This is a genomic window from Lancefieldella parvula DNF00906 (genome assembly GCF_000758945.1).
GTDB classification, from domain to species: Bacteria; Actinomycetota; Coriobacteriia; order Coriobacteriales; family Atopobiaceae; genus Lancefieldella; species Lancefieldella parvula_C.
This window is the reverse complement of the sequence record NZ_JRND01000003.1, coordinates 57,672-115,342: the sequence shown is the minus strand read 5'-3', so window position 1 is coordinate 115,342 and position 57,671 is coordinate 57,672. Positions and strand designations below refer to the sequence as shown.

The 57,671-nt window shown below is 46.1% G+C and carries 54 protein-coding genes, 1 tRNA gene and 1 pseudogene (2 of these 56 cut by a window edge); 28 read left to right on the top strand and 28 right to left on the bottom strand.

The features are described 5' to 3' along the window. The 8 genes from rpe to HMPREF1647_RS00540 form a co-directional block, all read left to right on the top strand. Positions 1-47: the 3' end of a ribulose-phosphate 3-epimerase gene (gene rpe, locus HMPREF1647_RS00575; RefSeq protein ID WP_035431121.1), read on the top strand. It extends 628 nt beyond the left edge of the window; 47 of the gene's 675 nt are visible here — the last part of the coding sequence; its start codon lies beyond the left edge, outside the window; it ends in the stop codon at positions 45-47. 66 nt (positions 48-113) lie between these two features. Beyond that, positions 114-1,262 carry a cysteine desulfurase family protein gene (locus tag HMPREF1647_RS00570; protein ID WP_035431119.1) on the top strand — a complete coding sequence of 383 codons (1,149 nt, stop codon included), beginning with the start codon at positions 114-116 and terminating at the stop codon, positions 1,260-1,262. A gap of 97 nt (positions 1,263-1,359) precedes the next feature. Further along, the gene (locus HMPREF1647_RS00565) at positions 1,360-2,079 is read left to right on the top strand and encodes a zinc ribbon domain-containing protein (RefSeq protein WP_035431116.1); all 720 of its coding nucleotides are present in this window, start codon (positions 1,360-1,362) and stop codon (positions 2,077-2,079) included. 14 nt (positions 2,080-2,093) lie between these two features. Continuing rightward, positions 2,094-3,320, top strand: a complete 1,227-nt coding sequence (gene coaBC, locus HMPREF1647_RS00560; RefSeq protein ID WP_035431113.1) for a bifunctional phosphopantothenoylcysteine decarboxylase/phosphopantothenate--cysteine ligase CoaBC — start codon at positions 2,094-2,096, stop codon at positions 3,318-3,320. 1 nt (position 3,321) lies between these two features. After that, positions 3,322-4,173 carry a deoxyribonuclease IV gene (locus tag HMPREF1647_RS00555; protein WP_035431110.1) on the top strand — a complete coding sequence of 284 codons (852 nt, stop codon included), beginning with the start codon at positions 3,322-3,324 and terminating at the stop codon, positions 4,171-4,173. Continuing rightward, entirely contained in the window at positions 4,173-6,044 is a 1,872-nt protein-coding gene (locus HMPREF1647_RS00550; RefSeq protein ID WP_035431107.1) for an ABC-F family ATP-binding cassette domain-containing protein, read from the top strand. Before HMPREF1647_RS00555 ends, HMPREF1647_RS00550 begins: the two co-directional genes overlap by 1 nt. Continuing rightward, on the top strand, positions 6,045-7,790 hold the full coding sequence (locus HMPREF1647_RS00545) for an ABC transporter ATP-binding protein (protein WP_035431104.1): 1,746 nt from the start codon (positions 6,045-6,047) through the stop codon (positions 7,788-7,790). After that, on the top strand, positions 7,790-9,634 hold the full coding sequence (locus HMPREF1647_RS00540; protein WP_035431101.1) for an ABC transporter ATP-binding protein: 1,845 nt from the start codon (positions 7,790-7,792) through the stop codon (positions 9,632-9,634). The genes HMPREF1647_RS00545 and HMPREF1647_RS00540 overlap by 1 nt, the downstream gene beginning before the upstream one ends. An 81-nt stretch (positions 9,635-9,715) precedes the next feature. Here the strand turns inward: HMPREF1647_RS00540 and HMPREF1647_RS00535 are convergent, their stop codons facing one another. Then, complete coding sequence (locus HMPREF1647_RS00535) at positions 9,716-10,333, bottom strand: class I SAM-dependent methyltransferase (protein ID WP_035431100.1); 618 nt, start codon at positions 10,331-10,333, stop codon at positions 9,716-9,718. 121 nt (positions 10,334-10,454) lie between these two features. After that, positions 10,455-10,531: transfer RNA gene (locus HMPREF1647_RS00530), tRNA-Pro, on the bottom strand. Positions 10,532-10,610: 79 nt separating this feature from the next. Between HMPREF1647_RS00530 and HMPREF1647_RS00525 the strand changes: the two genes are divergently transcribed. Beyond that, a complete protein-coding gene (locus HMPREF1647_RS00525) occupies positions 10,611-10,922 on the top strand; it encodes an MGMT family protein (protein ID WP_035431098.1) in 312 nt (103 codons plus the stop codon). Between the two features lie 115 nt (positions 10,923-11,037). After that, positions 11,038-11,610, top strand: a complete 573-nt coding sequence (locus HMPREF1647_RS00520; protein ID WP_035431095.1) for a hypothetical protein — start codon at positions 11,038-11,040, stop codon at positions 11,608-11,610. Positions 11,611-12,097: 487 nt separating this feature from the next. Here the strand turns inward: HMPREF1647_RS00520 and HMPREF1647_RS07160 are convergent. From HMPREF1647_RS07160 to HMPREF1647_RS00505, 3 genes and pseudogenes are all read right to left on the bottom strand, one after another. Continuing rightward, a pseudogene (locus HMPREF1647_RS07160) lies at positions 12,098-12,214 on the bottom strand (hypothetical protein); the annotation flags it as partial. 24 nt (positions 12,215-12,238) lie between these two features. After that, on the bottom strand, positions 12,239-12,727 hold the full coding sequence (gene msrA / locus HMPREF1647_RS00510) for a peptide-methionine (S)-S-oxide reductase MsrA (protein WP_035431092.1): 489 nt from the start codon (positions 12,725-12,727) through the stop codon (positions 12,239-12,241). Positions 12,728-12,753: 26 nt separating this feature from the next. Next, complete coding sequence (locus tag HMPREF1647_RS00505; protein ID WP_262363760.1) at positions 12,754-13,377, bottom strand: Crp/Fnr family transcriptional regulator; 624 nt, start codon at positions 13,375-13,377, stop codon at positions 12,754-12,756. Between the two features lie 179 nt (positions 13,378-13,556). Between HMPREF1647_RS00505 and hcp the strand changes: the two genes are divergently transcribed. Together hcp and HMPREF1647_RS00495 are read left to right on the top strand one after the other, a co-directional pair. Further along, the gene (gene hcp / locus HMPREF1647_RS00500; RefSeq protein ID WP_035431087.1) at positions 13,557-15,149 is read left to right on the top strand and encodes a hydroxylamine reductase; all 1,593 of its coding nucleotides are present in this window, start codon (positions 13,557-13,559) and stop codon (positions 15,147-15,149) included. Between the two features lie 151 nt (positions 15,150-15,300). Beyond that, the gene (locus HMPREF1647_RS00495) at positions 15,301-15,672 is read left to right on the top strand and encodes a hypothetical protein (protein ID WP_035427579.1); all 372 of its coding nucleotides are present in this window, start codon (positions 15,301-15,303) and stop codon (positions 15,670-15,672) included. A 7-nt stretch (positions 15,673-15,679) separates the two neighbouring features. Here the strand turns inward: HMPREF1647_RS00495 and HMPREF1647_RS06765 are convergent, their stop codons facing one another. Continuing rightward, positions 15,680-16,711, bottom strand: coding sequence for an HNH endonuclease (locus tag HMPREF1647_RS06765; protein WP_052039068.1), 1,032 nt, complete (start codon positions 16,709-16,711; stop codon positions 15,680-15,682). 213 nt (positions 16,712-16,924) lie between these two features. On the opposite strand from HMPREF1647_RS06765, the gene HMPREF1647_RS00485 reads away from it, so the two are divergent. Then, positions 16,925-18,268: an FAD-dependent oxidoreductase gene (locus tag HMPREF1647_RS00485; protein ID WP_035431084.1), complete on the top strand. Its 1,344-nt coding sequence runs from the start codon at positions 16,925-16,927 to the stop codon at positions 18,266-18,268. Positions 18,269-18,408: 140 nt separating this feature from the next. On the opposite strand, the gene HMPREF1647_RS00480 is transcribed toward HMPREF1647_RS00485, so the two are convergent. Beyond that, positions 18,409-19,155, bottom strand: a complete 747-nt coding sequence (locus HMPREF1647_RS00480) for a class I SAM-dependent methyltransferase (RefSeq protein ID WP_035431081.1) — start codon at positions 19,153-19,155, stop codon at positions 18,409-18,411. A gap of 266 nt (positions 19,156-19,421) precedes the next feature. Between HMPREF1647_RS00480 and HMPREF1647_RS00475 the strand changes: the two genes are divergently transcribed. Beyond that, the gene (locus tag HMPREF1647_RS00475) at positions 19,422-21,215 is read left to right on the top strand and encodes an oleate hydratase (RefSeq protein WP_035431079.1); all 1,794 of its coding nucleotides are present in this window, start codon (positions 19,422-19,424) and stop codon (positions 21,213-21,215) included. Between the two features lie 304 nt (positions 21,216-21,519). Then, positions 21,520-22,284, top strand: a complete 765-nt coding sequence (locus HMPREF1647_RS00470) for a class I SAM-dependent methyltransferase (RefSeq protein ID WP_035431077.1) — start codon at positions 21,520-21,522, stop codon at positions 22,282-22,284. A 2-nt stretch (positions 22,285-22,286) separates the two neighbouring features. On the opposite strand, the gene HMPREF1647_RS00465 is transcribed toward HMPREF1647_RS00470, so the two are convergent. Next, positions 22,287-23,177, bottom strand: coding sequence for an HAD family hydrolase (locus HMPREF1647_RS00465; protein WP_035427585.1), 891 nt, complete (start codon positions 23,175-23,177; stop codon positions 22,287-22,289). A gap of 127 nt (positions 23,178-23,304) precedes the next feature. Here HMPREF1647_RS00465 and HMPREF1647_RS00460 point away from each other — a divergent pair, with 127 nt between their 5' ends. The 11 genes from HMPREF1647_RS00460 to HMPREF1647_RS00410 all read left to right on the top strand — a co-directional run bounded on the left by HMPREF1647_RS00460 (position 23,305) and on the right by HMPREF1647_RS00410 (position 34,435). Beyond that, the gene (locus tag HMPREF1647_RS00460; RefSeq protein WP_035431076.1) at positions 23,305-24,702 is read left to right on the top strand and encodes a M20/M25/M40 family metallo-hydrolase; all 1,398 of its coding nucleotides are present in this window, start codon (positions 23,305-23,307) and stop codon (positions 24,700-24,702) included. A 39-nt stretch (positions 24,703-24,741) separates the two neighbouring features. Next, positions 24,742-25,500, top strand: coding sequence for a CDP-alcohol phosphatidyltransferase family protein (locus HMPREF1647_RS00455; protein ID WP_052039067.1), 759 nt, complete (start codon positions 24,742-24,744; stop codon positions 25,498-25,500). Positions 25,501-25,512: 12 nt separating this feature from the next. Then, entirely contained in the window at positions 25,513-26,736 is a 1,224-nt protein-coding gene (locus HMPREF1647_RS00450) for a D-alanyl-D-alanine carboxypeptidase family protein (RefSeq protein ID WP_035431073.1), read from the top strand. Beyond that, positions 26,736-27,578 carry a hypothetical protein gene (locus tag HMPREF1647_RS00445; RefSeq protein ID WP_035431072.1) on the top strand — a complete coding sequence of 281 codons (843 nt, stop codon included), beginning with the start codon at positions 26,736-26,738 and terminating at the stop codon, positions 27,576-27,578. Before HMPREF1647_RS00450 ends, HMPREF1647_RS00445 begins: the two co-directional genes overlap by 1 nt. Continuing rightward, positions 27,575-27,955, top strand: coding sequence for a Rid family detoxifying hydrolase (locus HMPREF1647_RS00440; protein WP_035431070.1), 381 nt, complete (start codon positions 27,575-27,577; stop codon positions 27,953-27,955). Before HMPREF1647_RS00445 ends, HMPREF1647_RS00440 begins: the two co-directional genes overlap by 4 nt. Before the next feature lie 38 nt (positions 27,956-27,993). Further along, positions 27,994-28,410, top strand: coding sequence for an FHA domain-containing protein (locus HMPREF1647_RS00435; protein WP_035427594.1), 417 nt, complete (start codon positions 27,994-27,996; stop codon positions 28,408-28,410). A 17-nt stretch (positions 28,411-28,427) separates the two neighbouring features. Continuing rightward, on the top strand, positions 28,428-29,291 hold the full coding sequence (locus HMPREF1647_RS00430; RefSeq protein ID WP_035431067.1) for a MerR family transcriptional regulator: 864 nt from the start codon (positions 28,428-28,430) through the stop codon (positions 29,289-29,291). A 51-nt stretch (positions 29,292-29,342) separates the two neighbouring features. Then, positions 29,343-29,876 (top strand): adenine phosphoribosyltransferase, encoded by a 534-nt coding sequence (locus tag HMPREF1647_RS00425; protein ID WP_035427597.1) that lies wholly within the window; start codon positions 29,343-29,345, stop codon positions 29,874-29,876. A gap of 404 nt (positions 29,877-30,280) precedes the next feature. Beyond that, positions 30,281-31,474, top strand: a complete 1,194-nt coding sequence (locus HMPREF1647_RS00420; protein WP_035431065.1) for a coiled-coil domain-containing protein — start codon at positions 30,281-30,283, stop codon at positions 31,472-31,474. Between the two features lie 104 nt (positions 31,475-31,578). Continuing rightward, the gene (locus HMPREF1647_RS00415) at positions 31,579-33,165 is read left to right on the top strand and encodes a ClC family H(+)/Cl(-) exchange transporter (RefSeq protein ID WP_035431062.1); all 1,587 of its coding nucleotides are present in this window, start codon (positions 31,579-31,581) and stop codon (positions 33,163-33,165) included. A gap of 742 nt (positions 33,166-33,907) precedes the next feature. Next, positions 33,908-34,435, top strand: a complete 528-nt coding sequence (locus HMPREF1647_RS00410; RefSeq protein ID WP_035431060.1) for a GNAT family N-acetyltransferase — start codon at positions 33,908-33,910, stop codon at positions 34,433-34,435. 92 nt (positions 34,436-34,527) lie between these two features. On the opposite strand, the gene HMPREF1647_RS00405 is transcribed toward HMPREF1647_RS00410, so the two are convergent. The 5 genes from HMPREF1647_RS00405 to HMPREF1647_RS00385 all read right to left on the bottom strand — a co-directional run bounded on the left by HMPREF1647_RS00405 (position 34,528) and on the right by HMPREF1647_RS00385 (position 38,467). Beyond that, complete coding sequence (locus tag HMPREF1647_RS00405) at positions 34,528-35,478, bottom strand: NAD(P)/FAD-dependent oxidoreductase (protein WP_035431058.1); 951 nt, start codon at positions 35,476-35,478, stop codon at positions 34,528-34,530. 162 nt (positions 35,479-35,640) lie between these two features. Beyond that, on the bottom strand, positions 35,641-36,957 hold the full coding sequence (locus tag HMPREF1647_RS00400) for an NCS2 family permease (RefSeq protein WP_035431056.1): 1,317 nt from the start codon (positions 36,955-36,957) through the stop codon (positions 35,641-35,643). Positions 36,958-37,027: 70 nt separating this feature from the next. Continuing rightward, entirely contained in the window at positions 37,028-37,477 is a 450-nt protein-coding gene (dut, locus tag HMPREF1647_RS00395) for a dUTP diphosphatase (RefSeq protein ID WP_035431054.1), read from the bottom strand. Further along, the gene (nrdR, locus tag HMPREF1647_RS00390; protein WP_012808854.1) at positions 37,477-37,923 is read right to left on the bottom strand and encodes a transcriptional regulator NrdR; all 447 of its coding nucleotides are present in this window, start codon (positions 37,921-37,923) and stop codon (positions 37,477-37,479) included. Before nrdR ends, dut begins: the two co-directional genes overlap by 1 nt. A gap of 97 nt (positions 37,924-38,020) precedes the next feature. Continuing rightward, positions 38,021-38,467: a LysM peptidoglycan-binding domain-containing protein gene (locus HMPREF1647_RS00385; protein ID WP_035431052.1), complete on the bottom strand. Its 447-nt coding sequence runs from the start codon at positions 38,465-38,467 to the stop codon at positions 38,021-38,023. Positions 38,468-38,652: 185 nt separating this feature from the next. Here HMPREF1647_RS00385 and lexA point away from each other — a divergent pair, with 185 nt between their 5' ends. Together lexA and HMPREF1647_RS06885 are read left to right on the top strand one after the other, a co-directional pair. Further along, a complete protein-coding gene (gene lexA, locus HMPREF1647_RS00380) occupies positions 38,653-39,306 on the top strand; it encodes a transcriptional repressor LexA (protein ID WP_035431049.1) in 654 nt (217 codons plus the stop codon). Between the two features lie 7 nt (positions 39,307-39,313). Next, positions 39,314-40,078, top strand: coding sequence for a heparan-alpha-glucosaminide N-acetyltransferase domain-containing protein (locus HMPREF1647_RS06885; protein WP_081933284.1), 765 nt, complete (start codon positions 39,314-39,316; stop codon positions 40,076-40,078). On the opposite strand, the gene hflX is transcribed toward HMPREF1647_RS06885, so the two are convergent. From hflX to HMPREF1647_RS00300, 15 genes are all read right to left on the bottom strand, one after another. Further along, a complete protein-coding gene (gene hflX / locus HMPREF1647_RS00370) occupies positions 40,049-41,362 on the bottom strand; it encodes a GTPase HflX (RefSeq protein ID WP_035431045.1) in 1,314 nt (437 codons plus the stop codon). The genes HMPREF1647_RS06885 and hflX overlap by 30 nt on opposite strands. A gap of 47 nt (positions 41,363-41,409) precedes the next feature. Continuing rightward, a complete protein-coding gene (gene miaA / locus HMPREF1647_RS00365; RefSeq protein WP_035431044.1) occupies positions 41,410-42,348 on the bottom strand; it encodes a tRNA (adenosine(37)-N6)-dimethylallyltransferase MiaA in 939 nt (312 codons plus the stop codon). Further along, positions 42,345-43,712 carry a tRNA (N6-isopentenyl adenosine(37)-C2)-methylthiotransferase MiaB gene (gene miaB, locus HMPREF1647_RS00360; protein ID WP_035431041.1) on the bottom strand — a complete coding sequence of 456 codons (1,368 nt, stop codon included), beginning with the start codon at positions 43,710-43,712 and terminating at the stop codon, positions 42,345-42,347. Before miaB ends, miaA begins: the two co-directional genes overlap by 4 nt. Positions 43,713-43,714: 2 nt before the next feature. After that, a complete protein-coding gene (locus HMPREF1647_RS00355; RefSeq protein WP_035431039.1) occupies positions 43,715-44,038 on the bottom strand; it encodes a stage V sporulation protein S in 324 nt (107 codons plus the stop codon). Positions 44,039-44,065: 27 nt separating this feature from the next. Further along, positions 44,066-45,151 (bottom strand): ATP-binding protein, encoded by a 1,086-nt coding sequence (locus tag HMPREF1647_RS00350; protein WP_035431036.1) that lies wholly within the window; start codon positions 45,149-45,151, stop codon positions 44,066-44,068. A gap of 3 nt (positions 45,152-45,154) precedes the next feature. Beyond that, positions 45,155-46,708, bottom strand: coding sequence for a ribonuclease Y (gene rny / locus HMPREF1647_RS00345; RefSeq protein ID WP_035431032.1), 1,554 nt, complete (start codon positions 46,706-46,708; stop codon positions 45,155-45,157). A gap of 283 nt (positions 46,709-46,991) precedes the next feature. Beyond that, a complete protein-coding gene (locus tag HMPREF1647_RS00340) occupies positions 46,992-47,666 on the bottom strand; it encodes a regulatory protein RecX (protein ID WP_035431030.1) in 675 nt (224 codons plus the stop codon). Next, a complete protein-coding gene (gene recA / locus HMPREF1647_RS00335) occupies positions 47,666-48,754 on the bottom strand; it encodes a recombinase RecA (RefSeq protein WP_035431027.1) in 1,089 nt (362 codons plus the stop codon). Before recA ends, HMPREF1647_RS00340 begins: the two co-directional genes overlap by 1 nt. 232 nt (positions 48,755-48,986) lie before the next feature. Beyond that, positions 48,987-49,484, bottom strand: a complete 498-nt coding sequence (locus HMPREF1647_RS00330) for a CinA family protein (RefSeq protein ID WP_035431024.1) — start codon at positions 49,482-49,484, stop codon at positions 48,987-48,989. Positions 49,485-49,546: 62 nt separating this feature from the next. Next, positions 49,547-50,152, bottom strand: coding sequence for a CDP-diacylglycerol--glycerol-3-phosphate 3-phosphatidyltransferase (gene pgsA, locus HMPREF1647_RS00325; protein WP_035431021.1), 606 nt, complete (start codon positions 50,150-50,152; stop codon positions 49,547-49,549). Between the two features lie 13 nt (positions 50,153-50,165). Further along, positions 50,166-51,572 carry a 30S ribosomal protein S12 methylthiotransferase RimO gene (gene rimO, locus HMPREF1647_RS00320; RefSeq protein WP_035431020.1) on the bottom strand — a complete coding sequence of 469 codons (1,407 nt, stop codon included), beginning with the start codon at positions 51,570-51,572 and terminating at the stop codon, positions 50,166-50,168. Continuing rightward, entirely contained in the window at positions 51,538-52,035 is a 498-nt protein-coding gene (locus HMPREF1647_RS00315; RefSeq protein WP_035431017.1) for a YajQ family cyclic di-GMP-binding protein, read from the bottom strand. Before HMPREF1647_RS00315 ends, rimO begins: the two co-directional genes overlap by 35 nt. Before the next feature lie 48 nt (positions 52,036-52,083). Further along, positions 52,084-53,589 carry a RodZ domain-containing protein gene (locus tag HMPREF1647_RS00310; protein WP_035431015.1) on the bottom strand — a complete coding sequence of 502 codons (1,506 nt, stop codon included), beginning with the start codon at positions 53,587-53,589 and terminating at the stop codon, positions 52,084-52,086. A 2-nt stretch (positions 53,590-53,591) separates the two neighbouring features. Beyond that, positions 53,592-56,084, bottom strand: a complete 2,493-nt coding sequence (locus tag HMPREF1647_RS00305) for an FtsK/SpoIIIE family DNA translocase (protein WP_035431012.1) — start codon at positions 56,082-56,084, stop codon at positions 53,592-53,594. Positions 56,085-56,089: 5 nt separating this feature from the next. Continuing rightward, a protein-coding gene (locus tag HMPREF1647_RS00300; protein WP_035431010.1) for a ribonuclease J crosses the window boundary here: on the bottom strand, positions 56,090-57,671 show its 3' portion. It continues 83 nt past the right edge of the window; 1,582 of the gene's 1,665 nt are visible here — the last part of the coding sequence; its start codon lies off the right edge, out of view; the stop codon is at positions 56,090-56,092.

Below are 57,671 nucleotides of genomic sequence, written 5' to 3'. Positions count from 1 at the left end.
AGGCAATCCGCGACGCTGGCGAGTCTGCTCTTACCGTTCAGGGTTAAATTACAGCTCAATTCATTATTTAAGCAACCACATTCTTTCAGGATTGAACTAGCAGAAAACACGTTATGGATTACGTTTACTTAGACTATGCAGCTTCAGCGCCAATACGCCAAGAGGCGCTTGATGCCGAGAAAACCTATGAAGCTTCACCTATTGCAGGGGTGAACCCAAACTCTTTGCACTCGCTTGGTCGTCAAGCAGCGCGAGAGCTTGATGGTGCTCGTGGTGTTATTGCACGTGCGGTAGGCGGCAAATTTAGAGCTCCTGACGTGGTCTTTTGCTCCGGCGGTACCGAGGGCAATAACCTCTCAGTTCTTGGTATGACAGAAGGTATTCGTAACAAGGATCGCAAGCGCAACACGGTGGTTTTTTCGGCAATTGAACATGATTCTGTTTTGGATCTAGCGCCGGTTCTTCGCGAGAAGGGCTTTGAGGTTAGAATTGCTCAGCCTAACCGTCAGGGAAAGATTGAGGCTTCAGCCCTTGAGGGTCTTTTGGATCAGTCGGTAGCTCTTGTTTCTGTGATGTATGCCAACAATGAAACGGGCGTTATCCAGCCGGTTGCAGACCTTGCTCAAGCTGCGCATAAGGTGGGAGCGCTTTTCCACACTGACGCCGTTCAGGCGTTTGGTCGTATTCCTCTTCAGGTAGAAGACGTAGATGCCCTGACTGTTGCCGCCCACAAGATTGGTGGGCCTCTGGGTGTTGCCGCAGTGCTTATGCGTTCCAAGGTTCCCTTTAAGGCTCAAAGTTACGGCGGGGGACAAGAGTCTGGCAGGCGTCATGGAACGCAGGATGTTCGGAGCGCCCTCGCGTTTGCCGCAGCTGCCAAGTGGTGTCAGGATAACCTTACTCAAACACAAGAGAGCGTTTCTGCGCGCGCAAATAAGGTGTACGAGACTCTTTGTACTTCTCCCAAGATTAAGCCAACTACAGAGGCTTACGCCGGCAAAGATCACATGCCTGGCACGGTAAGCATTATGGTTCCCTCAATGGATTCCGAGACGCTTATCTTAAAGCTTGACCAAGCGGGATTTGAAGTCTCAGCTGGCTCTGCGTGTTCTTCAGGCTCTCTTGACGCAAGTCATGTTCTCTCGGCTATGGGAATTTCTAGAAACGAGGCTCTGGGCAGCCTCCGCATTACTTTTGACGAGCGCGTTTCTGAAGCTGACCTTGATGCCTTCTGTGCAACGTTACTGCAGATTGTTGGATAAATTTTTCACATACTAATCTCTGCATTAGTTATGTTCTGCGTCCGATACGTCCTTATTTACGGTAGACTAGATGAGTAACCGTATATGAGGAGGCCCTATGAGTGAGTCTGTAAATCTGATGCAGCTCCAGGATATTGATTTGCAGCTGCTAAAACTCGCATCCAACTTGGCCTCAATGCCCCAGGTTCAAAAGATTAAAAACGCCCAACTTGCAGAGAAGAAGATTGCTTCCCAGCTCAAGCAAGTGCTTGGTGTTAAAAAAGACGTAGAAATTGATATTTCTGACCTCAATGAGCAGCGCGCCCATTATGTCCTTAAAACAGATGAGGTTTCTGCTGCTGTAGAAACTGCAACTAATCATCGTGCTCTTAGGGACTTTGACCAGCAGCTTTCTTCTTTGGCAAAGAATATCGAGAAGTGCGATTTTAAACTTGCAGCAAAAACAGAAGAGCTTGAGAAGTGCAAGAAGGCTTATCAGACAGCTCAAGACTTGCGGGTAAAGCTTATGAAAGAGCGTGAGAGCCTTTCTCAGTCCCTTGAGATTGATTCTGCGGCTCTTCGCGCAGAGATTGTTGAGCTCTCTAAATCTCGAGAAGAGCTTGCAGCTCAGATTTCTTCTGACACGCTTGAGCGCTATGAAGCTGCACGTAAACGTTTTAAGGGCCTGGCAGTTGAGCACCTTGTAGGAAACATTCCAAGTGTCTGTCGCGTTAAACTGCAACCAAGTTCATTCCACGATCTTCAGCATAGCTCTGAGATTGCTGAGTGCCCTTATTGCCACAGGATGCTTATTACATCTACAGCGTTTGAAGAATAAAGGAATTTATCACTATGTTGGATAAAACCGCTCAGTCCTCTGTATGCCTTGTGGTGTGCGGAGGAATTGCTGCATATAAAGCCTGCGAAGTGCTCCGAGGCCTTCAGAAAGCTGACTGCGACGTTCGTGTTGTTATGACAGAAGATGCAGCTCAATTTGTAGGAAAGACTACCTTTGAAGCATTAACGCATCATGAGGTAGTGCAGTCGCTCTACAACAATGCCGAAACTCCAGTTGCTCACGTTGACCTTGCCGATTGGGCAGATTGCATGGTAGTTGTACCAGCTACTGCCAATATCATGGCAAAGATGGCTCATGGTATAACTGATGACGCTGCAAGTACAACGCTTCTAGCAGCTCACACGCCAGTTCTTGTGGCCCCGGCCATGAATACGCATATGTGGAAAAATCCAGCCACTCAGGCAAATGTCGCACTGCTCCGTCAGCGTGGAATCCAGATGGTAATGCCTGAGTCAGGCCGTCTTGCTTGCGGCTATACCGGCGACGGAAAGCTTGCTCCAGTACAACAGATTGTAGACGATACACTGAAGGTTCTTTCTGGCAATGACGCTGCGCCATCCAAGCAAGATCTTGTAGGTAAAAAGCTTCTTATTACTGCAGGTCCTACTCACGAGAAGATCGATCCAGTTCGCTTTATTGCCAACTGTTCTACAGGTAAACTTGGCTATACCGTGGCTAAAGTTGCAGCTAATCGTGGAGCAGAAGTCACACTTATTTCTGGTCCTACGCATCTTGAGCCTCCTCAGGGTGTCATTATTCAGAGAGTTGTATCTGCTGAAGATATGTATAAGGCTTGTACAGACGTCTTTGACAGCGTTGACGTCGCTATTTTGACAGCAGCTGTTGCCGATTACACGCCTGCTCATCCAGCAGATCATAAGCTCAAGAAATCACAAGAGTATCTTGAATCTATTGACCTTAAAGAAACCACCGATATTCTCGCCAGCCTTTCTAAAACTAAGAAAGACCAGGTTGTCGTAGGTTTTGCAGCAGAGACAAATAACCTTTTGAAGCATGCTCAGGCTAAACTTGAGCGTAAAGGTTGTTCCATGATTGTGGCAAATGATGTGTCTAGACCAGATTCAACCTTTGGTTCAGATACAGACCGCGTGGCTTTTGTAACTCCTCAAGGTGTAGAACAGCTTGAGACTTTGCCACTTGCTGACGTAGCTTCAGAGCTTTTGGACCGTGTGGCCAAAATGCTTGAGGAGCGTGCATAACGTGCGACCAGAAGAACTCTTTATTGGATGCCATCTCTCTGCAGGTAAGGGCTGGGAGGCAATGGGTAAGGATGCTCTTTCTATTGGGGCAACTACCTTTGCTTTCTTTACTAGAAATCCTCGTGGTAGCAACGCTAAGGCTCTAGATGAGGCTGATGTTGCAAGGCTCAGAGAACTTCTAGAGGCTCATCACTTTGGACCTCTGGTTGCGCATGCTCCTTACACCATGAACTTGTGCTCAGCAAAAGACGAGACCAGGGATTTTGCTCGTCGAGCGCTCACAGAAGATCTTGAGCGTATGGAGTATCTGCCTGGTAATTATTACAACTTTCATCCTGGTAGCCATGTAGGTCAAGGTTCTGACGTGGCAATTGAGCAGATTTCAAGTGCGCTTAATGATTGCCTTTTTGAAGGCCAGCATACTACCGTGCTTCTTGAAACTATGGCTGGTAAGGGCACTGAAGTTGGCAAAACGTTTGAAGAGATTGCTGCAATTCTAGATAGGGTAAACCACCCCGAACTTATGGGCGTGTGCCTTGATACCTGTCATGTTCACGATGGCGGCTATGAAATTGTAGAAAATTTTGATGCTGTTCTAGATACATTTGATCAGATAGTTGGCTTGAAAAAGCTCAAAGCCTTGCATCTTAATGACTCCAAGAATCCTCTTGGGGCTCATAAAGATAGACATGAGCAGATTGGCAAAGGCTTCATTGGATTAGAAACGTTCCGCGCTGTGGTGACTAATCCGCGCGTCAACACGCTTCCTATGATTTTGGAGACTCCTCATTCTGAGCTTTCTGGTTGGAGAGAAGAAATTGCGTTACTTCGTTCTTTTTTAGGTGATAACTAGTGGGAATTCTGGTAGGTTGCGAACAAATTTCTATGGAATGGCCTGGTAAGAAGGTTCTTACCAACCAGACTATTGGCGTTAATGAGGGTGACCGTATTGGTGTTGTGGGCAAAAACGGCGATGGAAAATCAACCCTCTTAGATCTTATCGCCCATAGAATTGAGCCTGATTCCGGAAACGTAATTTGGAGAAGTGGCATTCAAGTAGGCTACATGGGCCAAAGTGATTCACTTTCTGATTCACAGACAGTTTGCAGTGCTGTTGTGGGAGATACGCCAGAGTACGAGTGGGCATCTGACGCTCGTATCCGTAAGATTATTGATGAACTCATTGGAGACTTAGACTGGAATGGTCTGGTAGGAGAGCTTTCTGGAGGTCAGCGTAGACGCTGCGATTTGGCTCGACTGCTTGTGGGCACCTGGGATTTAATGCTTATTGACGAGCCAACTAACCACCTTGATCTTCACGCTATTCAGTGGCTTGCAAATCACCTTAAAAACCGCTGGTCAGAGGGAAGTGGTGCCCTCATCCTGGTCACACATGACCGTTGGTTCTTGGATGAGGTTTGCGACCACATGTGGGAAGTCCACGACGGGGTTATCGACCCATTTGACGGCGGCTATTCTGCCTACATTCAAGCTCGAGTTGAACGTGATAGACAGGCAGCGGTGATGGAAGAGCGCCGTCAGAATACGCTCAGAAAAGAGCTTAACTGGCTTGCTCATGGTGCAAAGGCTCGCACGTCAAAGCCTAAGTTTAGGATTGATGCTGCCATGGAGCTTCTAGCCGAAGATCCACCACTTAGAAACACGCTTGAGCTCAAACGCATGGCAGTCTCCAGGCTAGGCAAGCAGGTTATTGAGATGCATGATGTCTCTTTTGCTTATAAAAATACCGCGCAGACAACGGAAGCAGATCAAAATGCACAGGTAGACGTCATTAAGCACGTCGAATGGCTTATTGGCCCTGGAGACCGCTATGGCATTTTGGGCGAGAATGGCGCTGGTAAATCTACGCTTCTTGAGTTGATGACACAGCAACTACAACCAACGTCTGGCCTGGTAAAGGTAGGAAAGTCTGTCAAATTTGGATGGCTTTCTCAGCAGATTGATACATTTGCCACAAAAGAGACGTGGACCGTTCTTGAACTGCTTGGCCAGTACAAGACAAGTTACCTGGTAAATGGCAAGATGCAAAGCCCAACACAGCTGCTTGAAAGCTTGGGCTTTGACCGTCGAGAGTTTACCAATCGCTTGCAAGACCTCTCCGGTGGCCAGCGTAGGCGTCTGGCGCTTCTGTGTGTTCTTCTGGAAGAGCCAAACGTGCTGGTACTGGACGAGCCGGGCAACGATCTAGATACAGATATGCTGGCTGTCCTAGAAGACCTTCTGGACTCGTGGCCAGGAACCCTTCTGGTAGTCAGCCATGATCGCTTCTTGATTGAGCGCGTTACCGATGACCAATATGCCCTCATAGACGGCCACATTCGCCACGTTCCTGGCGGCGTTGACGAGTACCTCAAGCTGGTTGATGCTGCAAAGCAAACGGCGAGAAGAGCGGGGGAGTTGTCGGGTGCACGCGTCAGTTCAGATACAAACGAGCCGCAGGTAGATGGGTCTTCTCGCCAGGAGGATGCGGTGCTGAGCAACGCTGAGCGTCGCGAGCTCAAGAAGCGCTTTGATTCGATTGAGAGGCGTATGGGAAAGGCTCAGGAGCTTCCAGAACAGATTAGAGAGCAGATGAGCTCCGCTGATGCTACTGACGCGCAGCGTTTGATGGAGTTGCAGCAGCAGCTTGATGACGCAGAAGCGGCGCTGATGGAGCTGGAAGACGAGTGGTTAACGCTAGCAGAGAAACTTGGTGAAGCGTAAATGGGAGAGTTGCTCTCTAGATTTGTATGGCCAAAATATGGTCGAAAGAGTTTTGTTGCCTTGCTTTGTAAGGGTGTTGAGGTCATTGGTGACCTTCTTACACCTTTGATTATTGCGCGCATGATTGACCTGGGAATTCACGGGGCGAACATGTATGACATTATTCGCTATGGCATTTTGCTGGTAATTATTGCGGTTGTGGGCTTTAGTTTTACGCTTGTCTGTCAGAAAATTGCTTCCATTGTTTCTCAGCGCACGGGAACTGATTTGCGCAATGAGCTGTTTAAGAAGATTCAAGAGCTCTCAAGTGCCGATATTTCTGCACTGGGAACAGATACGCTGGTAACCCGTCTTATCAACGATGTTAATCAGGTGCAGGTTACCGTTGCTCTGGGCATTCGTCAGCTGGTCAGATGGCCAATCCTAGCGGCTGGATCTATTATTGCCACCCTTATGCTTGATGCTCAGCTTGGAATGGTCTTCTTGATTGCAACAGTGTTGGTAGCAGCTATTTTCTTTTTTGTTGCACGTAAATCTACTGCACTCTTTACTGAGCTGCAGAAGCGCCTTGATACCGTTTCTTTATATATGCGACAAATGCTTTCTGGTATTCGTGTTATTAGGGCTTTTAGGCATGAGTCAGAAGAGAAGGAACAATTCTCCGAGGCGGTTTTGGCTCAGACAAAAACGGCCACTGATGCTGCAAATTATTCGGCATTGCTAAATCCTGCAACCTTCCTAGTCATGTACCTGGGAATTGCCGTAACACTTTGGCTTGCGGCACCTCAGATTACCGCGGGTACACTATCGCAAGGAACCGTGGTAGCACTTGTCAGCTATATGACCAGTGCGCTTTTGGCTATTGGCTACGTTGCTAACCTGGTTATTATCATTACACGCGGTGTGGCATCTGCTAATCGTATTATGGAAGTACTCAACACCAAGCCCACGCTCACCGATGAGGGAAACAGGCAAATCAACCTCACAGAGTCCGATTTTACCGGCACCGCTGTGGCATTCAAAGACGCCTCACTTGTCTACGATGGTGGAGGAGAGCCTGCACTTTCTGGCATCAACCTCTTGCTCCAGGCTGGTCAGACGCTGGGCATTATTGGCGGTACGGGCTCTGGTAAGTCCAGCTTTGCCGCACTTATTCCACGTCTTTTTGATACGGAGACCGGTTCTGTAAGTGTCTTTGGCCACGACGTCAAAACGTATACGTTTGAGCAGTTGCGTTCCCTTATTGGCTTTGTTCCGCAGCACACTTCACTGGTCAGTGGCACCATTCGCTCTAATCTCTGCTGGAAGAATCCAAACGCTACCGACGAGGAGCTTTGGTCAGCTCTTGAGGTTGCTCAGGCAGCAGACTTTGTGCGCGAGAAACCCGATCAGCTTGACAGCATTGTTGAGCGTGGCGGCAAGAACTTCTCGGGTGGTCAGCGCCAGCGCTTGACCATTGCTCGTGCTCTGGTAGGAAGTCCACGCATTGTCATCTTGGACGACGCTGCTTCCGCACTCGATTTTGCTACGGATGCACACCTCCGCGCAGCCCTTCGCAAGCTCAGCGCCACCACTACAAGTATCATTATTTCTCAGCGTGTAGCTGCAGTTATGCAGGCAGATAAGATCCTTGTTCTTGACCATGGCAAACAAGTGGGGCTAGGGACGCACAAAGAACTTCTCGCCTCGTGTTCGCTGTATAAAGAGATTTGTCTTTCACAGCTTCGTCCTGAGGAGGTGGAGTAATGGCCGATATGTATTCTGGTGGAAGCACCTCCGCTATTGCATCAAGCGCTCCTGAGCACGGCAAAGGCGGCTCTGCTGACGCTATCTCCATGTCCGCAGCAGAAGTCACACGCCGACTAGCTGCATGGATTTCTCCTCACAGAGGTTTTCTGGTTCTGGCGTCTGTGTCATCTATTGCAACCGTTATTCTGCAGCTCTGGGTACCCATCATTGTGGGTAGTGCCATCGACCAGCTCATCAGGCTGGTCCAGGGCGCCGAGGCAGCACTTTTGCCTACGCTCGCTCAGCTCTCACTGGTAGTTTTGCTTGCAAGTGCTACGCAGTGGCTAGCTTCTTGGTCTACCAATAAGCTTACCTACCTGGTTACACGCGATCTCAGAAACGCGGCTCATGCTAAGGTGGCAAACTTGCCGCTCTCATACATTGACACGCATTCTCAGGGAGACTTGCTCTCTAGGGTAGTTAACGATGTTGATCAGCTTGGTGATGGCCTTCAACAGGGCCTGACGCAGTTCCTTACGGGCGTAGTGACCATTATTGGAACCTTATGCTTCATGTTCTATATGTCGATTCCTATGGGCCTTGTAGTTGCTCTAGCTACACCGCTCTCTATTATTGTTGCTTCCGCCATTACCAAATACGCAAGCTCATCTTTTAGCAAGCAGCAGGGCTACCAGGGTCAGCTAGGCGGATACGCAGAAGAGATGGTCTCTAACCAGGAACTCATTACTGCTTTTGCTCACAAAGATGCCATTATTGAGCAGTTTGAAGCTATTAACGAGAAACTCCGTGTAGTAGGAGAGCGCGCTCAGTTTGCTTCATCGCTTTCTAATCCTTCCACGCGCTTGGTAAACAACTTTATTTACGCACTGGTAGCTGGACTTGGCTGCATTTGCGTTTTGACGGGCGTTCCTTCTGTGCTCACCATTGGTCAGGTGCAGAGCTTCCTCTCGTATGCCAACCAGTACATGAAGCCTTTTAACGCCATTTCTGCAGTTGTTACACAGGTTCAGACAGCCTATGCAAGCGCTCGTCGAGTTTTTGATCTTCTCGATGCAAAGGAAATCAAGCCTGATCCAGTAGACGCTGAAGTCATCCAGAATCCACAGGGCTCCATTGAGTTTGATGACGTGGCGTTCTCCTATGATCCTAAGCACCCGCTGCTCAGCCACATCTCATTCAGAGCAGAGCCTGGCCAGAAGATTGCTCTTGTTGGCCCAACTGGCTGCGGCAAGACCACCCTTATTAACCTGCTACTCAGGTTCTATAGCATTGATTCTGGCGCAATTTATGTAGACGGTCATAACACGCAAAAGCTCACCCGTGCATCGCTGAGAGAGCAGTTTGGCATGGTGCTACAGGATACGTGGCTGTTTAAGGGAACCATCAAAGAGAACATCCGCTATGCAAAGCCTGATGCCACCGATGAAGAGATTATCGCTGCAGCTCAAAAGGCTCAGGCACACGAGTTTATTCAGCAGCTTTCTCAGGGTTACGACACCATGGTAGGAGAGTCTGGCGGATCTTTATCTCAGGGCCAGCAGCAGCTTCTCTGCATTGCTCGTGTCATGCTTGCCAATCCACCTATTCTGCTTCTGGACGAGGCGACTTCAAGCATTGATACGCGTACAGAACAGCTGGTACAGAAGGCGTTTGATACCATCATGAAGGGAAGAACTTCACTGGTTGTTGCTCACAGGCTCTCAACCATCCAAGGTGCAGATTGTATTCTTGTCCTCAAGGACGGCTCAATTCTTGAACGCGGCACCCATGATGAGCTCTTAGCTAAAGGCGGCTTCTACGCCAATCTGTACGAGAGTCAGTTTGAAGGCACAGACACATAAATTAGAATGGATTTTTTGAAAGAGCCAGCACCTTGAGTGGGCTGGCTCTTTTAATGTCACCTGTAATTGACAAACTGGAAGTTATTTTTGCAAGGTGATAAGTCCTGCACAGTCAGACATTTTTTCAAATCGCATTTCTGGAAATTGACCTTTTAGCTCATCCCATACAAAATACATTTCATCACCGTCCCATTCATCCGCCGCAATCCGCATACATTCTTGAAGTAATGACCGAGTTTCAAATGCTATATCTCCGATATATATACATCCTCCCTCGTTCAACAGCTTAAATAATGATGTAATAAAATCTACTTTTTGAAAGTCTGTAAGATGATGGAGAGAATATGTAGCAATGATCGCGTCATACTTTTGTTTCTGTATAGGTTCCACCAAGCCATTGGAAAAATCGCCTTCATACAAACTTGCTTTAGGCATTTTCACTTTTGCAATTTCAATCATTCTATCTGAAAAATCTTGTCCGTAAATCGTACAGCCGTTTTCATATAATCTTGAAGTCAGTACTGCTGTTCCAAACCCAATATCTAAGACAGTCTTCGCAGATGAACAAATTACACGATTATAAATTACATTAAGAATAGATTTGTAGCCTGCAAAAGGATACGAGCCGTATTTGTCAGACAAACCTACACTCTTATCATAATCATCTGCCCATAAATCAAAACCTTTTTTATCTTGCATATTTCACCTCGATAACTTCCAATTTGTCACTTTGTCTATGCTACAACTTATATCAAATCGGTTTTAATAAACTACTTCTATATATAAAGAAAAAGCCAGGAAAACTCCTGGCGAGAAATTCTGGTCGGGTGGACTGGATTTGAACCAGCGACCCCTTGACCCCCAGTCAAGTGCGCTACCAAGCTGCGCCACCACCCGTTTGCTTTTGATACGATAGCATTCCAACATAAAATGAGCAAGTAATTCCCGGTAACCGTGAAGATAGAGTGGGCGAGATATGGACAACTTCTTTCAGCGTGCGTTTTCAGTGGTCAAGCAAATTCCTGAGGGTAGGGTTGGCACGTATGGGCAGATAGCTCGCATGATAGGGGAGCCAAGAAAAGCTCGCTATGTGGGATTTGCTATGCATCAAAGTCCTGGCGTTGCGGGCGGTGTACCGTGTCACCGAGTAGTCTTTAAAGATGGCTCACTTGCTCCAGGCTTTGCCTTTGGTGGACCTGACGCTCAGCGAGAGCTTCTTGAAGCAGAGGGAGTGAGGTTTCTACAAAACGGCAAGGTTGATATGAAGCGCTTTCTTTGGGAAGCATAAAAGATGAAACATTATTTTATGTTGTGAAATATTCTCCCAGCTAAGAAGCACTATTTGCTGGGTACAATCGCAGTGAGTTCCTAGTAGTTGGCACGTTCCGTTTAATGGAGGTCAAATGAAGCGTAGCTCTAGGATGAGCAAGTTCTTTACTGCATTTTTTGTACTACTGGTAACGTCAGCCTTGAGTGTGGGCATTTTGTCTGGCTGCTCACAAACAGAAAACAAACAAGACCAGACTAAATCCACCACGTCAGAACAAAAAGAAGAAAAGAAAGACGAGAAAAAAGAGGATTCTTCAAGCTCTTCTAGCTCCTCATCAAACAATTCCAACGCAACTGGCTATGGCACCTACCATATTCCTGATGGATTCAGCTTTGATAACAGCCTGTATCCAGATCTTCAAATTACCACTCAGATTGATAAAGACAGCCTTTGGCCCATTATCATTCGCATTGAGGGTACCGCAGATCAGTTTGATTTGATGAGAAAAGCAACTATCGATGCAGCTCAGAGGGCCCAGGTACTTGAATCTGCAGAAGAGATTGGCAACACCGTTGATCAGGCTCTTGCACACCCAACTAACTACAATCTGACCGACTGTGCAATTCTTACTTCTGCACCAGAGTCGTATCGTAAGACCTATGTTATTACGTTTACGGTAAAGAGCCACTACGAGGTCAAAAAGTAGTTACTCACATCCTGTCTAACTTCCTGGGCAGTTACTACACCGATAAGGCGCGCCTGGCTAACCGCTTCAAGGAAATCACATGGAGTGTAGGATCTTTATTAAGGTCGCCACAACAGTCACAACAAAAGGAACTACAGTTACAACAATGGCCCGAAAAGTGAAATACTGGTTCTCCCAAAAGGAGAAGTACGCTAATCGGCTGATTGGAATACATAAAAACAGTATCACGCCAGCTACAATCAAGGCAGGAAGGTTCCCCCTTGATAAGTCTTCTTGTCTGATGCTCATTGCTGCCAGTACCGGGGCTAGGATGAAATACATAAGTATAGGAAACCCGAACTGAATCATCCTTCCTATCGATCTAGCAGGGAAATATAGCATCCGCATCGGAAACGTTGACACCAGTACAAGAATTATATAAACCAGGCTGGGCCTTAAAGCGATAGGCACCCTTCCGAGGGTTACTTTGATGTCAATGATGCTGCTTTTAATTAATAAAAACTTCATATTCACCATTATTGATGTAATCCGTTATGTTTTCGGATATGTACCTATAGAACATAGTTTCAAGTACATAGTTTTTGAAATCCCATCCATCAACGGCGCCTCTTAACGTAAGCTAAGCGGCTTACGCAAGCGGCTTATATGCGTCATCAACATTGATGTGGCAATAGCCGCCTGGGTTCTTCTTCAAGTAGTCCTGATGATATTCCTCAGCAAGCACGTAGTTATCCAGTGGCTGAACCTCTACGGCAAGCTTCTGACCAAAGAAAGACTCTTGTTCAGACATAATGCTGTCAATAACAAGCAGGTCAGCATCATTTGTGTAATAGATGCCCGTGCGATACTGTCTACCAACATCGTTGCCCTGCTTGTTTACTGAGAGGGGATCAATAACCCTAAAGTAGTAACGCAAAATGTCATAGAGGCTTACAACGGTCTCATCGTAAGTGACATGCACTGTTTCTGCGTGATCTGTAGCCTTGACCTCCTGATAGTTGGTATCCAAGGTCTTTCCATTTGCATAGCCAACAGTGGTTTCGGTAACGCCCTTAATTCTGGAGAAGTACTCTTCAAGTCCCCAGAAGCATCCACCTGCTAAATAAATCTCTGCCATAAAAGCCTCCTTAGGCCGAATTGCTGTTATAAAAGTTTGAAGTGACTTCGCTTTACTTCAAAGACACCTTCTTTGCTTAAAGAAGATATTACTGCGCTCAAAGCGCTTCTATCTACACCAAGATAGTCCGCAAGTTGTTGTCGGTTGAAGGGGATATCAAACTCTGTAGAACCTGCAGCTTGAGAGCGCGTATGCAAGTACGCTATCAGTTTGCCACGAATGCTTTTTGGTGCGGCATCTTGAATGCGTCGACTCAGCATAATGTTCTTTTGAGCAATTGAAGCCATAAGATTTCTGATGATAATGTCCACGCCACCGCAGATGTCACACGTTCTGGTAGTAATCTGTCGGACGTCCAGCAGCAGAATATCCGATTTCTCGGTAGCAACAACCGAGGTCAAAAGTGGTACGTTTCCAAGGGCGGCGTATGCCTCTCCAAAGGTGTCTCCGGTATGGAAAGCTCCCATCACGGAGATATTGCCCTGAGCATCAGATCCCTCAACGTGGATAGCGCCAGAGATAACAATGCCAAATTGATGCGCCTTGTCACCAGCGCACAAAATAATTTCTCCAGGCTCATAGGTGCGAACAACAGCACGTAAATGCTTTAAAAGAGCCTCTAGTAGCTCTGGTTTTACTCCTTTAAACACAATTGTATTAAGCAAAAAAGAGGGCTTGATGTCTTGCACGTTCATATACGCTCCAAAAAATTTCTGGACAGAAATCGTTTTGTTGTAATTACAACATACCTTATTCCACATTCCTGTAATCATGAAACCCAGAAGAGCAAATCTCTTCTCGCTATATGGTTTTATGGAGAGGAAAAATAGTGGATAACAAGATGTTCTGTTTCCAGTGCGAGCAGACTGCTGCTTGTACTGCATGTACCGGCGCTGCTGGCGTTTGTGGCAAGCCTTTTGACGTCGCATTTGCTCAGGACGAGCTCACCGGCGCTCTGGTTGGCCTGTCTCGCACCGAGCTTGCTGCTGGCAAGCGTTCTAACCGCGCAGATCAGCTGATTGTTGACGGCCTGTTCACCTGCATCACAAACGTCAACTTTGACAAGGGTGCGGTTGACGCAATTACCGCTCAGGTTCGTGACGAGAAGAACCGTCTAGCTGCAGAGGCTGGCGTAGAGCCTGTTGAGGATCTTCCACTTGGCGGCGTTTGGTCCGACAACGAGGACATTAGGTCCCTCAAGTCCCTCATTCTCTTTGGTATCCGTGGTATGGCTGCTTATGCATATCACGCTCGCGTTCTTGGCAAGACTGATGACGCAGTTGACGCTTTCTTTGTAAAGGCTCTTGCTGCTCTTGCTACCGAGTCCTCCGTTGACGTTTTGCTGCCTCTTACCCTTGAGGTAGGCGAGGTCAATCTCAAGTGCATGGCTCTTCTCGACAGCGCAAATACCGGCGCTTATGGCACTCCAGTTCCAACCGAGGTTCCTCTGACTATTGAGCCTGGTCCCTTTATTGTTGTTTCCGGCCACGACCTTCTTGACCTCAAGATGATTCTTGAGCAGACCGAGGGCACCGGCGTTAACGTTTACACTCACGGCGAGATGCTCCCAGCTCACGGTTATCCAGAGCTCAAGAAGTATCCACAGCTCAAGGGCAACTTTGGTACCGCATGGCAGAACCAGCAGAAGGAGTTCAAGGACATTCCAGCTCCTGTTGTCTTTACCACTAACTGCCTCATGCCACCTCGTCCTAGCTACAAGGACCGCGTCTACACTACTGAGCTTGTTGCATTCCCAGAGCTCGTTCACATTGACGAGGACGCAAATGGCAAGAAGGACTTCAGTGCTGTTATCAAGCAGGCTCAGGAGCTTGGTGGATACGCTGAGGCTCAGGAGCTCACCGGTATCAACGGTGGCCACAAGGTAACCACCGGCTTTAGCCACGGTGCAGTTCTTGGCATTGCCGATAAGATCATCGATGCTGTTAAGCAGGGCGCTATCAAGCACTTCTTTGTTGTTGGCGGCTGCGACGGCGCTCGCCCTGGTCGTAACTACTACACCGAGTTTGTTGAGCAGACTCCTGCAGACTCTGTTGTCCTCACCGTTGCTTGCGGCAAGTTCCGCTTCAACGACCTTGACCTGGGCACCATTGGTGGCATTCCTCGTATCCTTGACGTTGGTCAGTGCAACGACGCTTACGGTGCTGTTCAGATTGCAACCGCTCTTGCAAATGCATTCGACTGCGGCGTTAACGACCTGCCACTGAGCTTTGTCCTGTCTTGGTACGAGCAGAAGGCAGTTTGCGTTCTTCTGACCCTGCTTCACCTTGGCATCAAGAACATCAAGCTTGGACCAACCCTTCCTGCGTTTGTCAGCCCTAATGTCCTTAACATTCTTGTTGAGAACTACGGTATTGGCCCAATCGGCGATGCTTCCGAGGATCTTGCTCAGATGCTTGCCTAATTGGCGAGAAACCCCTCTAGTCCTTTCCTTAAAACGCCTCCTAGCTACGCGCTGGGAGGCGTTTTTTTGATCGTGGATTTTGTGAATCTAACTTGGAAACCGCCAAACTCAGATAAAGATCGATATTCTTCCTTTTGTTAAGGAGGGAAAAATGAGAAGACTAACAGTTAATGACCTAAAGAATCTGAGTAAACTAATTGATCCAAAAATACAAAATAATCAAACTATGTTTGAGTGTTTTGCTCAAATCTGTGATAACTACGATAAGGTGCCTTTAACTGAAATTGAATGCCCATCTATTAGCTGGAATGCTTTTACATATGCTTTCTACATCGTTAATCTAAGGCCTCTTAAAACTCAAAATGAATTATTAGCCGCAATTGCTATATATTCTTTTTTAAATGTAAACGGCTATGATTTTGATCCTTCGCTGCAGGATCTTCTGGCTCATATTGATCTATTAAAATCTGACCAATATTTTGCTCACGAATTTTGCTCATGGATCGAACTAGAAATCATGTAATAAAGCCTTATCTCAAAATCTCCGTTTCAGCCATAAATTGATCAAAATGCCTTTCTAGCTGCTTTTCATTTGGATAAGCTTCATGATAAACAGGCATATGCAACTGCTTTTTATTGAAGTCAATATATTCGGTTTTATCCAGAAGCCTCGATAATCTAATGCGTTTACTATCGGGCTCAACTGAAAGTAAATGTGCATCAAAAAGAAGATGTAGATCAGACCTTAGAAGAATACCATTGGTAACCATTTGAGTTTTAGGTCCACGATATTGACCAATATGAGCTGCTTGTAAAACCTGAGGCACACCGTTTCCAGAGATAGCACATCTGTTTGCATACGCTTTTAACAAGTCATTTCTAAACTGAGTCTGACCTTGTCTACGTACTGACTCCCTCAATTCTTTAATTCGCTCATCAGTGTCATCAATCTGCTCAAGTTGATCTTGAATTTCTGGTTCAAGATCGTCAAAACCTGCAGAAATAAAGGATGAATCGTTGATTGTTTTAGCATTAACTGGGCCATGCAAAGTAAACATTCCAGTCGCACTGTTATAACGTTCAACGAATGCAAGACCTCTGACGACGTATTGATCTACTGTATTGTCCCAATCAATTACACCAACAGGAAGACCATCGTTAAGACAATTTAATAGATAAGTATTGTAGCTAACGGTACAGGTTTCTTTCTCACGATATGCAGAATATTCAAGCAGCCAAGTTCCATCCTCTAATTTAATTGGAGGTCTGTCTTTGTAGTGGGGATTTTTTCCTGGCTTGCTAGTATGAACTGATATTGCATATTGCTTATTTTTGTAGTGTATATCTCTACCTGAAGGGCTGAAAATGCCAGATTGACCACTTATCTTGAAATCATAAAATCCCAATTTATCTGGTACATTATGCGGCAAAACAGATGTCCCTCTGCCTTCATTATCAATAAACCACTGATAAGCGGAGATAAATTCCTTTGGAGCAACTTTAAAAGCTCTTTCAAGAGTTGGATTAAAGATCTTGCATTCTGTAATGATCTGATCAAACATCCCAGTCTCCTCACAAGTGGCCTGTACAAACAGTAAGTTTTTCTCGCCACTGTGTAAAGATCTATAACCAAATTGCTTCACGAACTCCAAATATTCGATTTATTAAAGAACGTTCAAGAATGACGCTCTTCTCGATAGCAGAATGTGGCATAATGCCACTGTCGAAGTAACAATTAATGTTAGTCATTAGTAGCATTTAACAGAGGGGTTTCTATGACTAAAGTTGCAGTTATCGGTTGTACCCATGCAGGCGTTTTTGCCACTTCTTCAATCCTGGGCGCACACCCAGATTGGGAGGTTCACATCTTTGAGCGCAATGACACAGTTTCCTTCCTGTCTTGCGGTATTGCTCTTTGGGTAGGTGACCACGTAAGCGATCCTAACAAGATGTTCTACAGCTCTCCAGAAGCCCTTGCCGAGGCTGGTGCTCACGTCCATATGACCACCAACGTCACTTCTGCAGATGTTAAGACCAAGCACGTTGCGTGGGAAGACCTTAAGACCGGAGAGACTTTTGAGGATGACTTTGATTACCTCGTAGTTACCACCGGCTCAAAGCCAATTGTTCCACCACTGCCTGGCATCGACGGACCTCGCGTTCTTCAGTGCAAAAACTGGGCTGACGGACGTCGCATTCACGACACCATGGCAACTTCCAAGTCCGCCATTGTCATCGGTGCTGGCTACATCGGCGCCGAGCTTGCAGAGCAGCTCTCCGAGCGTCAGAAGGACGTCACACTCATCGACATGCTTCCTCGCGTTCTGGCAAAGAACTTTGACAAGGCAATCACCGATCAGGTTGAGGATGCTTACAAAGAGCACGGCGTCACGCTTGCACTTGGCGAGAAGGTCATGAGCTTTGAGGACAATGGCGATTCCGTCACCGTTGTTACCGATAAGGGCTCTTACACCGCAGATTACGCAATTCTGGGCATTGGCTTCCTGCCTCGTACTGACCTCTTTAACGGTCAGCTTGATATGCTGCCTAACGGTGCTATCAAGGTTGACGAGTACATGCGCACCAGCGAGCCTGGCGTTTTTGCAGCTGGCGACTCTGCTTCCATTATCTTCAACGTCACTGGTAAAGAGGACTACATTCCTCTGGCAACCAACGCTGTCCGCCAGGGTCTGCACGTTGGTCCTAACATGCTTGAGCCAACCGCTGCTTATGCAGGTACTCAGGCTTCCAGCGCGGTTCAGCTCTACAACTACTCCATGGCTGCAGCAGGCCTCACTGTTGAGGGTGGCAAGGTTCGTGGCTACGAGTACGATTCCGTTTCTATCACCGAGAACTACCGTCCTGAGTTCATGCTGACCACCGAGCCAGTTACCGCTACGCTTGTCTGGGATCCAGAGACTCGCCTTATCAAGGGTGCACAGTTCTTCTCGACACATGACGATGTTGCTCAGGCAGCAAACGTTGTCTCCGTGGCCATTGCCGCTGGTATGACCATCGACAACCTTGCAGCTGTTGACCTTCTGTTCCAGCCAAACTTCACCAACCCAGTCAACTACATTGGCTCCGTTGCTATGGCTGCCTGCGCAAAGGCCAAATAAGCTCCGCACATAACGCACATAAGAGAAGGAAGCTGGTATTTCTGCCAGCTTCCTTTTTTGCTATCGAGCCAAAGTCTAGCTCGATAAATAACTATTTTGTGTTTGCTCCGTCTTAATCCTGCGTTGCCTTGATACGGTGCCTATCTTGGCTTTCTGCTCACTACGGCAATGTAGTTGAGGTCGTCAGCGTGATCGTTGAAGAACGTGAACATGCTCGTAAACATCTTGGTGTTCTCGGGTTTGAGACCGTTTCTAATAACCCTCAGAGCTCCGTCAGCACCCTCATCAGCAATAAGTCCTGCCGGATTCATAAGCGTCATCTTGCCGTTCTTTGTTTCTGGACAGAAACCTGCTGACTCAAAGAGATTCTTCCAACCTGCAAGGGTTAAAGGCTTTACGTTGACGTTGATAGTTCTTGAGAGCTCGTGGACCAACTCATCGTCTTCTTTGAGCAGGAGGACGTCATGGGTAAGGAGCACACCGCCTGGCTTGAGTACTCGTGCATACTCTTTAACCGCAGACGCTTTCTGCTGGTCAGAGAGCATAGTGAGCATTGCTTCGTTGATTACAACATCAAAGCTATTATCGGGGTAGGAGAGGTTTGTAGCGTCTCCTTGTTCCACTGTTACGTACTCCTCGATATTGTTTCTCGCGATATTTTCTTTTGTTTTAGGGAGCACGTCTGCATTTAGGTCAATTGCGGTTACGTGGCAGTGGAAACGTTTTACCAGCTCAACCGTAGTGGTGCCAATATTACAAGCCACCTCAAGAATCTGAGTTTCTGGCGTAACCTCTACGGAATTAAGTAGCCAATTGGTTGCTTCAATACCTCCGGGGCGCAGTCTTGTCTTGCCCATACGAAGTAAAAACTCGTGACCAGCTTCCATACTAAGACCCCCTTCATACTATGAAAGATTAAAGTTAGCTTTATCTAACTGATACAAGTTAACCACATCATTACCTGCGAAAAAAGCCAAATTAATTGCTATTTTTGAAACAATTTAGCAGGTAGATTGCGACAAAAAATAACCTATATGTCCAATCGTTCTTTTTGTGCATTTTCTTTAGCAGTTTATAAGTTTATAGTGGACACAAGGTAAGGGCGACTTACTAATTTCCGCAGGTATTCAAGCGGAAAGCTAAGGAGGAAGTTATGTATTACTCTGCTGGAACGTATGAATCGTTCGCTAAACCAGAAAAGCCCAAAGATGCCGACAAAAAATCAGCCTATATCATTGGAACAGGACTTGCAGGTCTAGCTGCTGCGTTTTATCTTGTCCGCGATGGCCAGGTAAAGGGTACAAGAATTCACTTACTCGAGAAGCTTGAGCTTGCAGGCGGAAGCTGCGATGGTCGCAAAGATGTAAGCAAGGGTTTCTACATGCGCGGTGGCCGAGAGATGGACAACCACTTTGAGTGCATGTGGGATATGTTCAGAGACGTTCCATCTATTGAAACACCTGGTGTCTCGGTACTTGATGAGTACTACTGGCTCAACAAGCACGATCCAAACTACTCTCTCTGTAGAGCTTCCGAGAAGTGCGGTAAAGACGCTCACACAGACAAGAAGTTCAAGCTTGATAAAGAGTCTTCACTTGCGCTTGCCAAGCTGTTTATGACTCCCGAGAAGGACCTTGAGGGCAAGAAGATTAGTGACGTACTTCCTGATTCTTTCTGGAACACTAACTTCTGGCTTTATTGGCAGACTATGTTTGCATTCCAAAGGTGGTCCTCAGCACTAGAGATGAAGCGTTATCTTTGCAGATTCTGTCACCATATTGACGGTCTTCCTGACTTTACTGCGCTGCGTTTTACCAAGTACAACCAGTATGAGAGCATGATTTTGCCACTGGTCAGGTATCTTGAGAATCACGGCGTAAGCGTTGACTACGGTATGGACGTCAAGAACGTCATTATCAACGACACCAATGGTAAAAAGGTAGCCACTCAGATTGTTTACGAGAAGAACGGCTCACAGCAAACCATTGATCTAACCGAAGACGATTTGGTGTTTATCACCAATGGCTGCTGCACCGATACCTCTTGCTATGGTGATCAAAATACTGCTCCTGACATCAGTAACGTCAGAAATGGCGTAGGAGAGTCCTGGGATCTGTGGAAGAATATCGCCGCTCAGGCCAAGCATGGCGAGTACGGCAATCCCGATAATTTCTGCAGCGACTTTGAGGCAACTAACTGGATGAGCGCTACTATCCAGACAAAAGACGAAGAGATAATCAAGAAGATTATTGGCGTCTGCAAGAGAGATCCAAGAGAAGGTAAGGTCACAACCGGCGGTATTGTAACCGTCAAGGATAGTACCGATAACTGGTACCTCTCGTGGACCATCAACCGTCAGCCACAGTTCAGAGCACAGGACAAGGACACTGTACTTATCTGGGTCTATGCACTGAGCACCAACAAGCCTGGTAACTTTGTAAAGAAGGCTATGCGTAACTGCACCGGTGAGGAAGTATGCCAGGAGTGGCTCTATCACATTGGTGTTCCAACCAAGAAGATTGAGGACTGGGCCAAGAACCGCTGCAACACCACTACATGCTTCATGCCTTACATCAACGCATTCTTCCAGCCAAGAAAGGCTGAGGACAGGCCACTAGTTGTCCCTGAGGGTTCCGTTAACTTTGCCTTTATTGGACAGTTTGCCGAGACTCCTCGCGACACTATCTTTACTACGGAGTACTCAATCCGTACTGGTATGGAGTCTGTCTACACGTTGATGGATGTTGATAGGGGCGTACCAGAGGTTTGGGGTTCTCAGTACGACATCAGAGAGCTTCTAAGGGCAACCTACTATGCTCTGGACAAGAAAACGCTTGATAAAGCTCCTCTTTCGTTCAAGGAGAAGATGCTCTTGAAGGTAGCTCTCAAGGCCGTCAAGGGCACTGATATTGAGCTACTACTACGGAACAGCGGGCTGATCAAGTAGAAGTGCGGAGAAAACCGCAGAGTCAAAACGATTGGCAACACGCGATTAAACACGTGTGAGTAACATAAAAGTGGCTGCATTTGACGTGTCATCTGCAGCCACTTTTTTACGATTCAGACATAACACTTAGAAATAAGACTATGTGTACTAGGTTGCATGCTCTGTAGACCTGTATCAATTAGCTAAAAATGTATGTGGCACAAACAGCGAGAAAACAAATTATAATTTGTAGCGACAAGAAAAATGTAATGGTTCTACATGCGACTTAAATCAAAATACAACACTATTTTGAGGAGATTATAAGATGAATGACTACTTAAAATTAAATCAAGATAGATGGAATAAGGTAAACAATGACTATACCGAACCACTAACGCATGAAGAATTAGAAGAAGCTAGAAACAGTCCAATTTCTGTTGCATTAACGGTCGGGAAAAAAGTTCCAACAGAATGGTTTGAAAAGGCCAACGGAAAAAAGATATTAGGCTTAGCTTGCGGTGGCGGACAACAGGGTCCCGTTTTTGCTGCTAAAGGCTATGACGTAACCATAATGGATTTTTCTTCATCACAATTACAAAAAGACGAGATGGTTGCTAAAAGAGAAGGCTTGAAAATCAATACCGTTCAAGCCGATATGACAAAACCATTTCCTTTTGAAGATGAAACTTTCGATATTATTTTTAATCCAGTTTCGAATGTATACATTGAAGACTTAGAAAACATGTATAAAGAAGCAGCTCGCGTATTGAAAAAGGGTGGGCTATTAATGGTCGGCTTCATGAATCCTTGGACGTACATGTATGATGCTGACGTTGTATGGGACCACCCCGATGAGGAATTACTTTTAAAGTTTTCAATTCCCTTTAATTCAAGAAAGCTTGAAGAACAAGGCAAAATAACCATAGATCCAGCATATGGATATGAATTTAGCCATACCTTAGAAGCTCAGATTAGAGGACAACTTAAAAATGGCCTTGCTATGATTGATTTTTATGAGTCATGTGATAAAAGGAATCGATTATCACAGTATGGGAATGACTATATTGCCACGCTCTGCATCAAGCTCTAACCCTATAGAGTTCTCTTCAGGACAGCCTGGACAACGTCAGAATCAAAGTCTCCCTGAGCCTCTGTAAGCGCCTCTAAGAGCTGAGCTACGCCTTCCTCATACACGCTAGGCAACAGATACTTCGAGACAGCCTTAGCCTCGTCAGTTCCGTTTTCCATGCAGCATGAGTGATGAGCAATCTTAAGAAGATCAAGATCGTTTTCGGAATCGCCGCACACAATAACTTCTTCTGGCTTAAGACCTATAGTCTCAATGAGCTTCTCGAATCCCTGTGCCTTATTCCAACCACGATAATTGATGTCAAACCAACCAATATAGGGAGAAACCAACTCAACCTCTGGAACTGCACTGGTAACAGCCTCATAGATTTCTTGCGCGCGCTTTTCATCTTGGGGTAAGAGAAGACCTCCCGCATACATAGGGATATCTTTTGGAACGGACTGCGGACCAAGCCCTGGCACAAAAGTGTTAAACGAGGCTGCAAGATGATCTACTACCTCTTGAGTGGTATCAACTATTTTCCAACAAGAGGTAAATGACGTATCTAAAGGCTGCTCAAGCGGACCTTCTTGATAATACGTAAGCAAACAATCATCCATTGGAGAAATAACCTCGTAGATCTTCTCCATCATCTCGTAGGTAAATTGTTTGGTGAAAATGAGCTTGCCATTAAAGTAGAGAATCTTTCCACTTGAAAACACACCAGTGTCTGTCAGGGAAACGTCAGACTTTAGATAAGAAAGTGCATCATATACAGGTCTTCCGGTAGAAAGTCCAAACGCAATACCTGCGGCTTTAAGATTATTAATTGCCTGATGAGTTCTTTCTGAAATAGCCGGAGTGTCAGCGGGTTTTAACGTTTGGTCCATATCGGAAAGAACAAGCTTAATCATCAGGGCTCCCAAGATACGTGTGCTAAGTGAGTGTTTTGTTAATTCTACCAGCAAGAGTAGAGAAACGCATAAAAATTGCCGTTATTATTACGTTGTTAACTTAAAACTACGAGATTAGTAGAGGTCCATGAATATTTACGACCACTTTGCTCACGAGGATGAATATCCAGAGCTCAACGTAGAGGCAATATCTCAGAGACTTGCAAAGGCGCTGTCTTTTAAGACGGTGTATACCGATGCAGAGACAACCGATTGGTCTCAGTTTGATGGTCTTCAACAGCACATTGTTGATAGCTTCCCGTATGTTATGACCGCAGCCTCTAACGTTGAAGTAGTTGGTCACTCGCTCCTCATTGAGATTCCAGGATCCAATCAAGAGCTTCCTGCATTGATGCTTATTGCTCACCAGGATGTGGTTCCTGTTGTTCTTGGTACAGAAGACGCATGGACGCACGATCCCTTTGGTGGAGATGTCGACGACACGTACATTTGGGGACGTGGTGCGCTTGATATCAAAGACATGCTTATGGGCGAGCTTGAGGCACTTGAGTATCTGCTTTCACAGGGTTTCTCGCCAAGGCGCTCTATCTACCTGGCATTTGGCGAAGACGAAGAGGTCTTGAGCCACGGTGCCACTAGGCTTGCAGAAGTCATGGCCTCGCGAGAAATGCGTGCAGCTTGCCTTCTGGACGAGGGTACCACTACGTTTTTTGATGGCAGCGCTTACGGTGCGCCTGAGGCTACCGTGGCCGACATCTGCATCTCGCAAAAGGGCTTCTTGAACGTTAAGCTTACTGCGACTGGTCACGGCGGACATTCCTCTAATCCGTTTGGTGGAACTTCACTTGAGCATTTGAGCTGCGCACTTGCCGCTCTTTCTAAGGCTAAACCTCAACCTGAGCTTAATGACATTGTTAAAGAAACCTTTAAGGTTCTTGCTCCAGAAATTACCGAGGAGCCTTTTGCTTCGCTGGTACATGACGTAGATGCTAATTCAGACAAGATTGCTCTTGCCGCAGCTCAGATCAAGGAACTTTATCCGTTTGTAACCACCACGTACGCTTTCAACATGCTCGAGGGTTCAAGTAGTGCGGCTAACGTTATGCCTGGTAATGTCAGTGCAACCATCAACATAAGGCTGCTTCCTGGTGTGAGCGTCAGCAAAACCGTTGAGCACATAAAACAGGTAGTAGCTCAGGTTGACCCTTCCATTGAGGTTAAGGCTTTGCATTCCACTCCTGCGGGAAGAATTGATTCTCCAGCTGGTGCTGGCTATCAAGAGCTCAAAGCCATTATGGAGCACTACCATCCAGGCGTCACCTTTGTTCCGTCCTTTGTGTGTGGTGGCACCGATTCTGTACGCTACGAGGGAATTTGCGATTCTATTCTGCGCATTTGTCCTTTTAGGCCAACTCCAGAAGATGAGACAAACGGCGTTCATGGCATTGATGAGCGTATCGAGAAACGCGTGTATGCTCAGGGCGTCCGCGTTCTTGTGTCCTTTGTTAAACAAATGTGCGAATAATTTGCTATCGCGCAACTTACGTTAAAATAGACGCATGTTATGTTCTACAAAAAGGGGAGAGAAACGTTGCAAACTAGGCAGCAGTTAGCTAATCAAGTAGCATCCCAAATTAAAGAAGCAGCAGACGCCGATGCAGCAAAGGCGCAGGCAGAGGGAACTATTACTGATCCAGTTGGTAGTTCTAACAACCCTTCCAACGCTATTTTTACTGTTGCAAACGTCATTACTTTTTGCAGATTGATTCTTACGATTATCTTTCTTGTGCTCTTCTCAACAGGTGGAAATCGTTGGGTAGCACTTGGCTGTTATGTAACTGCAGCTGTTACTGACTTCCTTGACGGCCAGATTGCTCGTAGAACGCAAACCGTCAGCTGGCTGGGAAAAATTATGGATCCTATCATGGACCGAGTCCTTCTTATCACAGGCGTTCTTGGCCTCTTGATTATTGGTGAGCTTCCTCTCTGGATCCCGCTGTTTGTTATTGGTCGAGACGTTTACCTTACTCTTGGCGCTCTTGCTGTTCGCAAATTCCGCAGGCGTCCTATTGATGTTGTCTTTGTAGGTAAAACTGCAACTGCCTTTTTGATGACTGGTTTTAGCCTGCTTCTTCTGGGCATTCCAGTTGTATCCGGCCTTGGCCTGGTCAACGTCAGTTGGCTTCCAGGTCTTAACTCTGAGAGCAGCGCACTGGGTATCTTCTTTGTGTATATAGGAATTGTTTTCTCGGCAATTACTGCAGTTGTTTATACTGGTGAAGCGGCTAAAATAGTTAAAGATAGTAAAAACACTCAAGCATAAGTTAGGTTGTTTATGACTTTCCTTAAGCACAACCATGTTTCTTTGCGCCAGCTCTCTGATAAGACGCTGGCTTTTCTTGTTAGCTTGCTGCTAGTTTTTGTTTTAGCTGCTCCTTTTGCTCCCGCAACTACAGTTTTGGCAGAAAATACCTCGTCTAATAAGTCTTCCGTAACGGATGAGCCAAAACTTACCGAGGCAACTACTGCCATTGTCACCGATGCTCAAGGAAACGTTCTCTGGAGCAAAAATCCAGATCAAGAGCTTCCTATGGCATCCATTACCAAGGTTATGACGGCAATTGTTGCGCTTGATTCGGGCGTCAATCTTGATGAGCCCTGCAAGATCACAGTTCCAGATCTTGAAGAGGGTTCTCAAGTTGCTGGTTTGACCTCGGACGATACGCCTACACTCAGACAGCTGATCATGATGATGCTGGTGTATTCCGCAAATGACGCAGCTTATAACATTGCTGTCAACGTATCAGGCTCTCAACAGGCCTTTGTTGACCAAATGAACAAGAAGGCTGCTGAGATTGGCATGACTCACACGCAGTTCCAAAATCCTCACGGCCTCGATGCTAATGGTCACTATTCAACCGCGCGAGACCTTGCTCTGATGGGTCGTTATGCGCGCGAGCACTATCCACTTATCGCAAGCGCTGTGCATACCAGGTCATACACTACAACGGTAGGAGGGGAGCAGCGCACGTTCCACTCAACTGATGACCTTATGGACACCTACCGAGGTCTTCTCGGCATTAAAACAGGTGCTGAAGACTCTGGTACTGCCTTCTTGGGCGCTTCAAAGCGCGGAAACATTACGCTCTACACCTGCGTGCTTGGTTGCGAGACTACACAAGGTCGTTTTGACGATACCGCCATTCTGATGAACTGGGCTTATCGCAATTACAATCGCGTAAGCATCCAGCGAACTGACCAGATTGTGCAGATTCGTACGAGCGAGGACAACTTCTTGCTCTCTGCAGTGGTTAAACCATCAACTTCTACCACGTATATGGCATGGCCTGGCTCTAAAGACTTCACCTACCAGACCTCCATGCTTTCTCCCAACTATCCAGTAGCTAACAACCAGCTGGTTTCTTCAACTGACTGGTCCCAAGATTCCGCGCAGGTAGGCACCACCATTACCCAGGCACATCTTACGCTGTGGACTATTCCGGCCTACAACCTCTTTGACCTGCATTCGGTTGCTCCGTATCTCTTTGGGAGAAACTAATGTCTGAGCAGAAACGCTCTATCCTTCATACCGAGCTTGAGTATCTTGGCGCACAATTCTCAACCTCAACTGAAGGCTTCAACTTAGCCCAATCTTTCTATGGCGAGAAACCCCTTGAGGAAGCTCTGAAAGATTGCGCTCTTATTGACCTGAGTGGTATCGGCTACACGCTGGTGAGTGGTACATCAGCTCAAAATTTTGTGGAAGCTGTCTTTGCAGGTAAACAGCTTGAGGTAGGAGAGACTTCATTTGAGTGTGCACTTACGGGAGACGGATCTCTGTCTTCCATCGGTCTTCTCGCGCGCTCTGGTCAAAACGAGTACGTGGTACTTGATGCATCTGAGCGCTCTCTTGTTCTAGACGAGTGGCTTTCTATCATTGCGTCAGTCGAGCAAAACGGTGTAGCTCCTTATGCAGGAGTGTCTTTGGAAGATGCAACTCCGCTGCTTACTCCGCTTCTCCTTGCTGGTAAAAAGGCCAAGAAGGTCCTTATGGACTACCTGGGAGAACAGAAGCTTCCAGAAGACTCAAAGCTTTGCAATCTTATGCTTGACCAAACAATCCCTGCTCTTGTGGCCAATGTTTCAACCAAAAAAGTTCCCGCCTATCTGGTTATGGTCCCACCGGTACATACGGTAATTCTTTTTAGAAGCTTGCTTTCTTTTGAGACAGTTCATCCTCTTGGCCATAAGCAGCTCGTTGAAGGTCTAAAAACATATCTTCCATGGTTTTCAGAACTTGCAAGTAACACTAAAGTAGTAGTGGCTAAAGATAAACTTGAGGGTTGGGGTTTACTCAGAGCCTCTGATGATTTCATTGGTGCAAGGGGTGATCTTCTATGAAATATGCAATTAATGCAGTAGGTGTTCCAGCTCCTATGGGGCCATACTCTCAGGGTACTACTGCAGGTAGATTGGTATTTGTCACAGGTCAAATTGCGGTCTCTGCAGAAGACCCAAAGAAGCTAATAGACGGAGGAATTGAAGAGCAGACTACTCGTGTTATACATCTTGCTCAGTCAATTCTGGCAGAGGCAGGATGCACCCTTTCTGATGTAGCTCAGACAACTATCTACCTTGCTGATATCAATGATTTGCCTAAGGTAAACGAAATTTATAGGCAGTACTTTGTTCTTCCTGCACCTGGCAGGGCAGTTGTTGAGGTTTCTGCGTTGCCTCTTGGTGCGCTCATCGAAATGGACTGCATTGCTTGTCGTTAAGCGTTATTATTATCTTGTAACCAAATTAAGGAGAAACCATGTCAACTGACGACATCAAACAGCAGTCACCAGACTCAACAGAGATTTTCCGCATGCCATCAGCTGACGCTACGGTTCCAGACCTTATGGCTCAACAAAAGCCAGCTCACCCTGTCCTTACTATTGTCAAGGGACCACAGACTGGTCAGACTTTTGAGCTCAATTTACCTCAGATTTCTCTTGGTAGAGACCCAAAGAGCAGTGTTTTCTTGAACGACATGACAGTTTCCAGGAATCATGCCACCATTGATCTCTCTAATCTTGCCCTTGGTTATGCAACTATTGAAGACCTTGATTCTCTCAATGGTACCTGGGTTGATGGTGCCATTATTAACAAGGCTACCCTGCGTGATGGCTCAACTATTCAGATTGGCACCTTCCGCATGGTCTTCCATACCAGCAGAGTTTCAGCTTAAGGTTAAAGGATAGCTTTATGGCTGATTCAGGCTTTCTTACCATTGGTAAAGTAGTCAAGAAATTACAGACTCTCTATCCTGACTTGAGTGTTTCTAAAGTCAGATATCTGCAGGATGAAGGTTTGCTTACTCCTACCAGAACTGCTGGTGGCTATCGTCTCTATTCCCAAAAAGACGTTAAGCGACTTGAGACTATTCTGTATCTGCAGAAAAGCCGTTTTATGCCACTCTCAGTTATTAGAGAAGAGCTTGATAGGCAAGATAAAAACCCTGAAGCTGAACAACAGGTCAAAGCTCAGACTGACGAGGCAACTGGAGCTGAGGCTCAGGCTGCACCTGAAGCTCAAAGTTCTTCTCGCCAGGCTCAACCTCAGCTTGATGGAAAGCAAGTATCTCAGGCAATTCTTGGTGCCACACATGCCGATGCCATTGTGGTACCTGTAGATGACCCTGAGATTGTTCAGAAATATCACGCTATTGATCGCATTCCAGAGATAGTGGGATGCTCTGTAGGCTTTGTTCGTCAGCTTTCCGAAGCAGGCGTCATTACTTTAAAGCGCTCTCCACACGGTAGAGACCTTGTGGATGGCAAAGACCTTACGTTGATTCGCCTTTGTAGTGAGCTTCGTCACTTTGGTTTTGAGCCCAAGAACCTGCGTCAATACGTTATGGCTGCAAACCGAGAATCTAGTATGTTTGCCAAGTCGCTTGTCGTATACGCTAAAAAAGGTGGGGGAGTTGAAGTTGACCATACTGACGAGACTCGTCAGAAGTTTATGGCTGCTCTGACCCGCATGTTAGGCCTCACCAATGCGGTTAGAAATGAACTTATCACTAAATTAGTTCGTGAATCTTTTAAGGATATGCATCTAGACGAGTAATCTAGGTATATATAACTATTCATTGATTTTGATTTTGAATGTGAGGACATTGTGTCTACGTATGATTATGAGAGTCATATCATTAGCATTCCTGATTATCCAGAGCCAGGTGTTATCTTTAAAGATGTAACTCCACTTTTTAAAGATCCTGAGTGCTTCCACGCAGTTGTTGATGACATTGCAGAGCACTTTGCTGATGCGGGAATTACCAAGGTTATTGGTGCTGAGGCTCGTGGTTTTCTTGTTGGAACCCCTGTAGCCTACAAACTGGGCGCAGGCTTTGTTCCTGCTCGTAAGCCAGGCAAGCTGCCTCGTGAGGTCTACGCACAGGCTTATGACCTGGAGTACGGTACCAGCGAGCTTCAGATTCACACCGATGCTCTTACCCCAGACGACGTTGTTCTTATTGCTGATGACCTGGTTGCTACTGGCGGCACCTGCGTTGCTTGTGCTCAACTTGCCGAGAAGGCCGGTGCAAAAGTAGCTGGCTTTGCATTTGCGCTTGAGCTTTGCTATCTGCACCCAAGGGAGATTATTGGTAAGTGCTTTGACCAAGAGGTCTACACCCTTATTAAGGTTCAATAAGCTAAATCACTTACATCAGACTTACTTTAACCTGACAATGTTGGCTGGCAAGACTACGTGCTTGTCAGCCATTTGTCTTATTTACATAAGCATTTTGTTAATTACAGTAAACTTGTTTGCAATACATAGAATTTCTCCATAATTGCAGGTCAAAGATAAATTTATGCAATGATATTTGCCCGTTCCATGCTATATAACTGCACAAATAGTCTTTTGAATTTGTATGAGATGCCATTTTCGGGGTAAAATATTCAAATACTCGATAGGGTAGCTTCTCGTTTCACGGGTTTCTCGCTAAGAAATCGTCGAGTTGACTTTGATTTTTTATCAAATGAGCTATCCTAGATGGCAAAGCAAAGCAACACGTTGCCCAATTGATTTCGTGCTTTGCGGAAGGAGCTTATATGTCACAGCGCCGATCTTTCACAAGACGAGACGCTCTCTTATTTGCAGGTCTTGGTGTAGCTGCTACGCTGCTTACCCCAGCCAAGCTATTCGCAGACCCACAAAGCGATCTTGAGGCCGCATCTGCCCAGTTAGACTCTCTTGGTGCAGCTCTTGCAGAGGCCATGGATAACCTTAACGAGAAAACCTATGCACTTGACGCTACCAATAACAAGATTGGTGAGGTTCAGGAGCAGATTGCAGAGACTACAGACCAGCTCAATAAGCAGCGTCTTGTCCTTTCTGCAGCAATGAAGAGTGCTTATAAGGCAGGCCCACAGGAGACTTTGGACTTCCTCCTTGGAGCATCTAGCCCAGAGGACTTTGTCAGCCGCGTCTACTATATGGACCGCACCAGCAAGCAGGAGGCTGACTCCATCAATACCGTCAAATCTCTTGGTGACCAGCTTCAGGCTCAACAGCAAGAACTTGAAGCAGAGCAAGAAAATCTCCAATCTCAGATTTCTGAAATGAAGACTACTGCTGATGACCTCCAAAATCAGGTCGCTGAGGCAAAGAGTTACTATGACTCTCTTGACGCTGAGGTAAAAGCTCAGCTTGCTGCTCAGGAGGCTGCAGCAGCTAATAACAACGTTGCTTACGCAATTGAGACAGTTACTCGCGAGACTCCTTCTAACAGCTCAGAGTCTAACGATAACTCCTCTAGCGATAGCTCCTCTAACGATTCCAGCTCTAGCTCTTCAAGTTCCAGCTCTTCAAGTTCCAGCAGCTCCAGTAGCTCCAACAGCAGTTCTAATTCTGGTGGTGGGTCATCATACTCCGGCGGTGGCGGTGGCTACCCAGCTGCAGGCGGTGGCGTTGCTACAGCTTATGCATGTATCGGTTATCCATACGTTTGGGGTGGAGCTTCTCCTTCTTCCGGCTTTGACTGTGGTGGCCTGGTCTATTACTGCTTCCTCGGCTACCGTGCAGGTACCGCAGGAACCATTGGCCGTGCTATTCGCGCTGCTGGTAACTGGCATGATTCCCTAGATGAACTCAACTATGGAGATATTGTTTTCACACGTCCTGGTTATGAGCATGTTGGAATTTACATTGGCGGCGGTCGTATGATTCACGCTGCTAACGAGTCTCTTGGTGTATGCGAAGGGTCTGTTTACGCATTCTATGGTGGAGGACCATTCTCCGGCTAACGTACAATTTCTGTACAAAGTTTTAACTCACGCACGTAAAGTCGTACAATATCTAAGTACGCTTTACGTGCTTTTTTATTAACCATAGACTGCTAGGGGAGCTTGTGGCGTTTCATCTCACACATAAGACAAACATTATTGAGCGTCACTTTTCTCGTAGGTTTCAGGTAGCCCTTATTGGAGAAGGCCTGCTTGTTGGCCTTCTGGGTGGCGGCGTAGTCACGCTGTATCGCCTTTGTCTTTCTTTTGCAGAAGCTCAAATGCGCTCCATTACTCAATCAATCGCAGGTAATTGGCCATATATGGCTCTCTGGTTTGGTGTTCTGATTATTCTTATGGTGGCCGTTTGTCTGCTTATGAAGTTTGAACCCTACACCGCTGGCTCTGGAATCCCTCAGACCAATGCTGAGGTCATGGGATCTGCCGATATGCCTTGGTATCGAGTTCTTCCTGTTAAGTTTATCCAGGGCGTTCTAGTTGCCTTTGGTGGCCTTTCTATGGGTCGAGAAGGCCCAGCAGTCCAGTTAGGCGCTGTTTCTGGTAAAGCGGTCTCAAAATTCCTTAAACGCAAAAGGGGAGAAGAACGTCTTCTGGTAACCTGTGGCGCAGCTGCGGGTATGTCAGCCGCTTTTCATGCCCCTCTCACCGGCACACTTTTTGCTATCGAAGAGATTCAGAAAGAGTTTCATGCTCCACTGATTATCTCGGCAATGACCGCATCAGTAGGCGCTGACTTCCTGGTTTCTAACGTCCTTGGTATGAAGCCTGTCCTTCAGCTTCCTTACGTAGCACCATTACCTCATGTCGACTTTGCATTTGTTCTTATCGTCGGTTTTATCTGTGGTTTATTAGGAGCGCTCCACAATAAGGGAATGTTCTTTGCCCAGGGGCTGTACAAAAAGATAACTAAGTTTGTGCCTTTCTCGAGGCTCATTATTCCATTCATGCTAGCTGGAATTATGGCTTTTATCTGGCCAGATCTTCTTTGTGGTGGCGATGCCATTATCGAGAAAATCAAAGAGCCAGCAACGCTCACTGAACTCATGGTTATAGTGCTTTTGCTGGGAAAATATTTCTTTACCACAACATGTTTTGCTGCTGGAACGCCTGGCGGAACTCTCTTTCCAATGGTTGTCATGGGAACACTTGTTGGAACACTGTTTGCCCTGGTAGCAACCCATGTTTTTGGCATACCTATGGCATATGCACCTAATTTTATCGCTATGGGCGTTGCAGGCATTTTTGCCGGAGCAGTTAGAGCGCCCGTCACCGGAGTAGTGCTTATATTTGAGCTCACAGGTTCTCTTGAGGCTCTTATGGCTATGTCTGCAGTTGCAATTGTGTCCTACGTAACCGCAAATATCCTGCATGTTGACCCATTCTACGAGCACTTACTTGCAGAATTCTTGGCTTCTCAGCAAGGGGAGTCTAAACCAACACTTGATTCTGGCGAGAAAATCCTTCATGAGTTCACCATTGGCCAAGGAAGTCCCGTTGAGGGCAAATTGCTCCAAGATATCCCATGGCCTGACAAAGTGAGGGTTGTAACTATTGATCGTGCGGGCTTGGAGATTATTCCAACCGGCCAAACTGAATTGATGGCGCTGGACAAGATTCTTGTAATTTATGATGAGATGTATGAAAGTGATGTCATGATTAAATTGAATGTCATGACCGACTCATCGGTATAGTGCTTATCGCTGTCGTACACGCTACCGTAAAGGAGAGGGGCTCAAAATCCTTCTCCTTTTTATTCAACTCATTAGTTTACATAATATCGATTATCAGACTTTTATATATGAGAACGGAATTTAGAGGTCTTATACGTCTATATATCTAGAGTATTTTATCTTGCATCGGCTTTCATATCCTACGTCTCATTACTTCAAAATTTGAGCCTCTGAGAGCCGTTTTAAGCCACGTTCTTACTTTGTCATGAGTAATTACACCTCTAGTAATTTGGGTCTTACAAAGGTGCCTAGATTACAGAGCTTTTTTGTTCGAATTCCTGTAACTAATTACTTACAGACAAGTCATCAATGCCAGATATTCGTAACACTCTACAACCTCTTTATACTGAGAAATTCTAAGATCTAATTTTCTATTTCACTAATGAATTCAGCTTGAATTAGAAAACTCTTTACATCTATTTATTCATTCAGATTGATTTCTAATCTAGATGCCTTGGTGCCTTGGTTTTGACTTTCCTACAAGATTGAATCTAATTAGTATTTCTCGTAACTAGTCCATCTCATTCATTTTTAACTTACTACTCCCCTTTTTTGATACAAACAACCAATCTACCTGCATAAATACATAAAACTGCAGGTAAACAAGGTGTGGTTGTTGCAAAATACACAAATCATTGCACTAAAGGCTGGATTGAATATCAACTAGACTAGTATTCTTAAAACTCGAAGGTGAAGGAGTTACATGAATATTGTTCTTATAAAACCAAGTGAAGAAAATAAAGCCAAGCTAATAGAGATGCTTGATGAGTGGAAACATGATGTCGAGACAAATCACACAAATCCATCTCCACGGTGCATTTTTAGGCATGATCACTATGACTTTGCAAATTATATAGAGCAACTAGATGTAAAAGAGCCACTTCCGACTGGTCGAGTACCTACAACAACTCTCTTTTGTTATGACAACGATAAAAACATTTTTGTTGGAGCGGTAAATATTCGCCATTACCTTACTGAGGAGCTTCTATATAGTGGCGGACACATCGGTGATGGAATTCGACCAAGTGAGAGAAGAAAAGGCTATGCAACAGCAATGATTGCGCTTGCGCTCAAAGAGTGTAAGAAACTTGGTATTGAGCGTGTTCTCATGTGCTGTCGTAAAGATAACATCGGCTCAGCAAAATCTATTATCAATAACGGCGGAATACTCGAAAACGAAGTCCTTGATGAGGATGACGTGCTTACACAAAGATATTGGATTGACCTTTAACAGTTCTTCTCGCCAAAGAAATAATAAGGGGACCGTAATTGTTTGCGGTCCCCTTTTGGTATCAAACTTTAAAGCTTCTTATCGAGAAACTCTTAGCCCTCGACAGGCTGTCCAAGATAAGATGCAACAGAAGTTGCAGCGATGGCACCGTCTGCTGCTGCAGTAATAATCTGACGTAGCGGCTTCTTATTGAGATCTCCTGCGGTAAAGAGACCAGGAGTTCTAGTAGCCATACGCTCGTCAGCAAGGACATATCCCTGCTCGTCTAGGTCTACAAGGTCTGTCAGAAGCTCAGTAGAAGGTACGCGACCCACCAAGACAAAGACACCAAAGCTGCCCTCATCAAATGTCTCTGTGTGCTCTTCTCCCGTCTGGTTATTGCGGAAAGTGATGGAAGTAAGCAAATCATTGCCATCAACTGCAGTGATGCTGGTCAGATAACGAATCTCTGTCTTAGGATTCTCCTCAAACTGCTTAATTGCAGTAGCGTTAGCTCTTAGGTGATCCTTGCGGACAATAAGAGTTACTTTGTCAGCAAAGCGAGCCAGGAACTGAGACTCCTCTACAGCGGTGTTACCGCCGCCGATAACAAATACCTGCTTACCGCGATAGAACATACCGTCGCAGGTAGCGCAGTAAGAAACACCCTTGCCAGTGAACTTTTCTTCGTTGGTAAAGCCAGCGTGGCGAGGGTTAGCGCCACCAGAAACAATGACGGCCTTTGCGTGATAGGTTCCCTCAGAAGTCTCCATCACAAAGAGGTTAGTCTCTGGATCCTTAACAATAGAAAGGACATTGGCCATGACAATCTCTGCGCCGAGGTCTGTAGCCTGCTTCTGAAGAGTATCGGTAATAGTGAAGCCATCAGTGTTTGGCATACCAGGGTAATTCTCAACCTCAGTAGTGGTGATGACCTGGCCACCTACCGCCTGTTTCTCTAAAACAACAGTATCGAGAAGGGCGCGTTTTGCATAAATTGCTGCTGAAAGTCCTGCAGGACCACCGCCAACAATAACAAGGTCTTTAGTAATAACGTCTGCCATGATTGGCTCCAATCGTATAAATCGTAACTGGCTTTGTTATACCCTACTGGTGACAATCATTATCAGTTATCTCTAAAAAATAGATTGCACACAATCTATTCACAAATAAAAAAGAAGCGCGTCAAGACCCCCATCTTGAACGCGCTCCCCTAATACTAAAAACTAGTTAGCAATGATGAAGTAAGCAACAAACGCAAGAGTTGCAACCCACATCAGAGGCTTAACCTTCTTAACGTTACCAGTAACAAGAGCAACAACAACATAGAAGATGAAGCCAAAGCCAATGCCGTCAGAGATTGAGTAAGTCATTGGAATACCAGCGATAACCATGAATGCTGGGAAGCCCTCAAGAAGATCGTTCCAATCAATCTCGGTAACCTCAGACATCATCAGGAAGCCAACAAGAACCAGTGCACCACAAGTTGCTGCAGAGCTGACGATAGAAATGAGAGGTGCAATGAATGCTGCTGCAATAAAGAGCAGACCGGTGAAAATAGAAGAAAGACCAGTACGACCGCCGTCAGCAGCGCCGGATGCGGACTCGATGAATGTGGTAATGGAAGAAGCACCAAAGAAACCACCTGCAGCTGCAGCAGCAGAGTCAACAATGAGGATCTGCTTGATGTCCTTGACGTTGCCGTCCTCAGTGAGGAAGTCTCCCTGCTTAGCAATAGCCATAGCAGAACCCATGGTGTCAAAGAAGTCAGACATCATCAAAGAGAATGCAAAGACGAGAAGAACTGGCGTTGTCAGAGCCTTAACAATACCCATAACACCAGCACTATCGGTCAAGAATGGTGCACCAAAGGTGGAGAAATCAAGACCAGAAAGAATGCCTGTAGGGCTTGCGGTAACACCAAGTGGAATACCAGCAAGTACGGCAAGGATGATGCCGATAAGCAGGGAGCCCTTAACACGAGCAGAGTAAAGAACAACTGTTGCAACAATGGAAATTACACCAACGATAAAGGTTGGAGAGAAAATATCGCCAAGAGCAACAAGGGTGGATTCATTAGCAACGATAATTCCGCTGTTCTTGAGACCAATCATGGCAATAAAAAGACCTAGGCCAACAGAGATTGCGTGGCGTAGGTTTACAGGAATTGCATCCATAATTGCTTCACGAAGGCCGCAGAGAACTAAAAGAAGAATAGCAATTCCTTCAATGAAGATAACTGCCATTGATGCGTGCCAATCTCCACCAGTAATTGGAGTAAGAGAGAAGGCTACAACAGCGTTTACACCCATACCAGATGCGCAAGCAAGTGGACGGTTAGAGAACAGACCCATCAAAATGGTCATGATGCCGCCACCAAGACAGGTAGCAGTAATAGCTGCCGAAATTGGAACTCCTGCAGCAGCGAGAAGAGCTGGATTTACTGCAATGATGTATGCCATTGCGAGGAATGTTGTAATTCCAGCCCTAAATTCTTGAGCGGGATTACTACCACGCTCAGCTACCTTAAAGAACTTCTCCATTAAGCTCTTCCTTCCTAAAGAGACTTTTCCTTTATGCAAACGCCGCAGCGCTTATCACCAAAATAAGAAATTACTGAACTCCGCTTGAACCAAATCCACCGGCGCCGCGATCGGTCTGATCAAGCTCATCAACCTCAACAAGCTGTACAACTGGAACTTGCTGAATTACAAGCTGTGCAATGCGCTCGCCGCGCTCAATGTGAATAGTTTCTTTACTATCAAGATTAATGGCGCAAACTTTAAGCTCTCCACGATAATGAGCGTCAATAAGGCCTGGAGTATTTGCCATAGAAAGGCCTTTCTTAAGGGCAAGGCCACTTCTAGGCTGAACAAATCCTGCGTATCCATCAGGAATTGCAATAGCTAAACCAGTAGAAATAAGTTTGCGCTCAAAAGGAGCAAGATCAACATCTTCAGCACTTCTAAGATCTAATCCAGCATCTCCTGTATAGGCGTACGAAGGTAGTTCAACAGTAGGATCAAGGCGTTTAATAGGTAGCTGGATGTCAAAATTGCTCATTAATTCAGGCTCCTTAATTCTGCACTAAATTCATCAACATCTTTAAAGTCTCTATAGACAGAAGCAAACCTAATGTATGCAACTTTATCAAGCATAACCAGGTTTTTAAGCACAATGCTTCCAAGGTCTTCAGATTTAATCTCGTATTGACCTTTGTCTCTAATCTGAGACTCAATTCCATCAATAAAATGATCAAGAGAAGCAACAGAGATATCTCTCTTTACTGTTGCAGCAACAAGGCCTCTCATGAGCTTCTGTCTATCAAAAGGCTCCTTATGACCATCTTTCTTCACAACGGTGATAGGAATCTCTTCTAAGCGCTCATAGGTTGTAAAACGAAACTTACAGGACATGCACTCGCGACGCCTTCTTATGGCATCGTTATTCTCGGATGAGCGAGAATCAATAACCTTTGACTCTTCGTGACCGCATTTTGGACAACGCATGGAATCCCCTTTTTTCGTATAAAAGGAAGATACCATTTTACGCAGGTATTGACTGCTATCAACACAGAATTCTGAGAGAAATTTACATAAATATTTACTATTTAGATACAGAAGGAATCTCTAAGGTTTGTCCAGCTCTTAAAAGAGAAGAATCGAGATTATTTCTTTCTCTAATCCAACTTACTTGTTGCTCTGTAGAGACACCCTCAATAGGATTGCTCTCTGCAATTGACCACAGCGTGTCATTGCTATGAACGGTAATTGTTTGTGAAGCGCTATCCATTACAGATGTAGCAAATGAATTGAGAGCGGTTGTGCGAAGAAAAGAAACCGCAAACATCAAAACAAAGGATGCAGTAATAATAAGTCCAGCAACAAAAGCTTCTTTATTTGTTAGCGTCTTGACGTAAGAAACTTCCTCACGGTGAGGTGCAACAGATTCTTTCTTTGCGCCGCCGTTAATTAACTTAAATGCAGGCTTATAAGAAGCAAGAGCTGAAGTTCCGCTAACCTGGTACATCTTTGACTGGTACATACGCCTCATATCATTTCCTTCCGTAATAGTTTTTACGGAACTAGTTATATCTAATACACCGGACAAAAAGTCATGTCCGAACATTTGTACTAATAATATTTAGTACGTTTGTTCGTGTCAAGAAAAAATAGAACATTCGTTTGATTATTTTTTAGAACACGTGTATTATTATTAAAAAGAAAAAGGAGGCTCATATGCCAAAGGGTAAACTCAGCAAGCGTCAGGCAGCAATTTATGAATACATCTGTTCTTACACAGATCAACATGGCTATCCCCCTTCAGTAAGAGAGATTGGCGCTGCTGTTAATCTTGCATCTCCTTCAACTGTCCACATGCATTTAAAAGTTCTTGAGCAGTTTGGACTAATTGATAGAGACCCAAAGAAGCCTCGTACTATGAAAATTGTTCCTCAGGCTTCTAACACTTCTGATACAGCAAAGCTTGCCCCCGTTACTCAAGACATAGCTAATAATGTGATTAGCCTTCCTCTTGTAGGACGTGTTGCTGCTGGTACTCCTATTCTTGCTGAACAAAACGTAGAAGAATCTCTATCTCTTCCAACTAGCATTGTTGGGGATTCAAGTTCTTTCATTCTTCGTGTTCGCGGAGAATCAATGATCAATGCTGGTATTTTTGACGGCGATTATATTGTTGTAAAAGAGCAGCAAGATGCTCATGATGGAGAAATTGTTGTTGCTCTTATTGATGATTCTGCAACAGTTAAAACGTTCTACAGAGAAAACGATCGCATTCGTCTTCAACCAGAAAATGACTTTATGGAGCCAATCTACGTACAAAATCCTGTCATTTTAGGTAGGGTTACTGCACTTATTAGATCAATCTCTTAGTCATATTATGGGTGCTGAGTTAAGACAAACCAAAGGGAGAATAACGTTTTTTGACACTATACGAGGTATCTCGGTAGTTTCAATGATTCTGTTTCACTTTACCTATGATTTGTTCTTTATCTCGCACGTTAAGCTTACGTGGTTTACACCTCTGCTTATGCAAATCTGGATACCATCAATCTCATATCCTTTTATTTTTATTGCTGGTTGTATGTGTGCCTTCTCTAAAGATTCTTTTAAGCGTACAGGAGTCTATAGCCTTGTAGCCTTAGCAATATTTGCAGCAACTACCTTTGCAAAAGTTGATACTCCCATTACGTTTGGAATCTTCTTTTGTATGGCCTCATGTACCCTGGTAGAAGCTCTTATTTCACGTTTCGCTGTTCCACCAAAAGGATATGCAGCAGCAATTCTTTTGCTTTTAATTTTTGTTGTTTGCATTCCAATTTCTAGTGGACATATTGGTATAGGCAACATAGTTTTCTCGTTACCTAAAGAGTTATACCAAACACCATATTTAGCCTGGGCTGGATTTCCCTCTCCATCTTTTTCATCAGGAGATTACTACCCATTACTCCCCTATTTGTTCTTGTATTTAAGTGGTGCTGCTTTTAACAGACAGTTTAAGGAAGCTGGATATCCCAACTGGATGAAAAGGTTCTCTCTTCCCCTCATAACAGAGATGGGAAGACATTCACTTCTCATTTACCTTTTGCATCAACCAATTTTGCTGCTTATTGCATTATTCATCAGTCAGAATATCGTCTTCTGACACCACGTACGGCTCTAAAAGTGCCTGCATATACGTGTCGGCTTTAACTGACAGTAAAAGACCTTCAGCAACATATTGCTCGTGCAAAAGCTGGCATCTCTCATGAACAGACTTAACAAGAGCGCCTTTGTTGAACGGAATAAGTGCGCTAACCACCTTGTCGCCGGCGCTAGCTATTTCTTGAATCTTGTGGAGAAGGCCGTTAATGCCCATACCTTCCTGAGCTGAAATAAATACAGCATCTGGATAGAGTGCTCTGAGCATTTGAAGCTCTTGCTCATCAAGTAGGTCTACCTTGTTTAATACAAGAATCTGATCGCTTTTATCGGCCTCGATATCTTTCAAAATACTCCGAACAACTGCTATTTCTTTAGAAAGATTCTTATCAGTTGCATCAGCAACGAGCAGAAGAAGATCTGCTTCCTGAGCCTCTACCAAGGTAGATTTAAAAGACTCAATCAGATTAGTTGGGAGCTTTTGAATAAATCCAACAGTATCCGTAAGAACAATCTTTCTGCCTTCATCAAGAGAAAGCGCTCTGGTAGTTGGATCAAGAGTTGCAAAGAGTTCGTCTTTTGCATATACATCTGCGCCAGTTAGTTGATTCAAAAGCGTTGATTTACCAGCATTGGTATATCCAACAAGAGAGACGCTAAACGTTCCAGAATTCCATCTGGACTTTGACTGAACTTCTCGCCTTTGACTGAGCTGCTTGAGTTCATTTTTAAGGGTTGAAATGCGCTTTCTAATAAGGCGACGGTCAACCTCAAGCTGGCTCTCACCCTGGCCAAATCGGCTACCAATGCCGCCACGAGTTTGCTCGCCTACCAGGTGACTCCACATACCACGAAGCCTTGGAAGTACGTACTGAAGCTGTGCAAGCTGTACCTGAAGGCGACCCTCTTTGGTACGTGCATGAATACCAAAAATATCAAGAATAAGCGCTGTACGGTCAATGACTTTAACAGGCTCGCCAAGTAATTTTTCTAGATTAGATTGCTGAGAAGGCGTGAGCTCATCATCAAAGATGACCACATCAGCGTTGGTGTTTCTTACCAGAGAGACAAGCTCCTCAGTTTTACCTTTGCCAATGAAAGTCTTGGGAATTGGTGCATCAAGTTTTTGCGTAAGACGCATAAAGACTTCAGCGCCGTCAGTTTGTGTCAGACGCTCAAGCTCGTCCATTGATTCTTCAAGCGACCAATCGCTTTTACCGCAATCAACGCCTACAAGAATTGCTCGTTCAACTTTAGGAGCAGTTGAAAATGGAACAAATCGACCCATAAACTCCCTATCTAAGACAAGGTAAATACGTTAAATTTTGATACGTCCTACTGGCATTGTACGTCAGAATGTTGCGCAAGAATCAGCTCGAGGACTTCCTCAGGCGAAAGCTGATCCATATCAAGCCACCTTACTCGACCATCTCGTTTAAGCCAAGAAATCTGTCGCTTTGCATACTGTCTGGTATGCTGCTTAATAAGCTCACGCGTTTGTTCAAGCGACTGTTCACCATCAAAATACGCAAAGAACTCTTTGTAGCCAATTGCCTGCCCAGCCGTGCAATTTTCAGAGAGACCTGACTCAATAAGCGCTTGAACCTCTTCAACAAGCCCTTGCTCAAACATAAGGTCAACTCGGAGGTTTATTCGCTCATAAAGACGCTGACGGTCCATCGTAAGACCCCATATCTGGGCATCAAAGTACGGCGTATGAGCCTTTAAGCCCTCATGATGAGTTGCATACGACTTGCCTTCTTCCAAGAGCTCTAAAGCCCTTACAACGCGTCGCACGTTATTTGGATGGATAAGTTCTGCACTTGCTGCATCTTTTGTGGCGAGAAACTCATGTAAACCCTCAGGTCCTAGCTCTTCTGCAAGCTTTTCATAACGGGTTCGTACAGGAGACTCAATTGATCCAGAGGGAAACTCCATCTGGTCAATAATCGAATCCAGATAGAGACCTGTACCACCACAAAAAACAGGCGTTTTACCAGCATCAATGAGCTTATGAGCTTCTGCGCGTGCCGCGGTCTGGAACATTTGAACAGAATATTCTTCCGAAATGTTGGCGCAATCTACCATCAAAAGAGGAGCTTCTCGCTCTTCAACGGGAGTTTTAGCAGTGCCAATATCCATGCCACGGTAGACCTGCATTGCGTCAACAGAAATGACAGAGGTCTCAAGCTTCTTAGCAACGAGCTCGGACAATGAGCTTTTGCCCGAGGCCGTAGGACCTACAATACAGATTACCGAGCCTTGGGAGCTCATCGTGGATCAGACTCCATGGTTCCGCGCAAATACCAGGTACGAGCCTCATCAATATGAACATCAACAATTTTGCCGATAAGATCTTCTGGCGTGTAACCTTCTGGCAGATTGAAGTGAACTGTTTGGTTCTTCTCGCTATGTCCCACCATGACCGTATTGTCACGCTTGGAAGTTCCCTCAACAAGAACTGCCTGCGTAGTATTGAGATCTACCTGGTTAGCGTCGTGTGCCTGCTGAGCCACAAGCTCTGCAAGCCTATCAAAGCGCTCCTGGATGACCTCGTGAGGCGTATTGTCTTCGTATTTTGCCGCAGGAGTGCCTGGACGCTTAGAGTAAATGAAGGTATACGCAGAAGAATACCCAGCCTCTTTGACCAAAGAAAGCGTATCCTCAAAGTCTTCCTCAGTCTCTCCGGGGAAGCCAACAATAATGTCTGTTGAAAGCGCTAGTCCTGGAATAGCTGTACGCAGGCGAGAAACCACGTCTAAGTACTCTTCTCGTGTATAGCTGCGGTTCATCTTTTTGAGAACACGCGTAGAGCCACTTTGAACTGCAAGATGAAGATGAGGCATGACAGCTGGCGTTTCCTTCATAGCCGCAATAGTCTCATCAGTAAGATCTTTTGGATTTGATGAGGTGAAACGGATTCGCTCAACGCCCGTCTGACCCACAGCACGCAAAAGCTCTGCAAAACGAGGCTTACCGTAAAGGTCACGACCATATGAGTTAACGTTTTGGCCAAGAAGGGTAATCTCACGAACGCCATCTGCGACAAGACGCTCGCACTCACCAATAACAGCCTCAAAGGTGCGACTGCGCTCACGCCCGCGAACGTAAGGAACAATGCAATACGTGCAGAAATTATTGCAGCCGGTCATGATAGGTACCCAAGCGTGATACTGCTGAGCGCGGTTGCTTGGCAGATCTGTGGAGAAGCCCTTGCCCTCCTCAGAAGTGTCTACGGCTACACGGTCATTCTCGCCCCTAAATGCGCTGGTGAGAAGAGCTGGCAAGCTTGCAAGAGCACTGGTGCCAAACACAACGTCAACGGCTGGAACCTTTTCACGGAGCTTCTCGCCATCGCGCTGCGCGATGCAGCCACCAATAGCAACAACGCGCTTGCCTGATGGAGGCGTTGGTGCGCTGACCATGGCAGAAGCCTGACCATAGAGACGCTGATCAGCGTTTTCGCGAACACTGCAGGTCATAAAGATGACAATATCTGCGTCATCGGTATCTGAAACCTCATTACAGCCACAAACCTCAAGCAGACCAGAGACACGCTCTGTATCGTGCAGATTCATCTGGCAACCAAAAGTTTTGATGTGATATGTTTTTCCTACGAGCTCGGAATTTTCAATCATGCTTAAAGTACCTCGTTATACTCAGTGGAACTAACAGCTGGAGTCTGCGTATCAGGGGCAGACATTGTATGGACATAAATGGCAATTTTAATTGCAGTTCTACTCTCCCCTGCAATTTCGATATCAGAAAATGTTGGAGCACAGGTGATATCCAGACCGCAAGGAATCAAGAAGCCACGCGCAATAGCAATAGCTTTGATGCCCTGGTTGACTGCACCCGCACCAATGCACTGGAGCATAACAGGCTCGTTATCTTTAACCAGTCCCGCAATAGCTCCTGCTACAGAAGCTGGTGAAGACTTACTTGAAACTTTAAGCAAACCCATGAGTGCTCCAATTATTGTGCGTTTGTTCTACTCTTGCGACTCAATATCAAAAGTCACAACAATTTTGTTTTTACTTACACGAACACGAGGCTCAGACGTCAAAGAAACGTAGTATTTCTCGGACAACTCAGCAAAACTCTGCTCCATTTTTCGAGAAAAGCTGCTGATATCAGCCTTACTCATCTTGAGGCCTCGGTGGTCTTTCATCAGATCAATTTCGCGAGAAACCCCTTCAGGTTCAACAGTGTGGCTGACCTGTGCATACACACTACGCAAAGGCTTAATCTGCTCAGCAATAATTCTATGAGCAGTTCTATCTGACATTGAAAGACCAAGAGACTTACAAACCTCAGAAAGCTCTGTTGCATCCGCTGCGGCCCTGAAGCGCTCGAGAACAGGCACGTTTTCAAAGCCTTCAACAAATAGCAGGTCAGCGATATCAAGCGTCTGGGCAATTCTGCGACGAGCAGTAGCTGCAATCTCTGCAGCAGAGCCCAGCATTACCTCACACGAGCCTTTAACCTCAAGCGCAAAGTCACAGCAGGTACGAATAATGTTATGAGGACCTTTAACGGTTGTTTTGAGTCCGTCCTCATTCAAACCACAGGTTGGCCAAGTAGACTGATCTACTCGCTCGGAAATTTTAGTAGTGTCTACCACAATCTGAATAACAGAACCAAGTCCCGGAGCAGAAGCTACAACCTGGGCTGATTCACAGTTTTCTTTGATGGAATAGAGAGCCATGCCTCGGCCATGAATTCCCCAACGGTCCATGTGCATGCTCTCAAGCTTTGAAGTTACACGAGCTTCAAAGATTTTCTCCTGCATGTCTTTTGGAATACCCTGACCATCATCAAGTATGGTGATAGTTCTGAGCGCACCCTCTTTTGAGGTTGCAACATAAATGTGACGAGCACCAGCATCGCGAGAATTACGTAAGAGCTCGATAACAATATCTTCTACCGAACGGATATCGTGCTTTGCCTGTCTACGCTCTGCTTCTGCTACGCGTAAACGAACGTACCCCGCGCCGAGGGATTCCTCGACACGGAGTGCGCGCTCACCTCCCATGGAGGCGACAAAACCTGTTAAGTCAGTAGAAGTGGCTGCCATAAATTACTTAGCAACATCCACAGCACGAGACTCGCGAATAACAACAACGCGAACCTGTCCTGGATATTCCATCTCATCCTCAATCTGCTTAGCAATATCGTGAGCAAGAACAGTTGCCTCGGAATCGCTAATCATCTGAGGCTCAACCATTACGTGAAGCTCACGGCCAGCCTGCATTGCATACGTACGCTCAACACCCTCATGTGCATTGGAGATAGCCTCAAGCTTCTCAAGGCGCTTGATGTAGTTCTCAGCGGACTCACGACGAGCACCAGGACGTGCAGCAGAAATAGCGTCTGCAGCCATAACAAGCATGTCAAGAACAGTATTTGGCTCAATGTCTGCATGGTGGGCCTCAATGGCGTGAACAATCTCTGGGCGCTCACCATGACGACGAGCAAGATCTGCACCAATTACAGCGTGTGGACCCTCAACCTCGTGGTCAATTGCCTTACCAAGGTCATGAAGCAGACCAGCGCGCTTAGCTGGAGCAGGCTCAAGGCCAAGCTCTTCAGCCATAATGCCGCAAAGTACTGCAACCTGAACAGAGTGAGCAAGAACATTCTGACCGTAAGAAGTACGGTAGCGAAGCTTACCAAGAGTCTTTACGATTTCTGGATGAAGATCGTGAATGCCACAATCAAATGCAGCCTGTTCACCAGCCTCAAGGACACGCTCGTTAACAAGAGCCTCAGCCTTCTTGTAGAGCTCCTCAATACGTGCTGGATGAATACGACCGTCTGCAATGAGGTTCTCAAGTGCAACACGAGCGGTCTCACGGCGGACTGGATCAAAACTTGAAAGAACTACAGTCTCTGGAGTGTCATCAATAACAAGAGAAACACCAGACACCTGCTCGAAGGTACGAATGTTTCTACCCTCACGTCCAATAATCCTACCCTTTAGATCATCAGAGGGGATATGGACGGAAGTTACTGTAATCTCAGAAGCCTGATCTGCAGCGACACGCTGAATAGCGGTAGAAATAATCTCACGTGCAGTTTTATCTGCTTGTGCACGAACGCGCTGCTCAGACTCACGAAGAATCATAGCCTCATCGCGAACACTTTCAGAACGGACTCGAGCCAGAAGCTCATCATGAGCCTCATCTTTTGTAAGAGCTGCAATGCGCTCAAGCTCTTGAGACTGCTGAGAAACAAGAGAATCCAAATCGTTCTTACGACGATCAAGCTGGCCCTGAAGGCTGGAGAGCTGATGCTCACGCTTCTCTAGTGCATCAGTACGGTGATCAAGGGACTCTTCACGTTGAAGAATACGATTCTCCATGCTACGAAGCTCACTCTTACGCTTTTTCTCATCTGCCTCTGCTGCCTGCTTAAGCTGAAGAACTTCTTCTTTAGCCTCAAGAACAGCTTCTTTTTTAACTGTTTCTGCCTGGCGAGCTGCTTCAGAAGCAATACGATCTGCATTAGTCTGAGCATCTTTTAACTGCTGTTCTGCAGTTTTAATCTTTGAATTACTAATGTTAGAGAGTACGCCGTATGCAAGGCCTACTCCCACAAGAAGGCAAACAATGCCTACCGCTGCTAATTCCATACCTACTCCTCAAATGGCGATTACAAAAGTGTTCAGGAGACTTTAGACACAACAGTATCTAAAGAACCCGCCATGAGCAGGGTTCATTGGCTGGTCATGCCACATTCAGAGATAGATCAAATGTATGAGATACCTACTGTATACGTGACGCTGGTTGCCCAGCGGAAATGAGCCTATTCACGGCATATTTATCGTATAGAGCATTGTAACTTTTGTCAATAAATAGCAGGTAGGAAAAGTAAAGTACATCAATACAACAGACTTATAAGCTAAGCAAATATATTCATTCAGATGTGGCGTTTTCATCCAAAATCTTTTTAGCAACAGATGATGCTATAGAAAATGAATATCCCTTTGTGGCGAGAAACCTGACAAGCTTCTCATAATCATTTTTTCCCGACAGGTGTTTTCTCTGGGCCAAAGAATACGCAACTTCAAATTCATCCACATCAGAAAAATAAGCGTCAGGCCATCCAGGGAGCGTCTCAACTTCAATCCCTTTTTTAGAAATTTCAGTTTTAATTTTAAGAGGACCCCAGCCTTGTGAAATTTTAGAACGTATATAGACGTCTGCAAAACGACTGTCATTAATCAAACCAACTTCAACAGCCCTCTGCACTGCAGGGTCTCTTACATTCTTCTGATAGCCATCAAGCATGAGCTTTTTTTGAAGCTCAGCTGTAGAGTAGTCCCTTTTTACAATCAAAGCCTCAATACGAGCTTTAATGCACTGCGTTGAAATCTCTTTTAACTCATACAGAAACTCATTGCGAGAAGAAGGTATAAAAACACCATCTTTCTCTTTGTTCTGAAGAGCACGAGCTACTGTTGGAGGGACAAAGAATTCCTCCTTCCCTCCAATTTCAGTTTCTAAAAGTATCTTTGCTTTAGGCTTTGCCTGACCTAGAACTGCCTGTTTCTTTTTTGGAAGCTCAATCGTCCAAGAAATTTCTGACATTATTCAGCAGAATCTTCCGTTGCAACCGGAGTGCCAACTTCAGAATCTTCATCAAATAAAAGGCCACAAGCAACTCGTACTTTGTGATCAATCTCTTCCATGAGATCTGGATTGGCAGTAAGGAAAGATTTAGCTGCTTCTCTACCCTGGCCAAGACGCTCACCCTCATAGGTGAACCAAGCTCCAGACTTGTTGACAATCTCAAAATCAACAGCCATATCAAGAATGGAGCCCTCTTTGGAGATGCCTTGACCGTACATAATGTCAAACTCAGCAACCTTAAAAGGCGGAGCAACCTTGTTCTTTACAACCTTAACGCGAACACGGTTACCAACGTTTTCTCCGTTAACCTTAATGCTGTCAACGCGGCGAATATCCATACGGACAGTAGAGAAGAACTTAAGAGCCCTACCACCAGAAGTGGTCTCTGGGCTTCCAAACATAACGCCAATCTTCTCTCTAAGTTGGTTAATGAAAATACAAAGCGTATTAGACTTTGAAAGAGAGCCAGCTAACTTACGGAGAGCTTGACTCATGAGACGAGCCTGAAGACCAACGCTAGAATCGCCAATCTCTCCCTCAATCTCTGCACGAGGAACAAGAGCAGCAACAGAGTCTACAACTACAACATCAATGGCGCCTGAGCGAACAAGCATGTCACAAATTTCTAGAGCCTGCTCACCAGTATCTGGCTGAGAAATTAAAACATCGTCAATATCAACGCCAATACGAGCCGCATAACCTGGGTCTAGTGCGTGCTCTGCGTCAATAAAGGCAACAACACCACCTAGCGCCTGAGCTTCTGCAAGAATTTCTAGTGAAAGTGTTGTCTTACCAGAGGACTCTGGGCCATAAATCTCTACGATACGGCCGCGAGGAACGCCGCCAATACCCAAAGCTGCATCAAGAGCAAGTGAGCCAGTTGGAATAGCTTGAATATCAAAGGCAGGACCACCCTCACCTAAACGCATAATAGCGCCTGCACCAAATTTCTTCTCAATCTCTGCAGTGGTTGAAGAGATAACCTCATCTCTCTCATCACCAGTAGTACGAGCTTTAATCTCTTTTGAAACTGACTTTTTAGCCATGGATACTCCTTGCTCTTTTTGTTACTAGAATAATATAAGAACAGACGTTCTATGTCAACGTCAAACATATACTCTATAGAGGGATTTTGTCTGAATTCTTACCTCTATTTTTCAGCTCTTGAACAGCTTATTTCTTCTTAATTGCAAATTTGACTGTATAAGTCCTGCATAGCCGCAGAAATTAAGAGACTCAAAACAAACTAGTTTTGAGCTTCCCTATTAAAATCGGGTTTTAAGCCTTCACAATAGCTTCATGAATTAATTGTAAAGCCTGCAAAACAGCAGCTTCTCGCACCTGTTCTCTATTGCCAGAAAAATATTTGCAGACTGTATGGGTAAAGTTTTTGCTGTTAATACCAAACCAAACTGTTCCAACTGGTTTACCAGGCTCTTCTCCTGTTGGGCCAGCTATTCCTGTAACGGAAACTGCAATATCTGATCCAATAACGTCTCTAACGCCTGAAGCCATTTGAGCTGCGCAGGGCTCAGAAACAGCACCAAGGGACGGTTCATCAAAAATGTCTTTTGAAACGCCTAATACCTTTTGTTTAATCTCAATGGTATAGCTTACAACAGAGCCCTTAAGTACGCTTGATGATCCAGAGATGGCTGTAAGAGCGCCTGCAACAAGTCCTCCCGTACAAGACTCGGCAGAAGCTACGGTAATACCTGATGCAAGGGCATCTGAAATAACACTTTGAGCTTCTTTGAGAACTTCTTCAGAGAACATGGTCTTCCTTACTTTTAATAAGATTTGATACAAAAGCGGCGCCTCAGAGAGACGCCATCTTGTTAAACTTCAGCAATGTATTGCCACGACTTTACAAAGTAGTCAATTCCTGACCAGGCTGTTAGAACTACTGCAACCCACATAGATGCGTTGAAGATAAAGAGCAAAACATCCTGAATCATTCCACCAGGAATACTTGGCAAGAAGAGTAAACCGCAGATAGCAACCATAGTTGTTGCAGTCTTCCACTTACCCAAGTCAGAAGCTGCAATAACAACTCCCTTTGAAGCAACAACCATTCTAAGACCCGATACCAAAAACTCACGTGCAACAATCACTAAGAGCACCCAAGGAGAAACCATATGCCACTCTAGAAGTACAAAAAGAGCTACAACAACAGCGAGTTTATCGGCAATTGGATCTAAGAACTTGCCAAAGGTAGTAACTTCATTTCTACTACGGGCAAGGTAACCATCAAGCTTATCGGTCAAAGAAATGACAACATAGCCGATAAAAACAAGAAAAGCTCCAAGTTTAAAACCAGGTGTTGTCAGAGAATCTGCCAGAGATACACCTAAAAGCTGCGCCAAGAGAAGCCAAAAGGGCACTAAGACCACACGAGCACAGGTAACAATATTTGCAGGTGTCCAAATTGTCTTTGATGACATGACCTATCCCCAACTAAACGGTTTTCTCGCCAGACTGTGTGTCTGTAGTGTCTACAATTTCGCCAATCATTTCATAGCAGAAAGAATCTACCAGGTCACAAAGGACAATATCTCCGACTGCGGCCTCTCCCTCTGCAATGTGAACAGCGCCATCACAGTCTGGAGCCTGGAACCACGTGTGGCCAATAAGCTCAGTGCCTTCGTCGGATTCTTCAATTCCGTCGATAATGACCTCGCAGCGCTCGCCAACGTGACGGGCAGTTGCCGCAAAGCCAAGCTGCTCTACAAGGTCAAGCAAGCGCTGAGTACGCTCAATTTTTACCTCGTCTGGAACCTGATCAGACATCTTTGCGCCCAGAGTTCCCTCTTCTGGCGAATAGGTAAAGACGGAAGTGTAATCAAACTCCTGCTCCTGAATAAAGTCGTAGAGCTCATCTGATTCATCATCTGTCTCGCCTGGGAAGCCACACATTCCCGTAGTTCGAAGAACCATGCCAGGAATCTCAGTTCTGAGGCGATCAAAAAGCTCACGAAGCTCCTGTGTAGAGCCAGAACGACCCATGCGCTTAAGAATGCGCTCGTTGCAGTGCTGAATTGGAATATCAATGTAAGGAAGAACCTCAGGTGTATCGCGAATAGTGCTGATGAGCTCATCGGTCATACCTTCTGGCTGCAGATACAAAACGCGAATCCATCCCTTATAAGGACGAACTACCTCAGCAACCTGCTGCATAAGCTTGGCAAGCGTTGGAGTCTGACCATCTGCTGTATCAGGCATATCCGAGCCCCAGATACCGGTGTCCTGGCCAATCAGGATGACCTCACGAACACCACCTTCCATCAGCTCATGTACCTCTTGAAGAATCTCTTCAGCAGGCCTTGAGTGATAGTGACCACGAATGTACGGAATGGCGCAGAAGGCACAGAATCTATCACAGCCCTCGGAAATCTTTACAAATGCACTGGCGCCATCAATGGTGCGCAGCATTCCATGGGCAGCAACAATTGACTGCGTAGGCTCAGGGATATTCAGAACGTCTGCAACAACGCTGACAATACCATCTTCTTGATCTGCCGGAACAAACGCAGCAACTTCAGGAAGCTGCTCGTTAAGCTCTGCGCCGTACCTGGAAGGAACGCAGCCACACATAATAATGGGCAGCTTGCGCACTCCCTCAGAAGCGCCCTCAGCAATCTCAAGGGTAGCTTCAATGGACTCCTCTGTTGCTGAAGCCAAGAATGAGCAGGTGTTGATAATTGCAACGTCTGCCGACTCTGGATCTGCAACTTCACCAAAACCAGAGGCCAAAAGACGCGCACGCATGCGGTCTGTATCAACCTCGTTTTTAGCGCATCCTAACGTGATGTATAGGACGTTATAGCCCCTATCGATAGTTGTTGAACTGGAGGGGCTGGCCATAGTCTTTCTCCTTAAGGCTTGCAATCACAGACTGAAGAACATCGCGAGAAGCGCTAGAAACACGCAGCTTATCGCCCTCAACGGTTGCCTTAGCCTTAATTTTCATATCACGAATATCTTTAGCGATCTTCTTGGCAGTCTCCTGGTCAATTCCAGAAACAATTGAGCCAATCTGACGCACGGTAGAGCCTGCTGCAGGAATGGGGTCTCCCCAACGAATAGCAGTAAGATCAATTCCGCGCTTTACCAGCTTGGAGCCAAGAACATCCCTAACCTGAGATGCAACAAAATCTGCAGGAGCCTCAATAGTGAACTTACCCTCTTTCTTTGAGAGCTCAAGTGTTGCACCAGAATCCTTAAGATCGTAGCGCTGAGTTAGCTCACGGGCTGCCTGCTGAAATGCATTATCAACTTCCATCATGTCTACTTCAGACACAACGTCAAAGCTTGATTCTTTAGCCATTTCCCCTCCATAGTACCTGGGCGAGAAGAACTTCTCGCCCTATGGCGTTTAGTTATTTGAATTGCTGTTGGAATTCTGGTTGTTAGTTGCACCAGTAGTTCCATTGGTTGTACTTGTTGACGTGCTGTTTGTTTGCGTTCCAGAAGCATTTGCTGCAGTACCATCAGCAGGCTTAGTACCCTGAATGGTCAAGGTGCCAATGCCAGAAGCATTTGCGTCAAATGGCTTAGCAGTGCCATTAACGGTAACCGCAACAGCGCCAGGAGTACCTGCAAGAACAGTCATAGAGTCAGTGACGGTGTATGTCTGAGACCATGGGCCGGTAATAGCATCAGCCTCAACACTCTTGCCGTCAACGGTAATCTCAACCCAGCTGGTCTGACCATCTGCAACAGTAACCACTACGGTAGTCTGCTTAGGAGTTTCTTCCTTCTTTGGCTCTGTTGTAGTGGTGCTCTTAGAAGCATCAGTAGAATCCTTCTTAGAGGTGTCCGTGTTGCCGTTGGTGGTAGTGGAATTCTTAGAAGAATCAGTTGTTGAATTATTAACGCTTACTGTCTTTGTTGTAGTAGGCGTGGTTCGTGCGGTCATGCAGGAACGAACACTGAACAGCAAAACGGCAGTAATAATCACAACAACAAGAGCAAATACGGTGGCAATGGTGCGGCCCGTGTCAGAGAAATAATTCTGAAGCGCTCCTATAACGCCTGGTCTTTGAGGAGCGCGACGTTGCTGAGCAGCAGCGCTAGATGGTTGGCGACGGCGAACATTAGGCCTGTCTACCTGCGCAATGTTTCTTGAACCACGGCGGCCAGAAATGGTTGATGCACGCTCGTAAGGAGCAGTTACATTGTCATAACGAAGGTCATCGGTGTAATCGCTTGGAGCAACAGTTCTTCTGGTTACATCGTCTTTGTAAGCTGGAATGCTAACGCCTGCAATACCCACACGCTTGCGCTGAACGCCACCGCGCGTACGACTTGCCATGGTTTTCTGACGAGAAGCCTCTTCAATACCTGCATTGTACGCATGACCTGTGGCATAGCGAGAATACGAGTAGCCGCCAGCATCCTCCTCAGATGCCTGAGCACCCAGAGGCACACCGGTTTGCCTGGAGCGAACACCAGACGTGGTTGCAAATGCACCCATATCGCCAGCTGGTCCTCCCGATGTGGGGAGAAGACCGTGGTACTGTACGTACGCCTTTGGCCTACTACCAGACTCGTTTACAACGTCATAGCCAGCAATGCCACGACCAGACTGAGTATCGCGGGTACGACGGCGAAGCTCATGGGAATAGGTACCGTTTTCAAACTCGTAACTCTCTTCCTGGAAGAGGTCAACAATCTCACGCGGATTGAGTCCCAGGTAGCGAGCATACGAAGAGAGCATGCCCTGAGCATAACCGCTCTGAGGCATATTCGTAAAATCGCCTTCCTCAAAAGCAATAAGTGCCTGCTCCTTGAGGCGAAGAATCTTTGATGCTTGAGTGATAGAAAGCCCGAGCTGACGTCTACGTTCTACGAGCATCTCACTAAAACGAGGGCGTGGCATGCTTACTCTACCTCCCTATAGGCAGCGTCTTGAACTTTGAGCTCTTCAAGAGCATCTTTATCGATAAGAACTTCTCGAGGCTTTGATCCGTTAGCTGGGCCAACAACACCTTTTGCCTCAAGCATATCCATAATTCTACCAGCACGAGCATACCCAACAGAGAGTGCTCTTTGCAAACTAGATGTAGAACCTAGCTGAGAATCCACAATAATGCGTGCAGCTTCCCAAATAAGTGGGTCATCTGCCTGCGCCATACCACCAACTCCGCCAGCGCCATCGGCCTGTGTTGGAGTTGCAACGGTCAAGATATTGTCATGATATTCGGCCACGCGCTGAGTGCGGATGTACTTAACGGTCTCCTCGATCTCCTCGTCAGAGACCCAGCAACCCTGAGCGCGATTAGGCTTCTTACCACGAAGTTTAACCAGCATGTCACCTTTACCCAGCAGCTGCTCAGCGCCCTTTTGGTCCAGAATAATGCGGGAGTTCAAAGAGTTATCAACTGAGAGCGCAACACGGTTATCGATGTTTGCACGGATTAGACCAGTTACAACGTCTGCAGAAGGACGCTGCGTTGCAACAATCAGGTGAATACCTGCAGCACGACCAAGCTGAGCAATACGGACAATGGAAGACTCAACGTCTTTGCCAGCAACCATCATGAGGTCAGCAAGCTCGTCGATGACAATAACAAAGTACGGCATGTGCTTTGGAGGATTCTCCATATCAGCGTACTTATCGCCATCAACATTTCTGTTATACGTCTTAATGTCACGCACTTTGTAGTGCTCAAATACCTTAAGGCGACGCTCCATCTCGGTGACGCCCCACTGAAGCGCACTTGCCGCCTGCCTTGGCTCGGTAACAACTGGAACATACAGATGAGGAAGGCCGGCGTAACCCGTAAACTCAACGCGCTTTGGGTCAACCATAATAAGGCGAACCTGCTCAGGAGTTGCGCGCATGAGCATAGACATGACAATGGCGTTGAGCAGGACGGACTTACCAGAACCAGTGGTACCTGCTACCAGCAAGTGAGGAAGACTTGCAAGGTCAACAACAATTGGCTTGCCCTCAGAATCACGACCAAAGGCGCACTCAAGAGGACCACCCTTTGCAAACGGAAGAACGTCAGCCAAATTGACTGCCTGGGCTTTCTCATTAGGAATCTCAATACCAACTAGAGAAGTTCCAGGAATTGGTGCAAAAATACGAACAGACTTTGCCGCAAGTGAAAGCGCAATATCGTCCTCAAGATTGGTGATCTTGTTGACGCGCTCGCCCTCGCCCATCGAAATCTTAAACGTAGTGACAGAAGGACCCGCAGTCCAACCAACTACCTGGCTCGAAAGGCCAAACTCCTCAAGCGTAGCCTGGAGTCTCTGAGCAGTAGCTTCAAGCTCATCATCGCTTACGGCAGAAGTAGCCGAGTTCTTGTTTGACTTTAGGATGCTAAATGGTGGCAGCTCATACGACTCATCGTCATCGCCAGGCCTTTTGAGCTGGTCCGGTGTGGCGAGAAAATCGGGCGTCGTTTTAGCCTTGCTCTTAGGTTTAGCCTGTTTTGTTGTAGGAGCAACATCAGCTACAGCAACATCGTTTTTCTCGACAACTGCATCATCTGGCTGGTCTTTCTTCTTAGAACGAAGCTTATTCTTAGCCTTATCAATGAGCGTAGTTGGAGCATCTCCTGCATCCTCTTGCGCCTCTTCTTCCTCGTAAAGACGGGCATCACGCTTAATGACAGAAGTCTTGCGATTGCCCAGATACGTGGTCTCCCCTTCACCAGTCTCGTCAAAGAGAGAAGACTGGTTGTTTGCGCCACGTCTACCCTGCTTCTTTGCAGGCTGTGGAGCATTTGCAGCGTAGAGCGCCTCTTCTTTTGCAAGAGCACGTTCTTCTTTGCGATAGCGATGATTCTCGCGCGCTTCATCCAGGCGGAAGCTTACGCGCTCAACCATGTCAGAAATGGAGAAGCCGCAGATAACAACACCGGCAATAATAAAGCCAACCAAAAGGACATTGCCCACCACGCGGCCAACAAAGCGCAGCAAAACCCAAGCGATACCTCCACCCACATAACCGCCGGCAGCCTCTAGGACTTTTGTGCCCAGAAGCATATCTGGAGCAGCCTCGGCACCTGGGAAGTTAAGTGAAATAAGAGCAAGTGCTGCAAGAACGTCAAGCGTAAGACCAATAGCAATACGTGTAGAAATTCCCTGATCATCACGCATAAAGAAGGTCATAGCAAAGACAAATACTGCAATGGGAAAAAGTAGCGCTCCCGTACCAAAACAGAGCTTGAGCCCATGACCCATTGCGCTGGTAATAACAGCGTTAGAAGGGACAATAATGGACAAAAACAGAGCAATTGCAACCACTGCAAGAACAACACCAATGATATCGTTCTGCAGTGGGCTCAAGCCTACTGCCTGGGCAGAAGCGGAGTTTCTAGAATTTCTTTTTGCTGCGTTTGAGGTGCGTTTAGAGGGCATTGGGCTTATACCTCCATAATGACCGGAATAACCATTGGTCGAGTACGAGTTTTGCTCCAAAGGAAGTTAGAAAGGGCATTGCGTACGCTCTTTCTCATTGCTTCAATGTTTGCACCTTCGGATTTAGAGGCCTTCTCGATTGAATTTCTCACAAGATTCTGTGCGTCATTCATAAGCTCGTCATCGTCGGCAAATGAAACACCACGGCCAGAAATCTCAACAACACCAGGCTTAAGGTTGCGACCAACAAGGGTTACCACAGCGGTAACAATGCCGTCCTGAGAAAGGCGCTGACGGTCACGAAGAACAACAGGGTTAGCGTCGGTGACAGAGAGGCCGTCAACGTACACTACGCCAGACTCAACCGTCTTACCGCGAGTAACCTTGCCGTTTCTCATCTCAAGCGTGTCGCCGTTATCAAGAATGAAAATGCGATTAGCAGGAACGCCCATCTGCTGAGCAAGTTCTGCGTGAGCACGCAGGTGAACAGCCTCACCATGAACAGGCATGAAGTTCTTTGGACGAGCCATACCAAGCATAAGCTTGAGCTCTTCCTGGCTACCATGGCCAGAAACGTGGACAAGTGCCTTTGACTTGTCGTAAATTTCACAACCAATCTTAGAGAGTGCGTTGATGATGGATTGAACGCTCTTCTCGTTACCTGGAACAGGAGTTGCAGAGATGATTACGGTGTCCTGAGGACGAATGGAAAGCGACTTGTGCTCTCCGTTTGCCATGCGTGCTAAAGCACTCAGAGGCTCTCCCTGGGAACCGGTGCACAGAACAACAATGCGATCATCTGCGAGTTTATCAACATCGTACGCATCAATGATGTCTTTGTCTGCGATATTGAGATAACCAAGCTCACGCGCTACCTTTGTGTTGGTAATCATAGAGCGACCGGTAACAACAACCTTACGCTTTACCGCAACAGAGGCATCGCACACCTGCTGCAGGCGGTGAATGTGGCTTGAGAACGACGCAACAAAGACGCGACCAGTTGCATTCTTAATGATGTGACGAAGCGCCGCACCAACAGAAGCCTCGGATGGAGTCATACCGGGGCGATTAGCGTTAGTTGAGTCAGACAACAGCAGGTCAAGACCCTCGGAGCCAAACTTGGTGATAGCCGCATAATTTGGACGCACGCCATCAATTGGAGTCTGATCAAGCTTAAAGTCACCAGAGTGAATAAGGGTTCCTGCAGGAGTCTTCATATGAATACCAAAAGCTGCAGGAATAGAGTGAGTCATCGAGAAGAACGTGATGTCAAAGGCGCCAAGCTGGACCTTTGAGCCATCAGTAACCTCACGAAGCTTGGTGCCCACAATCTTGTGCTCAGCAAGCTTGCCTTCAATAAAGCCAAGCGAGAGCTTGCTGGAATAGATTGGCACCTTACGAGTAAGGTCCATAAGCAGGTACGGAAGAGCACCAATGTGATCCTCGTGACCGTGGGTAATCAAAATACCGCGAAGCTTATCTTCATTTTCAAGTACATAGGTGTAGTCTGGCAAAACTAGGTCAATACCAGGCTGTTCGTCATCTGGGAACATCAAACCAGCATCAACAAGCACCATATCATTACCG

Coding starts and splice junctions, on each gene's coding strand:
- HMPREF1647_RS00570 (WP_035431119.1), top strand. CDS start 114: ATGGATTACGTTTACTTAGACTATGCAGCTTCAGCGCCAATACGCCAA.
- HMPREF1647_RS00565 (WP_035431116.1), top strand. CDS start 1,360: ATGAGTGAGTCTGTAAATCTGATGCAGCTCCAGGATATTGATTTGCAG.
- coaBC (WP_035431113.1), top strand. CDS start 2,094: ATGTTGGATAAAACCGCTCAGTCCTCTGTATGCCTTGTGGTGTGCGGA.
- HMPREF1647_RS00545 (WP_035431104.1), top strand. CDS start 6,045: ATGGGAGAGTTGCTCTCTAGATTTGTATGGCCAAAATATGGTCGAAAG.
- HMPREF1647_RS00540 (WP_035431101.1), top strand. CDS start 7,790: ATGGCCGATATGTATTCTGGTGGAAGCACCTCCGCTATTGCATCAAGC.
- HMPREF1647_RS00535 (WP_035431100.1), bottom strand. CDS start 10,333: ATGCAAGATAAAAAAGGTTTTGATTTATGGGCAGATGATTATGATAAG.
- HMPREF1647_RS00525 (WP_035431098.1), top strand. CDS start 10,611: ATGGACAACTTCTTTCAGCGTGCGTTTTCAGTGGTCAAGCAAATTCCT.
- HMPREF1647_RS00520 (WP_035431095.1), top strand. CDS start 11,038: ATGAAGCGTAGCTCTAGGATGAGCAAGTTCTTTACTGCATTTTTTGTA.
- msrA (WP_035431092.1), bottom strand. CDS start 12,727: ATGGCAGAGATTTATTTAGCAGGTGGATGCTTCTGGGGACTTGAAGAG.
- HMPREF1647_RS00495 (WP_035427579.1), top strand. CDS start 15,301: ATGAGAAGACTAACAGTTAATGACCTAAAGAATCTGAGTAAACTAATT.
- HMPREF1647_RS06765 (WP_052039068.1), bottom strand. CDS start 16,711: ATGTTTGATCAGATCATTACAGAATGCAAGATCTTTAATCCAACTCTT.
- HMPREF1647_RS00485 (WP_035431084.1), top strand. CDS start 16,925: ATGACTAAAGTTGCAGTTATCGGTTGTACCCATGCAGGCGTTTTTGCC.
- HMPREF1647_RS00480 (WP_035431081.1), bottom strand. CDS start 19,155: ATGGAAGCTGGTCACGAGTTTTTACTTCGTATGGGCAAGACAAGACTG.
- HMPREF1647_RS00475 (WP_035431079.1), top strand. CDS start 19,422: ATGTATTACTCTGCTGGAACGTATGAATCGTTCGCTAAACCAGAAAAG.
- HMPREF1647_RS00470 (WP_035431077.1), top strand. CDS start 21,520: ATGAATGACTACTTAAAATTAAATCAAGATAGATGGAATAAGGTAAAC.
- HMPREF1647_RS00465 (WP_035427585.1), bottom strand. CDS start 23,177: ATGATTAAGCTTGTTCTTTCCGATATGGACCAAACGTTAAAACCCGCT.
- HMPREF1647_RS00460 (WP_035431076.1), top strand. CDS start 23,305: ATGAATATTTACGACCACTTTGCTCACGAGGATGAATATCCAGAGCTC.
- HMPREF1647_RS00455 (WP_052039067.1), top strand. CDS start 24,742: ATGTTCTACAAAAAGGGGAGAGAAACGTTGCAAACTAGGCAGCAGTTA.
- HMPREF1647_RS00450 (WP_035431073.1), top strand. CDS start 25,513: ATGACTTTCCTTAAGCACAACCATGTTTCTTTGCGCCAGCTCTCTGAT.
- HMPREF1647_RS00445 (WP_035431072.1), top strand. CDS start 26,736: ATGTCTGAGCAGAAACGCTCTATCCTTCATACCGAGCTTGAGTATCTT.
- HMPREF1647_RS00440 (WP_035431070.1), top strand. CDS start 27,575: ATGAAATATGCAATTAATGCAGTAGGTGTTCCAGCTCCTATGGGGCCA.
- HMPREF1647_RS00435 (WP_035427594.1), top strand. CDS start 27,994: ATGTCAACTGACGACATCAAACAGCAGTCACCAGACTCAACAGAGATT.
- HMPREF1647_RS00430 (WP_035431067.1), top strand. CDS start 28,428: ATGGCTGATTCAGGCTTTCTTACCATTGGTAAAGTAGTCAAGAAATTA.
- HMPREF1647_RS00420 (WP_035431065.1), top strand. CDS start 30,281: ATGTCACAGCGCCGATCTTTCACAAGACGAGACGCTCTCTTATTTGCA.
- HMPREF1647_RS00410 (WP_035431060.1), top strand. CDS start 33,908: ATGAATATTGTTCTTATAAAACCAAGTGAAGAAAATAAAGCCAAGCTA.
- HMPREF1647_RS00405 (WP_035431058.1), bottom strand. CDS start 35,478: ATGGCAGACGTTATTACTAAAGACCTTGTTATTGTTGGCGGTGGTCCT.
- HMPREF1647_RS00400 (WP_035431056.1), bottom strand. CDS start 36,957: ATGGAGAAGTTCTTTAAGGTAGCTGAGCGTGGTAGTAATCCCGCTCAA.
- dut (WP_035431054.1), bottom strand. CDS start 37,477: ATGAGCAATTTTGACATCCAGCTACCTATTAAACGCCTTGATCCTACT.
- nrdR (WP_012808854.1), bottom strand. CDS start 37,923: ATGCGTTGTCCAAAATGCGGTCACGAAGAGTCAAAGGTTATTGATTCT.
- HMPREF1647_RS00385 (WP_035431052.1), bottom strand. CDS start 38,467: ATGAGGCGTATGTACCAGTCAAAGATGTACCAGGTTAGCGGAACTTCA.
- lexA (WP_035431049.1), top strand. CDS start 38,653: ATGCCAAAGGGTAAACTCAGCAAGCGTCAGGCAGCAATTTATGAATAC.
- HMPREF1647_RS06885 (WP_081933284.1), top strand. CDS start 39,314: ATGGGTGCTGAGTTAAGACAAACCAAAGGGAGAATAACGTTTTTTGAC.
- hflX (WP_035431045.1), bottom strand. CDS start 41,362: ATGGGTCGATTTGTTCCATTTTCAACTGCTCCTAAAGTTGAACGAGCA.
- miaA (WP_035431044.1), bottom strand. CDS start 42,348: ATGAGCTCCCAAGGCTCGGTAATCTGTATTGTAGGTCCTACGGCCTCG.
- miaB (WP_035431041.1), bottom strand. CDS start 43,712: ATGATTGAAAATTCCGAGCTCGTAGGAAAAACATATCACATCAAAACT.
- HMPREF1647_RS00355 (WP_035431039.1), bottom strand. CDS start 44,038: ATGGGTTTGCTTAAAGTTTCAAGTAAGTCTTCACCAGCTTCTGTAGCA.
- HMPREF1647_RS00350 (WP_035431036.1), bottom strand. CDS start 45,151: ATGGCAGCCACTTCTACTGACTTAACAGGTTTTGTCGCCTCCATGGGA.
- rny (WP_035431032.1), bottom strand. CDS start 46,708: ATGGAATTAGCAGCGGTAGGCATTGTTTGCCTTCTTGTGGGAGTAGGC.
- HMPREF1647_RS00340 (WP_035431030.1), bottom strand. CDS start 47,666: ATGTCAGAAATTTCTTGGACGATTGAGCTTCCAAAAAAGAAACAGGCA.
- recA (WP_035431027.1), bottom strand. CDS start 48,754: ATGGCTAAAAAGTCAGTTTCAAAAGAGATTAAAGCTCGTACTACTGGT.
- HMPREF1647_RS00330 (WP_035431024.1), bottom strand. CDS start 49,484: ATGTTCTCTGAAGAAGTTCTCAAAGAAGCTCAAAGTGTTATTTCAGAT.
- pgsA (WP_035431021.1), bottom strand. CDS start 50,152: ATGTCATCAAAGACAATTTGGACACCTGCAAATATTGTTACCTGTGCT.
- rimO (WP_035431020.1), bottom strand. CDS start 51,572: ATGGCCAGCCCCTCCAGTTCAACAACTATCGATAGGGGCTATAACGTC.
- HMPREF1647_RS00315 (WP_035431017.1), bottom strand. CDS start 52,035: ATGGCTAAAGAATCAAGCTTTGACGTTGTGTCTGAAGTAGACATGATG.
- HMPREF1647_RS00310 (WP_035431015.1), bottom strand. CDS start 53,589: ATGCCACGCCCTCGTTTTAGTGAGATGCTCGTAGAACGTAGACGTCAG.
- HMPREF1647_RS00305 (WP_035431012.1), bottom strand. CDS start 56,084: ATGCCCTCTAAACGCACCTCAAACGCAGCAAAAAGAAATTCTAGAAAC.